Here is a 57,671-nt window from a genome sequence, read left to right as displayed (position 1 = left end):
CGTTGCTTGGTTCGAGAGAAAAACGTCACTTGACCCGTTTCGCCCGTTTTTGCCAACGCATCTTGGTTCATGTAACCCATCATCAGTACTTGACTTGATTGGAAATCTTGTACGATGGCAGGTACCAGACCATCCACCTTTTCCCAGTTGATTCGCTCAGCTAGCGAACTTACTTCGGCGGCTTTTACACTCATAGTCGTACCTCAATGCCTTGTTGTTTCAAATACTGCTTTAGTTCACCAATATTGATGACTTGCTTGTGGAATACCGATGCGGCAAGCGCGCCATCCACATTTGCTTTTTGGTAGGCTTCTGCGAAGTGCTCTATGGCACCTGCACCACCCGATGCAATCAGCGGTACAGTACATACTTCGCGCACCATATTCAGTTGTTCGATATCGTAGCCGTTACGCACACCGTCTTGGTTCATCATGTTCAGTACGATTTCACCAGCGCCGCGTTTTTGTACTTCTTGCACCCAATCACGCGTTTCCCATTGGGTGGCTTTGGTGCGTTCTTCATCGCCAGTAAACTGGTAAACCTGATACTTACCTGTCTCTTTATCGTAGTAAGAATCGATACCAACGACGATACATTGCACACCAAACTTATCAGCAAGGTCAGTAATCAACTTAGGGTTCGCCAAGGCAGGAGAGTTAATAGATACCTTATCTGCACCAAACTCAAGAATGCGCGCCGCGTCCTCTGCTGATTTAATGCCACCAGCCACACAGAACGGAATATCAATCACTTCTGCAACGCGAGCGACCCAACTTTTATCAACGACACGCCCATCACTTGAAGCGGTAATATCGTAGAACACAAGCTCGTCAGCGCCTTCTTCAGCATAACGCTGCGCCAGAGGAACGATGTCGCCAATGATTTCGTGGTTGCGGAACTGGACGCCCTTCACCACTTGTCCATCACGAACATCAAGACATGGAATTATTCGCTTTGCCAGCATGCAAATGCCTCCTCTGCTGTGAATTTACCATCTAACAGCGCACGACCAACAACCACACCAGCCACACCGCTGCCTTTTAGCGCTTCGATATCTGCTAATGAGCCAATGCCACCTGAAGATTGAAACTGCACTTGTGGGTACTGTTTACATAGGTCGACATAAAGCTCTACGTTTGAGCCTTCTAGCGTACCGTCACGAGAAATGTCCGTACAAAGCACGTGCTGCAAACCTACCGTCAGGTAATCGTTGATCAGAGCTTCGATGGTCACGCCTGAGTCTTCTTGCCAACCAGAGATCGCCACTTTACGCGTGCCGTCTTGATCTATGTTGATGTCTAGCGCGAGAACGATTTTCTCCGAGCCGTATTTTTCCATCCAACCTTTCACAAGCTCTGGCTGTTTTACTGCTGTAGAGCCAACCACAACGCGCTGAGCACCCGCTTCTAGCAGATCAATCACGTCTTGCTCGGTACGCACTCCGCCACCGATTTGGATGTTCGCTGGCGTGCTTGCTAGTAGCGTTGCAATCAAATCAAGTTGGCGTGCTGTCGTGTCTTTCGCGCCAGTTAAATCCACCAAGTGCAGCCAGTTAGCACCCGCTTGGTGATACAAGTTGAATTGCTCTGCTGGGTCGACTTTGTACTCGGTTACTTGGCCGTAATCACCTTGATAAAGGCGAACCACCTGTCCTTCAATTAAATCAAGAGCTGGAATAATCACACTAAATCCCTTTTATAATTCTAAGAAGTTTTGAATAAGCTTCGCGCCCGCTTTTGAAGAACGCTCAGGGTGGAATTGCACGCCGTAGTAGTTACCGTTTTGCACGGCTGCTGTGAACGGGTTGCCGTACTCACATTCCGCTATCGTGTAATCCCCAACTGGCATCGCAAAGCTGTGTACAAAGTAGAAGTACTCACCTTCTTCAATACCTTTGAAAAGTGGATTACCTGCTTTTGCAGACACTGTATTCCAGCCCATATGCGGCAGCGGTAAATCGCCGGTTTGTAACAACTTCACTTCGCCATCACAAAGTCCAAGACACTCAACCAACTCGTCGGCTTTCTGGCCTTTTTCTTGAGACACTTTGCCCAGCAGTTGCATGCCTAAACAGATACCTAACAGCGGCTTTTCTACCTGTTTTACCAAGCTGATAAGATCGCGCTCTTCTAGGTTTTTCATCGCTTCGCTGGCGGTTCCCACTCCCGGTAGGAATAGCTTATCTGCCGACAATACGACTTGCGGATCTTTTGAAATAGTCACGTCATAGCCTAGGCGTTTAATGGCAAACTTCACCGAAGAAACGTTGGCACAGCCAGTATCGATAATGACAACTTTCTGTTCTGTCACTGTTTTTCTCCTTGCTAACGTTAGCCTTAAAGCACGCCTTTACTACTTGGTAGCTCAGTGCCTTCTACTTTGATAGCTTGGCGCAGAGTGCGACCAAACGCTTTAAATAGACTTTCAATGATGTGGTGATCATTGTTGCCCGCAGAAGAAAGGTGCAACGTACACGCTAAAGTGTCAGTCAGAGATCGGAAGAAATGAACCACCATCTCTGTTGAAAGGTCACCCACTTGCTCACGGCTAAACTGCGCGTCGAACTTAAGGTAAGGACGACCAGATAGGTCCAGTGCACATTGTGCCAAGCACTCATCCATTGGCAGGCTGAAACCAAAGCGACCAATACCACGTTTGTCACCCAGTGCTTCTTTCAATGCTTGACCTAACGCAAGAGCGGTATCTTCTACCGTGTGGTGATCATCAATGTGCAGGTCTCCTTCCACTTTGCACACCATCTGGAATCCGCCGTGCGTCGCGATTTGATCCAGCATGTGGTCGAAGAAGCCAAGACCTGTAGAGATGTCATTGCCGCCTTGTTCATCAAGGTTCACCGCAACTTTGATGTCTGTTTCTTTTGTGGTACGAACCACTTCAGCTACGCGCGCCTTCACCGTGAGATCTTTCAGGATCTGTTTCCAGCCCATGATTTCTGGGTTGTATTGAATGCCACGAATTGCCATGTTTTCTGCAAGTTGAAGATCGGTTTGACGATCGCCAATCACAACAGAGTTTTGAAAATCTACTTTGCCACCTTGAAGATACTCTTTTACCAAGCCTAGTTTAGGCTTACGGCAAGAGCAGTTATCTTCATCAAAGTGAGGACAAATCAGTACGTCATCGAACTTCACACCTTGAGACTCAAAGATCTCCATCATCATGTTGTGCGGTGCATCAAAATCAGCTTGTGGGTAGCTGTCGGTACCCAAACCATCTTGGTTCGTGACCATCACTAGACGATATCCTGCATCCTGCAACGACAGCAGGCTTGGGATAACAAATGGTTCTAGTTTTAGCTTATCTAAACGGTCTACTTGAAAATCAATCGGCGGCTCAACAATTAAGGTGCCATCACGGTCGATAAAAAGGATTTTTTGTTGTTTGCTCACTCGAACTTCCTTATTGCTATTCTTTTGGCGCTCCCGCTATTGAGCGAGAGCGATAAATTCTGTCTCTATTTATGCGTAGTAGTTTCTGATAAATCCAAGCGTTTTTTCGCACTCGTCACGGTTACCCACACTGATACGCACACAGTTTTCAATTGGCGAGTTACGCAAAATAATGCCCGTATCCCAAGCCGCTTTGAAAAGGTCATCGCCATCTGGGAATTTCACCAATAGGTAGTTCCCCCACCCTTCAAACACTTCCAAGCCCGGAATCATTGAAAGGCCAACTTGCAAGTAAGCACGGTTTGCATTCAAATCGAGAACTTGAAACTTCGCTCGCGCTAAACCAGCTTCCGAAAGCGCCTGAGTCGCAATTTCTGCCACTGGAACTGGGACTGGGTAAGGTGCGATAACTTTAAGAAGTACATTAATAAGCTCTTCGTTCGCAAGCGTAAATCCACAACGCAGACCTGCAAGCGCAAAAGCTTTCGACAGAGTACGCAGAATTGCAAGGTTCGGGTATTGCGCCAGTAGGTCTACCGTTGACGCTTCTGGACAAAAATCGATGTACGCTTCATCCATCACCACGATTGCACGGTCTTTTGTCATCTCAAGCAGAGAGACAATGTCTTCACGCTTAACTAAGTTACCTGTTGGGTTGTTTGGCGAACATACAAAAACCAGCTTCACGTTATCCAGATTAGCTTCGATGCCAGCAAGATCGAGTTGCCAATCTGAGGTTAGCGGCACGGTTTTGCGCTCAACGCCAATGGTTTCAGCGCTGATGGCGTACATACCGTAAGTTGGAGGGCAGTAAAGAATCGCATCTTCGCCCGGCTCACAGAATGCACGAATTAACAACTCAATACCTTCGTCTGCGCCGCGAGAAGTCAGTGTTTGTTCTGGTTTCACACCCGCATACGCTGCGTAAGCGGAAATCAGTTCTTTCGGTTGGCATTCGCTGTAACGATTAAGACGAGCAAAGTCTGTTTTGTATTCATTGTTAAATGGTGATTCGTTGGCATTTAGCCATACGTCACCCGTACCACCGATTCGGCGAGCCGACATATAAGGGGTAAGCTGTTGGACTTGTTTACGCGCTAGCTTTTCCATCTCATTACTCTCTTATTCTTTCTTACTTACTTGCTAATTTTTCTACGCGGATAGTAACAGCACGTTTGTGAGCGTCCAGACCTTCTGCTTCAGCCATCGTGACTACCGTTGGTGCAAGGTTCTTTAAACCATCAGCAGAAAGCTCCTGAACCGTCATTCGTTTAGAGAAATCCGCCAAACCTAAGCTTGAATAAGTACGTGTGTAACCGTAAGTAGGAAGGACGTGGTTAGTCCCCGATGCGTAATCTCCCGCAGATTCAGGCGACCAATCCCCAAGGAAGATAGAGCCTGCATTATCAAGTAGAGGTAGAAGCTCACGAGGGTTCTTAGTCTGAACAATCAAGTGCTCAGGACCGTAGTAATTGGAAATAGAAACTGACTGCGTCATCGACTCGGAAATAATGATCAAGCTTGATGCCAGAGCCTTTTCTGCGATGTCTGCACGAGATAGCTCCTTAAGCTGACGTTGAACCGCATCCGTCACTTGATCAGCAATCACAGGAGAAGGAGTCACCAATACCACTTGAGAATCAGGACCGTGTTCTGCTTGGCTCAAAAGATCCGCAGCGATAAAGCCTGCATCTGCGGTTTCATCGGCAATCACAAGAACTTCTGATGGCCCTGCTGGCATATCAATCGCAGCACCGCGGAAATCATTGCTAACCTGTCGTTTTGCTTCGGTCACGTAAGCGTTGCCCGGACCAAAGATCTTATCTACTTTCGATACAGTCTCGGTGCCATAAGCCATTGCAGCAACTGCTTGGCCACCACCGACGTTGTACACTTCATCAATGCCACACAGCTTCGCGACATAAAGGATCTCATCAGCGATTGGCGGTGGAGAACAAAGAACGACTTTACGACAACCTGCAATTTTTGCAGGAACGCCGAGCATCAAAACAGTCGATGGCAAAGGCGCACTGCCACCAGGAATGTACAAACCCACTTTTTGAATTGGGCGTGTTACTTGTTCACAAAGGACACCTGGCTGGGTTTCCACCTTGATCGGTTGCGGCTTTTGCGCTTTGTGGAACTTAGAAATATTGGCGTAAGCTTGCTCTAGTGCGCTCTTCATTGACTCTGACAAACGCTCTGACGCTGCCTTAATTTCCTGAGAAGAAACACGAATGGATTCAGGTTTAACACGGTCAAACTTTTCTGTCAGCTCAATAAGAGCAGAGTCACCTTCTTCTCGAACTTTAGCAATAACTTCGGCCACAGCAGTGGTGATATTGGCACCTTCTGCAATAGCAGGGCGCTCCAAAATAGAGTCTTGCTGATTCTCACTTAATGATTGCCAAACGACTGTTCTCATGATGCTTACTCCATCATTTTTTCAATTGGTAGAACGAGAATTGAACTTGCGCCCAACTCTTTCAGCTGTTCCATTGTTTCCCAGAACAGGTTTTCAGAACTCACTAAGTGAACAGCCATTTTCTGCTTATCTGCAGAAAGAGGAAGAACAGTTGGGTCTTCAGCACCTGGCAGTAGTGCTTTAATTTGATCTAACTTCTCTGCTGGGGCGTGAAGCATAATGTACTTAGATTCTTTCGCTTGCTGCACGCCTTGCATGCGAGTTAACAGCTTTTCGATTAGCGCCACTTTGTCTGCGTCGAACTCACCTGTGCGTTGAATCAATGTCGCTTTTGATTTGAAGATAATTTCAGCTTCTTTAAGGCCGTTCGCTTCCAGTGTTGCACCTGTAGAAACCAAATCAGCGATAGCATCAGCGAGACCCGCGCGAGGCGCAACTTCTACAGAGCCTGTCAGCATACATGTAGAGAATGGAACGCCGGCTTCATCCATGTACGCTTTTAGAAGTTGAGGATACGTTGTAGCAATACGCTTGCCAGCTAAGTCTTGTGGACCGTTGTACTCTTCGTCCTTGTCGATTGCGATAGATAAACGACAGCCACCAAAATCAAGTCGACGAAGCTGAACAAACTCGCAGGGTTCACCTAATGCTTTGCGGTCAAGGCGAACTTCTTCTAGCTCATTTTCGCCAATAAAGCCAAGGTCAACCACGCCATCCATAATTAAACCTGGGATGTCGTCGTCACGAACCAAGAGTAAATCAATTGGCATATTTTCAGAATGGACAACTAAACGCTCGCCCATTACGTTGAACTTTACGCCGCACTGTTTTAGTAGAGCTTGACTCTCTTTGCTAAGACGACCTTTTTTCTGAATTGCGATTCTTAAACGTTGTGTTTGCATTGCTTTGTCCCTATGCAAGATTTTGATATCTAAGTATTTTTCAAACTAATAAAACTAAAAAACCCTCGGGAGATTGAAGTCTCCCGAGGGTTTAAAATCTGCTTTTACTTTGATTTTACCTCCGGGAGTTTCCTGCCTCCCGGGTATGCGTACATCGCCCGAAAGACTAGATTGGGTGATGATGGTGATGAATGTTAATTACAATATTACGCATACTTATTTCAAGGCTCTTCTCATTTGCTTTGTTACCAACCACACTAACCAAGCTGATTACTTTTTTCAACCCTTAATTTTAAAAAAATTCGAATTGTATAATACAAATAAAAAAGGAGGCCGAAGCCTCCTACAATTTCACTTTTTAAATCAGTGAATTACGCACTCTGGCAAGACGCTATTTTAGACTTTGAAAGCCATGACAAAATAGCGCAAACGATAACGAATGTTATCGACGCTGCAATGAACGAGAACGCTATTGAAGCAGTCATACCAAGGGCAATAAAGCCGACGCATGAAACAAGCGCGACTGATAATGCATAAGGTAGCTGTGTTGATACGTGATCAATGTGGTTACAACGTGCACCCGTCGATGACAAGATAGTCGTATCTGAGATTGGTGAACAATGGTCACCGAATACCGCACCAGCTAAAACCGCACTCAGCATCGGTAGCATTAGCGCTACGTCTGTTGCGCCAGCCATGTCACCCGCAATTGGTAGCATAATGCCGAACGTACCCCATGAAGTACCTGTTGAGAATGCCATTAGGCCAGACAACAAGAATAGGATAACTGGTAGCCAGTGCGGGTTAATGTTGCCCTGCGCCATTGTCGAAAGGTAAGTACCTGTCTTCATATCACCGATAACAGAACCAATGGTCCAGGCAAATACTAAGATTAGAATCGCGCCAAACATAGACTTAGCACCAATCCAAAGTGTACGTGCGATCTCAGCCATTGGTAGACCTTGCTTCACAACAGTAAACAGTGCAACTGCTAAGCCAAGCAAGCTACCGTAGATTAGTGATGTACCTACATCTGTATTTTCAAAAGCACCAAGAAGCGCAAACTCCTTACCATCAGCAGCCAATGCTTGGCCACCCGTGTAAAGCATTGAAGCGATAGTCGCGATAATCAGCGTCACGATAGGAAGTATCAAATCTGACACTTTACCCTTTTCACTTTCACGGATATCTAGCTCTTCGTTTAGGTCATGCGCTTCTTGCGAGTCATTTTCTTTGTCTTTATCAAAGCCACGACCTTGCGATGCAGAGATCTCATGCTCACGCATTTTACCAATATCAAGACCAAACCACGCAACAGCGAACACCATTAGCAGCGCAAAAACGGCGTAGAAGTTCATTGGGATAAGACGAACATATGCGCCAAGAGCCGAATACTCTGTGATCCCATGTGAGACTAAGATTCCGCCAATAATAGTAATAATGTAAGCACCCCAGCTAGAAGCAGGCATAATTACACACATTGGAGCAGCGGTTGAGTCTAGAATGTACGCAAGCTTAGCGCGAGACACATAAAAGCGATCGGTTACTGGGCGAGAGATCGCACCAACAGCAAGGCTATTAAAGTAATCATCGACAAAAATGAATACGCCTAAAAAGGCGGCAAGAAGTTTGGAGCCGCGTTTACTCTTCACTCGAGATTGTGCCCATTCAGCAAAAGCACGAGTACCGCCAGATAGCGTTAATAAAGCTGTTGTCATACCTAATAAGATTAGGAAACCAACAATGCTCATGTTCCAAGTGTTAATTCCGCCATCTTCAATAAAGACAGAAGAAACTTGAGAACTGACGTAACCTGCGGTGTCGCTGATAGACCAGCTATTAAGTAGCACCGCACCTAGCACGATACCTACACCCAAGGAAACTAATACACGTCGAGTCAAAATCGCCAAAGTCAAAGCGACAATAGGTGGCAATAATGAAACAGGAGAACTAGAAAAATCTATTAAATTCATGATCTTCAAAAACCAAAGTTTGGCTAGAGATCTACTGCAGACAAGTCACGTAGCATACGATACGTGCTCATGTTGAACTTAGCGACAGGGAAGCGAACACTCCACCCAACCCTACAGTAGCGCTCCATAGTTTAATGTGAATATATACTATGGCAGTGTTGTTCCTTTCAGATACAACCCCAGCAAGTAACTTTGATGAGTTACTTACTTCGGCAATCTTCGCCTTCCACTATTATTCATTGGCATCACCCCAATAATAGCTACTCTTCGAGACCGCGCCTCTACGGCAACAACAAACAATTAACCACTAACTGTACAAATTAACAACAAATTGTCTGCAATATTGCATCAGGTGGCAGCCATTGTACTTATGATGAGAGTCAATGCAACACATCAAACTAAATTAAACAAATAAATAATGACTGAGATAATTTATAAACCTTGCCTACTTCCATAAGTTTTGTGCAACTGAAATCACATCAATCATGTTATTTATGAAACATTATTACCACCTTAGAAATATCATGGTTTATCTTATATCAATAAATTAAGGATATATGACACACCATTAAAGATGGATGCTTCATATTTTTAAGTAATAACTCAAATTTTTTTATAAAAAACCAAGCTGTCACTCTCTCTATACAATAATGATTGTTGATTTTAGTTCTCATCTAATAATGATTTATTTCGAGTGTAATAATATTAATTGCTTTAAAAAATAGTCAAATTTAAACAAAATCTTGATTTAGCATTTGCACATAAGGAAAAGATAAAGTTAAATATAAGGACTCTTTGTTTATTTATAGATTGGCATTATTTAATCGTAACGATAAAAAGTGCCCAACACATTAACCTTTTAATAGGAATCGTTATGTCAGAGCTGACTAAAACCCTTCTAAATATCCGTAGCCTTCGTGCATTTTCTCGTGAGCTGACTCTAGAACAATTGGAAGAAGCTCTAGATAAACTCACTACTGTCGTAGATGAGCGTCGTGAAGCAGAAGAAGCAGAACGCGCAGCACAAGCAGAGCAAGAAGCTAAGCTTGCAGAGATTGCTGAGAAAATCGCTCAAGACGGTATTGACGTAGAAGCACTTATTACTGCGCTATCTGGCGAAACTAAGACGAAAGGCAAAGCGAAGCGCGCACCTCGCCCTGCTAAATACAAATACACAGATTCAAACGGTAATGAGAAAACTTGGACTGGCCAAGGTCGTACACCTTCGGCGATTCAAGAGCAACTTGATGCAGGTAAATCTCTGGATGAGTTCCTAATCTAGATCCGTGCTATTTTTAAAAGGCTCCCATAGGGAGCCTTTTTTATTTAAACCATTACAAATAAAAAAGGCACATTTCTTAATGCGCCTTTTACTTTAGTTACAGAATAGTTAATTAAACCGCTTCGTATTAACGTTCCCAGTATGCTTCTTCTAGGCTATCTTCTCGCTCAGGAAGTCCGCGCGACAATCGTGGTGAATGTTGCACGAGAACTTCGTAGCTCGCACGGTTTGCGTATTTGCAGACTTGAGAAAAAGAAGAGTAAGTTAAATACTCGTTACTGTGCTTGCTTGAATTAGGCACATTTTCTTTATGGTATTTATTTGCTGCCATATCATGAAGAACCGCAGATAACGCGGCATCACCTGCGCCATTTGTATTCTTAATTTTTTCTGGACCACCCATATATGGCGAGATATGCGAGTACACTTTTATTGGCGCCTCGCATGAGTCTTTTTTCGCCGGACGACTAAATTCATAACGATTAAATTCAGCAATTGACCCTGGAAGCAATGGCAAAGAAGTTTCGCGCTTCGCGCTATCTTCTGTATACCCAGCCATAAATAGACCTACAGGACCCGCCGTGCACAATACTAGATCAGCCCACTCCAATGTTTTATCAGACGCAGCAAGTGGATCAGATTCCCCCGTCAGTGCTTCTGCTTCATCTTCATTCATCGCAACGACTGAAACGTTATCTCGAATGAATTCTTGCCAATATTTAGGGTCATCTTGAATAACAAACTTTGTGCCTAAAGTCAGAACAACAGGCACATCATTCTTTTTCGCGTACTCAATCGCTTTCATTGTTGCTTCGGGCATTGGGTCGCCGTCTTTGCAACGTACTAGATATGACGTCAGTACAAGTGCTGATGCATTTTTAAAGATTTTCTCTGGAATGCTATCAGGATGGAGTTGGTTCATTTGCCCTTCGCTGATAGCAAAAGTACGTTCACCGTCTTCTGTGATAAGAGCAAAACAACGGCCAATTGCACCATCTACACCTTGTAGGTAGTTCAAATCCATGCGACTTGATGTATTACAAAGATAACGGTAACCGTAGCTGCCAATCTTAATATCCTGGCTCATCACTCCAAGTAGTGTGGAGCGATCATCCGCTAGCACGGAGTAGTTATGTAGCGTGTTACCAATTGTACCGCCCGCATACTCATTGGTAATCAAGTTCTCTTCTTTCAGTTGCTGGTATAACTCTTCTGCTCTTTCGTCATCGATAACCAGAGAGTGACCTTTACTCAGACCGTACTTTTCAATCACATCCGTTGTAACTTTTGCTTCAATATCAACCAAGGTTTGGTCAATACCAATGATGTGAGTGCGCGTCATCTTCTTGCTTTCTTGTGCTTGGCTCACCAGCGGGTCACGAGCATGAACAGGAAAATAGTGCTTCGATTTGCGTTGTCCAGGAAATTTCATATTGTCAGTCTGAGTAAGGGGATGAAAAGGAGAGCGGATTCTATACCGCTAATAATAAAGCAGCAATAAAAGCGATTATAGCAAACGTTTGCTGACTACTTTTTTCTTTTAGGTGGCTTATTCACCTTCCATAAAGCTGAGATCTGGTAGTTGCTCAAGGTGCTCGCTATAACGCTTTAGGTTGAACTCACCTTCATTCTTCATTACATCAAAAATCTCAATTGACATCGCACATGCCATCATCGCAACCGCATCTTCACGTGGTGTGCCAGTCATCATTAAACGCATAAGGGTTTCTTTTACTTTAAGCGGGTTACCATCTTCGAGCTGATTTTCAACAATTTCAATCAACTCACTTTCTTGCATAAATTGGTTTTCTTCTGTCATTTGGTGTTTCCTCTTGGATTTTGGCCAACTATGCCATATATACCTCTTCTATACTTGCGAAATTACTCGTTCGAATCTTTGTTGAAGAAAAATCCAGCGAAACGAATTGTGATTTCGATCTCGGATCTGTCACCGGTCTGTGGATTCTGATAGAATCTGCATCCCGTTTATTTAAGTGGTGTTTAGTAATGTCTGATAACAGCCAAAAGAAAGTCATCGTCGGTATGTCCGGCGGCGTTGATTCATCTGTTTCCGCGTATCTTCTAAAGCAGCAAGGCTACCAAGTAGAAGGCCTTTTCATGAAGAACTGGGAAGAAGATGACAACGAAGAATATTGTACAGCGGCAGAAGATCTTGCTGACGCTCAGGCAGTATGTGACAAGCTAGGCATCCACCTACACACTATCAACTTTGCTGCCGAATACTGGGATAACGTATTTGAGTACTTCCTTGCTGAATACAAAGCTGGCCGTACTCCGAACCCTGACATTCTTTGTAACAAAGAAATCAAGTTCAAAGCATTCCTAGAATTCGCTGATGAAGTACTTGATGCTGATTACATTGCAATGGGCCACTATGTGCGTCGCTCTTTCCCAGAAAATGGTGAAAAACCACAGATGCTGCGTGGTCTAGATGGCAACAAAGATCAAAGCTACTTCCTGTACACATTAAGCAACGAGCAAATCGCACGTAGCCTATTCCCTGTTGGTGATCTAGAGAAGCCAGAAGTGCGCCGCATTGCGGAAGAACAAGATCTAATTACCGCTAAGAAGAAAGACTCAACTGGTATTTGTTTCATCGGTGAACGCAAGTTTACAGAATTCCTCGGTCGCTACCTTCCAGCTCAGCCTGGTAATATCGAGACGCCAGAAGGCGAAGTGATTGGTCAACACCAAGGCCTGATGTACCACACACTTGGTCAGCGTAAAGGTCTACACATCGGTGGCCGTAAAGGCGGCGGTGGTAACGAGGACCCATGGTTCGTTGGTGAGAAAGATCTAGAACGTAACGTTTTGATTGCTGTTCAAGGTAAAGACCATCCAATGTTGAAATCAGAAGGTCTACTTGCATCACAACTTCATTGGGTAGATCGTGAGCCAATTCGCGATGTTATGAAGTGCACAGTGAGAACTCGTTACCGTCAGGAAGATATTCCTTGTACAATCATCCCTATCGATGATGAAAACATTAAAGTTATCTTTGACGAGCCACAAATTGCTGTAACTCCAGGTCAATCAGCAGTGTTCTACAAAGGTGACGTGTGCCTAGGTGGCGGCATCATCGAGCAACGCATTAAATATTCTCAAGCTTAGGAGTCGTTACGTGGCGAATACACTTTATGACCGTACTATCGCTTTCGCTGGGATTTGCCAAGCTGTTGCTTTAGTTCAACAGGTAGCGAGAAACGGACATTGTGATCAAGATGCTTTTGAAACATCAATCAACGCTATTTTGAGCACGAACCCTGCTAACACAGTTGGCGTATTCGGTCGCGAAGCCGATCTAAAGCTCGGCCTAGAATGCTTGGTTAAAGGGATTGATAGCACACCATCAGGCAGTGAAATTACTCGTTACATTATTAGTTTAATGGCGTTAGAGCGTAAGTTAAGCTCTCGTAACGATGCTATGTCTCAGCTTGGTGATCGTATTCAAATGGCCAAGCGTCAGTCAGAGCACTTTGAGCTACTAGACGATCAAATGATCAGCAATTTAGCGAGCATCTATCTGGATGTCGTTAGCCCTATTGGCCCACGCATTCAAGTAACAGGCACGCCATCTGTACTGCAGCAGACGGCAAGCCAACACAAAGTTCGTGCGCTGTTGTTATCTGGCATTCGTAGTGCAGTTCTTTGGCGTCAAGTTGGTGGTAAGCGTCGCCACCTAATCTTCGGGCGCAAGAAGATGGTAGAGCAAGCACAAATCCTTCTTGCTCGTCTGTAGTAAAATATCAAATAAGCAGCTCGCGTTTATCGCGAGCTCATTTTTTTCGACTAAAACAAATCTCGCGCAAACGTTTGCGCAATATTCGTGACAATTGCCACAGTTATTGGTATAAAGCTCACGAAATTTAGAAACCCAATTCAGGAGAACATCATGGAACTGTCAGCATTGACTGCTGTTTCACCAGTAGACGGCCGTTACGGAAGCAAGACAATTGCGTTACGCGAAATTTTCAGTGAATACGGTCTACTAAAGTACCGTACTATCGTTGAAATCCGCTGGCTACAAAAGCTTGCTGCTACTGCTGAAATTGCAGAAGTGCCAGCGTTTAGCGCAGAAGCAAACCAATTCCTAGACGACCTTGCTGCAAACTTCTCTGAAGAAGATGCACGCCGTATCAAAGAGATCGAGCGTACAACTAACCACGACGTAAAAGCGGTTGAGTACTTCCTAAAAGAGAAAGTAGCAGACGTTCCTGAACTGCACGCAGTAAACGAGTTCTTCCACTTCGCATGTACTTCTGAAGACATCAACAACACATCACACGCTCTAATGCTTAAAGAAGCGCGTGAGAACGTGATTCTTCCAGAAATCCGTAACCTAATCGACGCTATCAAAGCACTAGCAGTGGAATACCGCGACATTCCTCTTCTATCTCGTACACACGGTCAGCCTGCTTCTCCATCTACTATGGGTAAAGAAATGGCAAACGTGGCGTACCGTATGGAGCGTCAATTCAAGCAAATCGAAAACGTTGAGATCCTAGCGAAAATCAACGGTGCAGTAGGTAACTACAATGCACACCTTTCTGCTTACCCAGAGCTAGATTGGCACAAGTTCTCTGAAGAGTTCATCACAGAGTCTCTAGGCGTAACTTGGAACCCTTACACAACTCAAATCGAACCGCACGATTACATCGCTGAGCTGTTCGATGCTATCGCTCGTTTCAACACTATCCTGATTGACTTCGACCGTGACGTTTGGGGTTACATTGCACTAGGCCACTTCAAGCAAAAAACTATTGCTGGTGAGATCGGTTCTTCAACAATGCCTCACAAAGTTAACCCAATCGACTTTGAAAACTCAGAAGGTAACCTAGGTCTTGCGAACGCTGTATTCGGCCACCTAGCACAGAAACTGCCTATCTCTCGTTGGCAACGTGACCTAACTGACTCAACGGTTCTACGTAACCTTGGTGTTGGTGTTGGCTACGCTATCATCGCTTACACTTCTACGCTTAAAGGCATCAGCAAGCTAGAAGTAAACCGTGAAGCGCTTCTTGCTGAATTAGACAAGAACTGGGAAGTACTAGCTGAGCCAGTACAAACAGTTATGCGTCGTTACGGCATCGAGAAGCCATACGAGAAGCTGAAAGAGCTAACTCGTGGTAAGCGTGTAGACGGCGAAGCAATGCGTAACTTCATCGACGGTCTTGAGCTTCCTGAGCACGAGAAAGCACGTCTGAAAGAGATGACGCCAGCGAACTATATCGGTCAAGCAATCGAGCTGACAGATAAGCTGTAATCCTCCTGTAACGACCAGATACCTAAAAGGTTGACGCGAAAGCGTCAACCTTTTTTAGTTAGGAGAGTTAGGTCGGGAGAAAATGATTTTAGTTATATGGAATGGATTATTAATTGAAGATCAGCCCCATTTGTTATGGCTGCTTTTGGAAGAACAAGGTTATTGTTCCTACTTCCACACCAAACTTTTTTATTTTCGTTAGATTGAAAACGTGTCTGTCATCCTGACGATAAAGCCAATCATCAAAAGCAACTGTCACTGATGAATCCTCCATTTGTAGCTCAAAGTCATATTGCCACTGTAGCGCATTGCCCTGCTCTTCCCCTGTTGCTACACCTATAATATCGTCTGCCTTACCTTCATAACGACCGTCTTCTAATCTAGTGATAACCCAAATTCGCTGGTCCACCTCTCCGTCATCAAACACAAAGTCTTCCACCAGCGTCAGCGTATCACCCGCTACAGTACCCACTATATCGACCTCAAAGCGACGCGTTTGCTGTCCGGTATAATCTTGCACCATCCCCCACGCCTTTATGTCGCCTTCGAAATAACCGAATACGTCAAAAGTCGGTGTAGAAGAGCGGTAATTATCAATGTCTGCGGAACATGCCGAAAGAAAAACAGCTGCCACTAAAGTCGCTGCTTTAAAAATTCGTTTAAACACTATCTAACCTGCCCTATCAATTGTTTTCGGAGTTTCGGAAATTCTGTGTTGGGTGATAACCATATAGCCAAAAATGCATCGTTCATTCGTTCGTCTTCAATGATGCCAACGTTCTTTACTTGCACGTCCCCAACCTGCTTATAAAACAGCTGACCAGATTTTCCATCTGTTAGATAAGTAAGCTCGTCACCTTTTTGAATATCAGGAAACATACGATCGAGCTCGCTGATCCAAGCTTTTCGATATGAGTCCGTAAAACCCAATTTCGCCCACTGCTCATCCGTCACATCAAGCAGCTGTTGCTTACTGATGTCTCTCTTGTAATTAATTTCCAACGCAAGGGGATGTGGCGATACGTCATCGCTTACGATGAACTTTCCATCAGGCGCTTTTAATCTTGAGTGATAAATATCGAAGATGAACCAAGTAAGTTGGGCTTCTCCAACAGTTTTCCATCCCTTCCAATTCGCAATGTTGCTGGCAGCTTCGCTATTTCCAACAGGTTGAGCTTGCAGAGCAAAAGAGCCAGTTACTATTACCAACGCAAGCAGCCTAGTCAGTCTCTGAGTTAAGTCTCTCTTCAAGCTTTCCATTTCCGTACACCTTGAGTATCAAGAGCATCATGACGCACCATTCGACAAACAACATTGCCAGTGTAGCGCCAGTGCTAAATCCAAATTCAACGGCTTGGAGCTTATAGCCAGCAAAGTAGCTCGCTGTTCCTCCGATACCGCCTACTATTGATACGTAGGTTTTTGGGAAACGGTACAAAATTGACTTGAGTTGATAGGCATACCAGGCGAACAGAATCCAAAGGCACAAAAGCCAAAGGGGTAACCATTGAGTGGCAAACATGAAAATTGAAAATTGCTGATTTAATGTATCAAGCACGAGACCAATCGTGGCGATAACACCAATACTTTTGAGCGAAGATGCGTCAGTTTTCAAACAATATAGTAGGGTTGCCAAAGTAAGGAATAACGTCACCCATTGCCATTGATAGGTTCCAAGCACCGCTGCAAACCAGCAGAGTTGGAACCATGTCGAAGCAAGAAACACCTTCATAACGAACTACGGGCGTTGAAACGTCATGTGAACGGCACTGATCGTGCGAGCCAAAAAGCCACCTTCACAGTAGCTCAAATAGTAGCGCCACATACGCACAAAGCGGTCGTCGTAGCCAAACGAGCGCACTTCATTCTCTGCTCGATTAAAACGTAAGTGCCATTCGTTCAGCGTCTTGGCGTAGTCCAAACCAATATCGAACAAGTCTCGCGTCACTAAGTCACTGTATTTTGTTGTGGCTTGGGTTAGTGAGGTTACCGACGGTAAAAAACCACCCGGGAAAATGTACTTTTGGATAAAGTCGACGTTGTTACTGTAGTAATCGTAACGCTGATCGGCAATCGTAATCGCTTGAATCGCCATCAAGCCACCGGACTTTAATAAAGACTCACAGACCTTAATGTACGAAGGCAGGAATTGTTTGCCCACAGCTTCAATCATTTCAATAGAAACGAGCTTGTCATAAGTTCCGGTTAGGTTTCGGTAATCTTCTTTGAGTAGAGTGATTTTGTCTTCTAAGCCACGCTCTTTGATTTTTTGCTCCGCGTACGCGTGTTGCTCTTCAGATATCGTTGTTGTGGTGACCTGACAACCGTATTGTTCTGCCATGTAAATCGCCATAGCGCCCCAACCAGTGCCAATTTCAACAACATGATCAGTGGGCTTCAGCTCAAGTTGCTGACATAGACGATCCATTTTGTTGATTTGAGCCTGCTCTAGAGAGTCATCCGCATGATTGTAAAGCGCCGACGAGTACAGCATATTGGTGTCAAGGAACGCTTCGTATAGGTTGTTACCCAAGTCGTAATGCGCATGGATATTTTTACGTGAGTTCTCTTCAGAGTTTCTGTTTGACCAATGACTGAACTTGTACAGTATTTTAGTCAACCAACTGCCTTGCTCTTCGAGTTTATCTAAAGCACGCATGTTAAGGGCCATCAGTTTCATTAATGAGGTTAAATCGGGGCTATCCCACCACCCATCCATATAAGCCTCACCAGCAGCAATACTGCCGCCCTGCAAGATCCGTGAATAAAAGCCTGGATGTTTTACCTCTATAGTAGCGACAACAGGTTGACCACTGTACTCCCCATTTGGCGCACTAAAACGCTCGCTTCGCTCTGTCGTTTCCGTCTTAAAACTTTCAATAACTGTTAAGCAGCCGATTTCCATTTTTTGCAGACATTGAAAAATAACTCCGCGAGCCGCTTTTTGCGTTGTCGTCAATTTACGCGGCAATGTCATAGAACTAGTATTTAACATGCAGAATTCTCCTTGTGCTTTTTATTTTTTTTGTCTGTTTTTTCAGTATCGGCTTCTATTTCTTCATGCGTTGAATATTTAGGATGAGAATAAAAAGGTGCGCCTTTCACCCAAAGTTTTAATGCGTGCCAATAAATACCAACCATTACTTTTACCGTTTGTATTGGTGTAACGATCAAACACCTCAATAAGGTTTTGCTTGAAAGTGGCTTGGCTTTCATAACCATGGTGGCATCAAAGTGTTTCTCTCCTTTGTGACATTCAAGATGAATATTCAACTTGTCTGTCAAAGGTTTAATTCTCCAGCGGTAGAGTTGGTCAATCGGGTTGAATGGTGAAACATGGAATGCTTTAACTTGTTCCCAACCAAACTTTTCTTCTTCTTTATCTGCTGACACCACGTAGTAATGTCGTTCATTCCAAGGAGTGTTACTCACCTCTGCGAGGAGATACTTCCATTCTCCTTCAGTGTTATAAACGTAGTAGAAATTAACGGGACTGAAATAAAGTCCTAGATAACGCAAGTGACAGACTGCGATTACCTTGCCGGTACAGCGAACACCTGTCAGTTCTTCAATTTTGCTGTGCACTGCCGACTTGACGCTACCTTCACCAATGTAATCACTGCGCTTGAAGCGAGCCCAATGCCACCAACGCGAACCAAAACCCCATACTTTTTTTTCTAAAGCATCGATCTCGTCTACATCGATGGCGGGCATAAATAAAGAGTAGTTCAACTCATGATTCACCGGCGTGAATCGACGGTGACGAACGTTGCCTATAAACAATCGGCTGTTCATTTGGCTATCCATATCACGCTGCGCCTTTTTCGAAAGGAACCACATTTTGTTCGCGGTACTTTTCTTCTAGTTCTTTCACAACATCAAGCGCGCTACGCACGCCATCTTCATGAAAACCGTTGTACCAATAAGCGCCGCAGAACCAGGTACTTTGTTTACCCTGTATCTCATTTTTGCGCTGCTGCGCTGCAATAGACTCAGTGGTGAATACTGGATGATGATAAGTGAACGAACGCAAGACTTTATTTGAGTTAATTTGCTCAGTACTATTCAACGTTACACAAAACGTGTGTTCTGATTGAATATGCTGAAGAATGTTCATGTTATAAGTGAGCGAAGGGAGGCGTTGCTGTTCCTCCTCACTGCCTTCCAATAGGTAGTTCCATGATGCCCATGCTGCCTTACGTTTTGGTAGTACGGCAGAGTCGGTATGAAGAACAACTTCATTTGCTTGGTATGTCATATCCCCCAAGATTTCCTGCTCAATTGGGCTGATATCCTCTAGCATTCTCATTGCTTGATCACTGTGACAAGCAAAGATAACGTCATCAAACCAATGCGTTTCTCCGCGAACTTGAACGCCAACCCCTTTTTCGTTGCGAACCACTTTTTCGACAGGACTATTAAGACGAATATTCTCGGCAAAGCCTTTGGTCAATGGTGGAATGTATGAACGTGAACCATCTTTAATCACATACCATTGCGGTCGGTTAGTCACATCTAGCAGACCGTGGTTGAGGAAGAAACGTAAGAAGAACATAAGAGGGAATGCGCGCATGTCAGCTAAAGTCGACGACCAAATCGCAGCACCCATCGGTAAAATGTAGTTATCGGTAAAGAAAGCACTGAATTTGTGTTCGTCAAGGAACTCACCTAACGTCTGAGATTGCGAGGATTGCTCGCTAGCGAAGCGCTTGGCAAGTTTATTGAAACGAAGTATCTCGAAGATAAATCGATAAAATTTGGGGTTTGCCCAGTTGCGTTTTTGAGCAAACAATGTCGACACTGTGTGGCCGTTGTACTCTAGTCCGTTCCCATCGTTTCTGACACTGAAGCTCATTTGAGTCGGCAGACCTTCAACGCCAATCTCGCTCATCATTTTAATGAAATTAGGGTACGTACGGTCGTTATAGACGATGAACCCAGTATCTATCGCGTATTCTTTACCATAAAGGCTCACATCAACGGTTGCAGTATGGCCACCGATGTAATCGTTCGCTTCAAACAGCGTTACATCATGTTCTTTATGCAAGTAATAACCACAAGTAAGGCCAGAGATTCCCGTTCCCACAATCGCTATCTTCTTTCTTCCTGCTGTTTTCATTCTTATTCCTTCTTATGATACGAGTTTAGCAGTTAGGCGAGCTTGCCAACTGTATGGAAGTAACGAGATAAAACGTAAAATACTGGTAAATCTCGCTGGGAAATAGATATAGGTCTTGTTGGCGGCTAACTGCTTCCTGATAGAGTCCGACGCTTGCTGAGTAGAAATGATCATTGGCATTTCGAAGTCGTTTTTGTCAGTCAACGGCGTTTCAACAAAACCAGGAAACACCGTTACCACATTGATCCCTTTCTTTTTCAAGTCGACGGCGAGCGTGCGTGCAAAATAACTGACTGCCGCTTTGGATGCGCCGTAAGCTTCAGCACGAGGCAGTGCCACTTCTGATGCGATAGAGCCAACAATAACAATGCGGTGCCCTCTCTCTAAATGCACTTGGCAGCCTTCAACGCAGTTGGCAACACCGACAACATTTACGTTCATCACACGCGCCATGAGTTTCGCGTCGACCACTCCCTCATCCATGTACTCACAATCGCCTGCGTTAAAAACCCATGTGTTTGGCGTAAAGGGCAAATTAGAGAGAGCCTGCTGAGTTTCCTCATAATTTGTCACATCAAACTGCAATGTATGAATTTTGGAGGAAACTGCCTCCAGTTCTGCAAGAACATCTTGATTCCGACCACAAGCAATCACATTCCATTCTGAGTTCGCGTAATCTAGGGCAAGCTGTCTTCCTATTCCGGAGGTGGCGCCTGTGATTAAGATGGTGTTGTTCATTGTCCTAACCTCTGCTTGATGGTTTTAACGACTGAACCAAGTAACGGTAAATGCTCATAGAGCATCTCTCCGAGATCAAAATAGTCTCGGTGATAAATGACCTGACCTTCGCTAAATTTGAGGTGCGAAACACCATTGACGAGAATAGGCGCACCCTTCTGAAGTTTGGGATGCTGAAGGTCCATTGTCCAAGTTAGGAAGCCTGTATCTCCGACTTGTTGATGCTCATGGATTACAAAATCACAACTGATGACGTTGGCATATAATGAGGTGAAATAATCCGAAAGTGCTGGCCATCCTTCTAAACGATGCGCTGCGTCCTCAAATACTACATCTTGGTGATATATATCCTTAAGTAGATGTAAGTTCGCTTTGTTGAGCTTTTGATAGATATTGCCAACAGACTGTATGTCCATTTTTTACTCCTACACGCCCATTAAGTTGTACAAAATTATTATATGTACAAGATAGTTCATTCCACCAAAGTTGTACAAAAATAATTTTGTATAACTTTATTTCTGTAAGTAGTACGTGATGAAGTTCGCACGCGATCAATCGGCGAAAAAAAAGGCTTGGTCAAAACCAAGCCTTTTCAGCAGATTAACAATTATTTAAGTAGGAACAATTAGTATTGCTGGCCTCGCAACGCTGCAATACGTTTATCTAGCGGAGGGTGGCTCATTAGTAGCTCAGTCAGCGACTGCTTGCCGTTGATACCAAATGCCATCATGGTGCCATCCAGTTGAGATTCATGACTCACCTTCAAACGCTCTAGAGCCGCAATCATTTTTTCTTTGCCAACGAGGCGCGCTGCACCTGCGTCCGCGTGGAATTCGCGATGACGGCTGTACCACATAGTCAAGAAGCTAGCTAGGAAACCAAATACCAGTTCAAGCACCATGGATACGCCAAAGTAAACCATCATATTTGTACCTTGGCCTTCTTCATCATCGTTCGACGCCACGATATTGGCAATAAAGCGTGATAGGAAGATAACAAACGTGTTCACGACACCTTGCATCAACGTCATCGTGACCATATCACCATTTGCAATATGGCTCACTTCGTGTGCAAGTACTGCCTCTGCCTCATCACGAGTCATATTGTGTAAAAGACCAGTAGAAACTGCGACAAGAGAGTCATCTCGTTTTGCACCTGTCGCAAATGCATTGATATCTGGTGAATCATAAATAGCCACCGTTGGCATACCAATACCCACTTGTTGAGCTTGACGACCCACAGTTTCGACTAACCAATGCTCCGTTTCGTTGCGCGGGCTTTCAATGACCATACCACCAACCGAGCGTAGCGCCATACCCTTTGACATCATCAACGAAATAAATGCGCCACCAAAACCAAATACAGCAGCCATTACAAGTAAACCTGACAGACTGCCTGGTTGCATTCCAGTTACAGCGTAAACAATATTCAGAACAACACTAAGCACTAGCACGACAGCTAGGTTAGTTGCTAGGAATAACATAATTCGCTTCATTACTTTTCTCCGAGGAAGCTTATCGTTTTTTTAAAACGGATTGTTATAAGGAACAAATGGTAATCGCTATAAAAGCCAATTCCGTTGATTTTCATGTTCCGTGCGTTATAGATATAGTCTATCTGCGATAAAAACAAGGTTAAGCAATAAATTGCAACATTTGTTTTCGGGACTGAAATATTTGATTCAAGCGATTTCAAAACATGCTTTGGTAGGAGCTGGAACCTCCGTTCATATACATTTATCAAAATGATAAAATAAGCTCTGAGCTACCCATCATCTATTGATAGATGATCTTGGTGTTAAATCTATCACCTCTTAGCAACTTAGCTAGAAATTTTTTAATAGACCAAAAACAGTACGTTAGCTCTGCTATAGACTTTGGTCTTATTGTGCGGCCACATGGACATGCTAAATTCGAATGAGATGAACAAAACAGAGCCACTCTAAGTACATTGTAAAAAGTGCATTGGGTGAGTTCAAAAACTCCATGTATTGAGGGAAAAACCATGGTAGAAACTAACGACTATCAAATGGCTATTGATTTACTACGTTGTCACCTAGGCATCTCAGAGGACGAGGCAAAGCAACAACTTGGTATTTCAACCGATCATCATATGTCTCAGCGTGTTGCAGAAACACAACAAGCATTGATGGGGCTCAGCCAAGATAAGTAATCTGACTTTTTAGGTTACACCAACAAGAAAGGGCTGCATTGCGCAGCCCTTTGGGTTTTTAGTCTTTTATCCTAAACACCATTAGTCAGTGTTTAGCAACGGCTCTACATTAATGTACTTGCCTAGCTCTTTGCGTTTAGCACTTGGAATATATGGAATTTCCCCAAGCTTAGGTGCATCGATACGTGCTTCTAGCATCTCGATAATGTCAGCGTAGTGCTCTGTGCCAGGGTTGACGCGGTTTGCCACCCAGCCAACAAGATTCAAACCATCCGCTTTAATACTCTCCGCTGTGAGTAAAGCGTGGCTCAAACAGCCTAATTTAATGCCAACCACCAGTACAACAGGTAACTGCTCTTCTTTTACCCATGTAGATAAACAGTCCGTATCGGATACTGGCACACGCCAGCCTCCAGCACCTTCAACGAGAACAACATCGGCTTGCTGCTTATGTTGAGCCAGTTTTTGACTCAGAACATCGTAACTTATTTCGACATGTTCATGCTTCGCTGCAATGTGGGGAGAAGCAGGCAACTCTAAAGCGTATGGGTTCACATCATCATAGGCCACATCGAGTGTTGCGGCGTCTTGTAAGTGTAAAGCATCAGAGTTACGCCATCCGGCTTCAGTCTTGTCACTCCCTGCTGCCACTGGCTTATAACCAATAGTGTTTAGTCCTTTTGCAGCGATCGCTTGCAAAATGGCTTTAGACGCTACCGTCTTTCCAACATCAGTATCCGTACCAGCAATAAAAAAAGCATCAATCATAGATGTATTACTCCAAAACAAACCTGATAACTTGCAGGTAGAAGACCTTGATCGTTTTTAAACGCTTGGTACGCATGCTCAACTTTTAACAAAGTCTCGCGACTAGTTAAACCGTGTGAGCGCCCGCTTACGTGATTTGCACCTATACCTTTGAGGTCACGCATAACTGAAAATGCAGAGTCATACCAAACTGTGATGGTGGTCAAGTCTAGTTGATGGCTGTCACATCGAGATTGCGCTAACGCAATTTTTACCTGATTGAGCGTTAGAAAGTTATTGACGTGTTGATATGCATCAATTTTTTCCCATGATGCACGCAGCTCATACAGTGATCCATCAACCAGTGTAGAGAACCACGCTTTCCCACCATTTTTTAGCACGCGGCGCACTTCTTTTAGTGGGTAACTTAAATCTGTACACCATTGCAGCGCTAAACTTGAAAACACGTAATCGAAGCTATCATCGTCAAATGGTAAGTTTTCAGCATCAGCAACTTGGTAATGCATTCGTACTGCACCACAACGCTGCTCTGCTTTATCTAACATGGCTTGAGAGATATCGCCGCAGACTACTTCCGCACCGCGTTGTTGAAATAGTTGGGAGAAATAACCCGTGCCACAACCTAAATCCAATATACGTTTTCCCGTCAAATTTTCAGGAAGTTTATCAAGCAAGCGATGTCCAACATCACGCTGAAAAGCTGCGTGTTTGTCGTACGTTTCTGCTGCTTTACCAAACGAAGAGGCAATCGCTTCTTTGTCTTGGTAAAAGCTCTCCAATGTCATATTTTCTGCATTATCCATTACAGCGCTCCTAATGCTTGCTTCAATGCCATTGAAAGCGTTTTAACTTGTTCGTTGGTGTGATTGGCAGTGAGTGTGATTCGAAGGCGAGACGTCCCTTTAGGCACCGTCGGTGGTCGAATAGCGGTAACCCAAATGCCGTTTTGGCGACAAGCGCTCGCAACCTGCAAAGCCAGTTCAGATTCACCAATAACAAACGGCTTAATCGAAGTTTGAGTCTCAACAAAGCCCTCCAGATCGCTGAGGCAGCCTCGATACACTTCACTAAGCTCTGAAAGCTTTTCACGTCGCCAAGACTGCTCTTGAACGATAGAAACCGCATGCGTCAGCGCATAGGCTTGTGCCGGAGGCATCGCTGTGGAATACACATGGTGACGAGCAAACTGAGTCAAAAAGTCTCCCGTTGCGTGGTCACATAAAATAGCCGCGCCAGACATACCAAACGCCTTGCCGAAAGTAACGATCAGTATCTCAGGTTTAACGGTTGCCAACTCGCAAGAACCACCACCGGATTGACCAAGAACGCCAATACCATGAGCATCATCGACAGCAAACCAAGCATCATGACTGCGAGTGACTTCAGCTATATCGCTAAGCGGCGCACAATCACCGTCCATGCTGAACACCCCTTCAGTCACAACTAGATGGTTGTCTTCGCTATTAATCAGCGACTTTAGGTGCTCGATGTCATTGTGTTTGAAGCGCTTCATCTTAGCCGGTGACAAGATCCCCGCTTCCATCAGTGAGGCATGGTTCAAACGGTCTTGAATGAGTACGTCTGATTTTTCTAACAAGGTGAACAACAAGGCTTGATTAGCACTGAATCCAGAACCAAACAGAATTGCTCTGTCGTAACCCAGCCATTCGGTCAGCGCGGCTTCTAAATTGCTGTGCGCGGCACTAAAACCAGTCACCATCGGTGATGCTCCACTGCCACTACCATATACGCTTAAACCTTGCTGCCAAGCCCGAACAAGTGCTTGATCATTGGCTAATCCCAAATAATCATTACTTGAGAAATTAATGTAGCGTCTACCTTCGTGTTCCAAAACGGACTGGTTACCGGCAAACACCACATTCATAGAACGATTCAACCCTTGCGTTTTACGCTCAGCAAGGGCGGACTCGATACGAGATTTAAACGCTGGCATCGTAGAAAAGGTCGTCTTTTGTTGGACGAGCAGCAACACGCTCTACGACGCGATCGAGTAACTCATTTTCTTCGATTTCATCAGGTTTTTGAGACACCTCTTGGCTGTTAATGCCGAGCTTATTGAACAACATCATGTCTTTGTCTTCAGAAGGGTTTGGCGTGGTCAGCAGTTTGCAGCCATAGAAGACGGAGTTTGCACCCGCCATAAAACACAGCGCTTGCATTTGTTCGTTCATGTTTTCACGGCCAGCGGATAAACGAACGGCTGATTGAGGCATCATAATTCGTGCAATCGCAATCAGGCGAATGAAATCGAATGGCTCAACATCATCCACTTCTTCCAGTGGTGTGCCCTTCACCTTCACAAGCATATTGATTGGAACGCTTTCAGGGTGTACCGGTAAGTTAGCCAATTCAACCAACAAACCTGCTCGGTCGTTAGCACTTTCACCCATACCGATAATGCCACCGGAACAGATCTTCATGCCAGCATCACGAACGTGAGACAAAGTATCTAAACGGTCTTGGTAAGTACGTGTGGTAATAATGTTGCCGTAGAACTCAGGTGAGGTATCTAGGTTGTGGTTGTAGTAATCCAGACCTGCGGTTGCCAATTGCTTTGCTTGATCTGGCGTCAGCATGCCTAATGTCATACACGTTTCTAAACCCATGTCCTTCACGCCTTTGATCATGTCGGTCAAATGCGGCATGTCACGCTCTTTCGGGTTTTTCCATGCGGCGCCCATACAGAATCGAGTAGAACCAGCATTTTTGGCTTTTTGTGCAGCATCGAGTACGCGTTCTACTTCCATCAGACGCTCTTTCTCGATGTCTGTGGTGTAACGAGCACTCTGAGGACAGTACTTACAATCTTCTGGACAAGCACCTGTCTTAATCGACAGAAGCGTGCTTACTTGAACATGGTTGGTTTGTTGATATTGACGATGTACAAGCTGCGCTTCGAATAGGAGATCCATGAATGGTTTTTCCATGAGATCGCGCACTTCAGCATGCGTCCAGTTATGACGAACTTCCACGTGTATTCCTTTAGTCACTTTTGTTGTTGTGTTGACAGTCTAACGAGTCTCGATAAACTGTCAACACAACACAAAAGAACAAAGTTTACACCTGTTTATTTTTTAACCTTAATTACTATTGGAATCGCACATGGATCTCGCCTTCGACCGCCAGCATATCTGGCATCCTTACACTTCTACATTGACACCTCTGACCTGCTACCCAGTGGCATCGGCAAATGGTGTGCACATTAAATTGGAAGACGGTACTGAGCTGGTCGATGGCATGTCTTCTTGGTGGTCGACGATCCACGGCTATAACCATCCGCACTTAAATCAAGCCGCTCACCAGCAAATCGATCAGGTCTCTCACGTGATGTTTGGCGGGATTACCCACCAGCCAGCAATCAGTTTGTGTAAGAAGTTGCTATCCCTAGCACCAAGTAATCTTGAACATGTATTCCTTGCCGATTCAGGCTCTGTTGCCGTAGAAGTCAGCTTAAAAATGGCACTGCAATATTGGCATGCAAAAGGCGAACGCCGACCGAAGTTTCTTACTTTGCGACACGGTTATCACGGCGATACGTTTGCAGCCATGTCGGTTACCGATCCTGATAACTCAATGCACTCTCTCTACAAAGGCTTTTTGCCTGAGCATATCTTTGCGGAGTCACCAACTTGTGGTTATTGGGATGAATGGAAGCCAGAAGACCTTACCGACTTCGAGCACAAGATTGAGACTCACCATAAAGAACTTGCTGCGGTGATCCTTGAGCCTATCGTTCAAGGCGCAGGTGGCATGCGTATCTACCATCCAGAATTTCTCAAAGGCGTGCGTAGACTTTGCGACAAATACGATCTGTTATTGATTGCAGATGAGATCGCTACCGGTTTTGGACGCACAGGTAAATTGTTTGCCTGCGAACATGCAGATATTCAACCAGACATTCTGTGTGTCGGGAAAGCACTTACTGGCGGCTACATGACCCTCTCTGCGACCCTCGCGAGCAAACACGTAGCAGACACTGTTTGTGGTGGTGATGCTGGTTGTTTTATGCACGGTCCAACCTTTATGGGTAACCCACTTGCCTGTGCCGTAGCTACTGCAAGTTTGGAATTGATCGAGCAAGGTAACTGGCAACAGCAAACCCAACAAATTGAAACGCTGTTTTCTGAGTTACTACCAAAACTTGAAGAATACGACTTGGTGAAAAACACCCGTTGGTTGGGTGCTATTGGCGTAGTGGAGACGCTTCGCCCTGTGAATATGGAAACCATCCAAGCCTTGTTTGTTGAACACGGAGTGTGGATTCGTCCATTTGGCAAACTGATTTATATGATGCCGCCGTTCATCAGCAAGCCAGAAGATATTGAGAAGCTAGTTAACGCGATTGATGCAGCGTTGCAACGTAAAGACTGCTTCGCTTCATAGTTCAATTCAATACGAAAACGGTTTGAGTATGAGACTCAAACCGTCTCGTTATTTATTAGAGCAGTAAAGCTATCGAAGTTGGCTGTCTTTACTCGCTCGTCGATTGAACAATGCTTGGCGTTGAGATACCAATTCGATTGTTGACTGACATTCGATACACAAACGAACGCCTTTCATTGCAAGACGACGCGCTTCTGGGATCTCATCACCACACTCATCGCAGTAATGGGCGCTCTCACCCTTTGTGATACTGCCACGAACACGGGAAATCTCGTCGTCTATTGTGTTTTGAATTTGTTGGCTGACGCTATCGTCGTTTGCCCACCCTACGGCCATAAGCCCTCCTCGTTACTTGAATGAGAAAATCTACTTACCGTGGTAAGGTGGATGATTATATCGATTACAAATAACAAGATAATTAGGGTAAATTCGAAAACACTATTACGTTTTGGTAATAATTACTCTGTAATCGATTATTCGGCGCTCTCATGGAAAAGCAATGCAAGGTTACTCATACTGCCTTCCTCGCATTCAAAATACTGCGTTTGCTCAGGCTCTCTCAAAGTAACACTGAGTATCTTCTCTACCTCATCAAACTCCTCGCTAAAGTACTCACTGACTAATATGACGCGCTCACCAATACTAAATTCCAGTGACTTTTCATCTACCAACGCTCGATGGTAATGTTTGATACGATAATCTTGAGATTTAATGCGCAGTAAAACTGGGCTTTGATTCACAATGAACTTATTGAAGATAAGACCACCTTTGCCTTGCTCTATCGAAATACTAAAATTCATAGTTTGGTTTACTGAACATTCAAAGACTTTTCTGGGCGAGGTGCTAGCAACGGCAAACGTGCTCATCATGGCAACACTTAACCCCCAAGTGGCCACCAGTCGTTTCATTACCATTCAGCCAACACTTTAAATAGCGCTTGTTCAGACATACGGGTTAATACATAGCCGTGTGAAGAAGAATGCGAGCCACTGAGTACACTATTCTCTTTCTCAATAACGATATCCTCGATGCCGTCAGCGTTGTAATCACCTTTTGCTACAATCGTAATGACTTGAAAGCCATCGGTCGCGTCGAAGTACTCTGCTCTCACTTCACTGGAGACATGAGTTCTTTGAATATGGTCTGCTTCATCCCACGTTGATAGTGTCTTTGCTTTCTCAGCACTTTCGTTAGAAATAACAAAAGCAAGCGCACTTGGAGCCAAACTAGGAAAGCTATCATCTAACTTAAATTTCGATATATATGAGCGCTTAGAGGCGGTTAACTTTGCCATCTCACTCCATGTTTGGCACTGAGTTAAATACGCCTTATACGCGCCGTATTCATACGCTTTAGCAGCAGTAAAGCCCGCAGAGCTTGCAGTCGCTAAGTCTTTGCAATTAAACACCGATTCCGTGTCACCAGACGCACTTGCCAACTCAAGCCCGTATCCCCAGTCGAGTGAATTACGCAGCTGCATATTTTCTTTGGAAGGTTGCGCTACTTGGCGTGCAAAAAAGCGGTCGGTTCGCTCACTATCTAAGTATTGAGGCTGGATAAATTTACTTGCGATAGCACTCTCACTAACAAGTAAGGTAAGCGCAAAAGTTACGAGAAATGAAAGGGGATTTACTGGCATAACGTTTAACAACAAGGGCAAATGAAGCTATTAGCTTGTCACGTGAGAAACTGCTTAGAAAAATATCATTTGTCTCGTACTGCCAGATTCTGGGCGAGCTCTTCACTATTGCGTGTGCTAATTACATAACAACGTATTTTCGCTCGACGCAGATAACAAAAAACCCAGCGCAAAGGCTGGGTTTTGGTGTTCTAGTGGTTAATGAATTAACCGATGTGCGTTGCGCCTGCCATGTACTTCTGAAGTACTGTAGGGATTGCAATGCGGCCGTCTGCTTCTTGGTTGTTTTCTAGGATAGCAACCATTGTACGACCTACAGCAAGACCAGAACCGTTTAACGTGTGTACAAGCTCAGGTTTCTTCTCGCCTTTACGACGGAAACGCGCTTGCATACGACGAGCTTGGAAATCCCACATGTTAGAACATGAAGAAATTTCACGGTAAGTTTCTTGAGCAGGAACCCAAACTTCTAGGTCGTAAGTCTTACGAGCACCAAAGCCCATGTCACCTGTACATAGAACCACTTTACGGTAAGGAAGCTCTAGAAGTTGTAGAACTTTCTCAGCGTGACCTGTTAGCTCTTCTAGTGCGTTCATTGAATCTTCTGGCTTAGTGATTTGTACTAGCTCAACTTTGTCGAACTGGTGCATACGAATCAGACCACGAGTATCACGACCGTAAGAACCTGCTTCTGAACGGAAACATGGCGTGTGAGCTGTCATCTTAATTGGTAGATCCGCTTCGTCAGAAATTGTGTCACGAACTAGGTTCGTTACAGGCACTTCTGCAGTAGGGATTAGAGACAGTTTACGTGGCTCTTCGTCGTTTACTTTTTCTACTAGCGGCTCAGTGTGGAAAAGGTCTTTACCGAACTTAGGAAGCTGACCAGTACCGAATAGGCTATCAGAGTTTACTAGGTAAGGTACGTACATTTCTGTGTAGCCGTGCTCTTCAGTGTGAAGATCTAGCATGAACTGAGCGATTGCACGATGTAGGCGAGCGAATTGGCCTTTCATCACGATGAAACGTGCGCCAGTGATCTTAACAGCACTTGCGAAGTCTAGACCGTCACCCATTTCGCCTAGGTCAACGTGATCTTTCAGTTCGAAGTCGTAAGACTTTGGCTCACCCCAACGAGAGATTTCAACGTTGTCGTTTTCATCTTTGCCATCTGGCACTTCGTCTGCTGGGATGTTTGGTACAGAAAGCGTGAATTCGTCTAGTTGAGCCATTACTTGCTCAAGTTCAACTTTCTTCGCATCAAGATCGCTACCTAGAGTACCGATTTGTTTCTTGATTTCTTCTGCGCCTTCTTTGTCGCCAGCCGCCATTTTTTGGCCGATCTGCTTGGAGATGGAGTTACGCGTGGATTGTAAATTTTCTACTTCTACTTGAATGGACTTACGTTGTTCTTCAAGTTTACGAATAGTATCTACGTCTAGCTTAAAGCCACGACGCGCCAGTTTAGCAGCTGTTTCATCCAGCTCTGTACGAAGTAATTTAGAATCCAGCATTGTTAATCCTATGCTTTTTGTTGTGAAATCACGCGCACTTTCCAAGCGTACGCGTTAAAAAAATTTACTGAACAAATGTATCCAAAAACGCCTACTTTTCATAGCGCTTTTGTGGGCTATTTGCGTCTAAAGTAGCCAAGTAATCTAACTTTTCGCCGATTTTGGTCTCTAGACCACGATTTGTCGGCTGATAGTACCTACGATCGCCCATTTCAGGTGGCAAATATTGCTCACCCGCAGCGTAAGCGCCAGGCTCATCGTGAGCATAACGATACTCTGCACCGTAACCCATGTCTTTCATCAAACTGGTTGGTGCATTTCGAAGGTGATGCGGCACTTCATATTCAGGTAAGTTATGAGCGTCTGTGAGCGCTTGTTTCCATGCCACGTAAACAGCATTACTTTTCGGCGCACACGCCAAGTACACGATCGCCTGTGCAATCGCACGTTCACCTTCTGCTGGACCAACTCGGGTAAAGCAATCCCAAGCAGACAGTGCCACTTGCATTGCGCGAGGGTCAGCATTACCTACATCTTCAGAAGCGATCGCCAATAAGCGTCGAGCAATATACAAAGGGTCACAACCCGCGGCAATCATACGCGCAGACCAATACAGCGCAGCATCTGGGTTTGAGCCACGAATTGATTTGTGAACCGCAGAGATTAAGTCGTACCAAATGTCACCTTTGTTATCGAAGCGAGAGACCTTCTCCCCTGCTACTTCCGCAAGCAACTTAAGCGTGATCTCTTTTTCACCTTGCGCATTGTCTTCTGCCATGTCGTAAAGCAGCTCAAGATAATTGAGAGACATACGAGCATCACCGTTTACCAGTTCTGCTAGGCGGTCTAATACGTTGTCAGCGAAGTGTGCTGGCGTATTACCCAGCCCACGTTCTTTATCGCTAATGGCTTGGTTTAACGCCAACGAGATTTCTTCTTTGTCGAGAGACGTTAGCTTGTACACACGTGCACGTGACAGTAATGCGTTGTTTAGCTCAAACGATGGGTTTTCTGTCGTCGCTCCAATAAAGGTAACCGTGCCATCTTCAATATGCGGCAAAAACGCGTCTTGCTGAGATTTGTTGAAGCGATGCACCTCATCCACAAACAAGATGGTGCGGCGACCCGCCATTTTGTTCTCACGTGCTTTATCGATTGCTGCACGGATTTCTTTCACACCAGACGTTACGGCAGACACGCGCTCTACTTCAGCATTGGCATAGTTTGCAGCCACTTCCGCTAATGTCGTTTTGCCTGTGCCTGGTGGTCCCCAAAGGATCATCGAGTGAATGTGACCCGCCTCTAGCGCACGGCGCAGTGGCTTACCGGGACCTAAAATGTGTTGCTGTCCGATGTATTGTTCGATCGTTTCCGGTCTCATACGAGCAGCAAGGGGACGAAAATCTTCGTCCCCCGAGAAATCTAATGTGTAATTACTCACTACCAATTAATTCCTTTGGTCATCCACTTCCACACCTTTTGGAATTGTGAATGTGAATCTGTCTGCTTTTGGTTTACCCAGCTTCACGTTATTAAAGGTGAACAAACCTTTCTGACCGTCTTGTTCAACCACATTGAAGCCTTTCACCACACCTTTAGCATCAATATTAATCTGGAATTGACCTTGTGTGGAGTCTACTGCAGTGGGAATGAGGATGAACTCATCACCTTTTTGGGAAATCTTGTAGTTATCCCAGTCACTTGCGCGATTACGCGTTAGCAAAACAAATGGCGTTTGCTCTGTTGCCTGCTCTTGCCAGTAGATACTCACTTGCTCGATGAATGGGCTGTAGTACCACAATGTTTTACCGTCAGAAACCAGTAGGTTTTCATCTGGGAATGTCGTGCTCCAACGGAACAGGCTTGGACGAGCGATCTCAACCGTGCCTTCTCCTTCCATCACCGTTTCGCCTTCTGGGCTGATAACTTGCTGAGAGAAATCCGCACTGAAGCCATCATTCATAGAAAGGCGTTTGTTTAGTTCATCTTTGGGAGACGCGGCGTGTGCAGTAGAGAAGAGAGAAAAGCTTAAAACAAGCGCAGAGAAAAGTTTCGCTGAAAATAGTTTTTTCATTCAGATACCTATTGTTAGAACCACTCACCTCAGTTGGACTGAGGTGAGTAACACAAGTTCATTAATCTTTTGGTGGCGCAGGAGCCAGTACTTCACGGTTACCGTTATGGCCCGGAGCACTTACGATGCCTTGCGCTTCAAGCTGCTCAACAATACGAGCCGCTCGGTTATAGCCAATCTTGAATCGACGCTGTACACCAGAAACCGAACCACGACGCGATTGCACTACGTGCTCTACGACTTGATCGAACAGTGGATCCACTTCTTCATCCGATTCCATCTGTTCACCCGGAAGCAGACTTTCTGGGCCTTGGTCACCACTGATGATCTCATCGATGTAGTTTGGCTTACCACGTGCTTTCCAGTTGTTCACAACCGCGTGAACATCATCATCCGATGCAAACGCACCGTGAACACGGGTCGTATGGCTTGAACCTGGTGGTAAGTAAAGCATGTCACCCATACCCAATAGCGATTCTGCACCGCCTTGGTCAAGAATAGTACGTGAGTCGGTCTTAGTTGATACGGTAAACGCCACACGTGTTGGGATGTTCGCTTTAATCAGACCGGTAATAACGTCAACCGATGGACGCTGTGTCGCAAGGATCAAGTGAATACCTGCCGCACGCGCTTTTTGCGCCAAGCGAGCAATCAGTTCTTCAACCTTCTTACCTACCACCATCATTAGGTCGGCAAATTCATCGACAACCACAACGATGTATGGCAGTTTCTCTAGCAACGGCGGCTCAGTGTCCATGCTGTCGCCTTCTTGCCAGAATGGGTCGTGAATTGGGTGACCGGCATCTGCTGCCATCTTCAACTTCTCGTTAAAGCCTTTCACGTTACGTACGCCCAATGCAGACATCAGTTTGTAACGACGTTCCATCTCGCCCACACACCAACGTAGTGCGTTAGACGCGTCTTTCATATCTGTTACTACTTCAGAAAGTAGATGAGGAATACCTTCGTAGATTGAAAGCTCCAACATTTTCGGGTCGATCATGATGAAACGCAGATCTTCTGGCGATGCTTTGTAAAGCATACTCAAGATCATCACGTTCACACCTACTGACTTACCAGAACCAGTTGTACCTGCTACCAGTACGTGAGGCATTTTCGCGATATCTGCAATCACCGCTTCACCCGCGATATCTTGACCAAGAACAACGGTCGTTGGTGACGTTGCTTGTTCAAACTGAGGGCTACTGATTACATCAGACAAGAATACTGTCTGGCGGCTCATGTTAGGCAGCTCTAGACCCACATAAGGTTTGCCCGGAATCACTTCTACAACACGTACCGCCATTGCAGACAACGCACGTGCCAAGTCCATAGACAAGCCAGAAATGCGGCTTACTTTCACGCCCGGCGCCAAATCAAGCTCGAATCGAGTGATAACAGGGCCTGGGTAAATGCCGACTACGTCTGCTTTGATCTTGTAATCCGCAAGTTTGGTTTCAACTAAACGAGCCACCTCTTCCAGAGCATCACGGTCGATAAAGTTATCGCGCTTCTCTGGGTGGTAAAGCAATTCTAGTGTTGGTAATGGCTCTTCTGGTACTGGCAAGTTTTGCTCTTGCTGTACCAAGAATGGGTTCTGCTGAGCAGCCACTTTCGCTTGAGCATTCGATACCAAGTTTTGGAATGCAGCCACATCTTGATCGCCGTCTTGAACCTCTTCTACCTCGACTTCTTGAGGTGCAGGTTCAAATGTTGTTGAAGGTGTTGCTGCTTGCTGATGAGGCGTTGTTGGCTGTACTTGCTGTGCAGGCTGAGACTCCACTTCGTCTTCATCATCTAACACATCAAAGTCAGAGATCGTAGGCTCAATATGTTGGCTCGACTCTGTTTGAGCCGTGATGCTATCTAATACAGCAGAATCAATTGCAGGCTCTTCATGTACAGGATGCTCAATACTTGGCTGCTGTACTTGCTCTGCTTCAAATTGTTCGTACTCCGCATAATCTGGTTCAACACTGATCGGTTCTTCTGTAGCTGTATGTGGCTCTACATAGGAAGAGTAAGTGTCTGCAAATGATGGGGCTGCCTGTTCTTCAGTTCCCCAGTCATCTGCTTGTTGCGCCGCTGCTTCAAGCTCTTCTATCGTAACATTCAGTTGCTTGGTGCGTTCCAAGAGCGGATCAACGTTATCCGTGTTAACCGTATGGATAGGTTGTGTTTGAGGCTCAGGTTCAGCATAAACTGGCGCAGCATTAACCGTAGCCTTGCGTTGTGGTGGCGTCGGTTCTACCATCGCCTGTTCCGCAGGCTTATCAGGTTTAGCTTGCGGCATATAAATAGGATACTCATGCGCTGGCGCCGACTCTTTCGGTTCATCGACATCGTACGCCGTTAAATGAGGAAGCGGCTCATCATCAATTTCATGGTCTACATTATGTTTAGGCGTAGAGACTTTATCTTCTACAAACTCATCAAGCTGAGGTTCTAAAACTTCCTGCTCTGAACCTCTTGCCTTATTTGCAAGCGCGGCGATTAGTGCTAATGCACGATCACCAAGCCATTCCACGATGTTAAGCCATGAGATGCCAGTGAAGAGCGTAAAGCCCGCTCCCCACAAGAACAGCAGTACCAATGTGGTACCGAGTACATTTAATGTAGGTAAAGCGAGGCTAGACAACACATCCCCGACCACACCTCCGGATGAAAAATACCAAATGTCATCAAAATTAATATCGGCAAGACCGCAACTGGTCATAATAAGGACGACAAGACCGAGCAGCCTTGTACCCCATAGCATGAAATCAATGGGCTCATCTTCTCCTCGTTTACGGCAAATCACCCATGCAGCAGCCGCTAGCAAGAAAGGGATTGGGTAAGCGAGAGAGCCAAATGTGAAGAATAGAGTATCGGCTAGCCAAGCGCCGAAAAGGCCACCAGCATTATCGATATCCCCTCCCCATGCGGTTTGGGACCAAGAAGGATCGGCCGGACTGAAGGTAAATAGTGCAACCGCAAGCAATACCGAGCTAAGAACGCCAACGATAAAGCAGCACTCTTTTAAGCGTTGGAAGCCATTTAAGCGTGAAGACTGGGGCTCTTCACTGGTTTTGATAATGGTTTCGACTTTCTTTGCGTTCTCTTTGAACATAAATCAACTTGAATATGGAAATGAAATAGGAAATTGCAAAACATTCCGAGCGGCATCAAGCCGCTCGGTAAATTGATTTAACCATATCAAGGAGAAAAACCCAATTACTCTCTGGCGAAAGCGGAAGCATATACCGCTTTCTTTGCAAGAAATTAACGAGTTTTGATCACAAGCTGGTTAGATTGTTTCACTTCTTCCATAACAACGTATGTGCGAGTGTCATTTACGCCAGGTAGACGTAGTAACGTATCGCCCAATAGTCGGCGGTAAGCACCCATATCTGATACACGGGTTTTAAGAAGATAGTCAAAGTCACCTGAAACAAGATGACACTCTTGTATGTCGTCTAGCTTTTGAACAGCTGAGTTAAACTGCTCAAACACATCCGGCGCACCACGGTTTAGCGTAATCTCAACGAATACTAATAGTGATGCATCCAGGAACTGCGGATTCAATAATGCAGTATACCCTGTGATATAACCCTGACGCTCTAAGCGACGTACACGCTCCAAACATGGCGTTGGAGAAAGTCCCACACGTTTTGAAAGCTCAACGTTTGAAATACGACCGTCTTTCTGCAGCTCATTAAGAATGTTGCGGTCGATACGGTCTAGTTCCTTGGACGGCTTTTTATAGTTGTCTGCCATTTTTTATTCCACCTTATTACTTCCTTGCAAAAAAATATACTACAACTTTTTAATATTTGGTGCCAAATTTTACAAATCTATAACTATACTAGTTATTAATTCGACAATAACACCCTACTAACAGTTAATACAACCATTATAGAAAGAGGATACAGGATGATCATTGGCGTACCTAAGGAAATCAAGAATCACGAATATCGTGTTGGTATGATCCCAGCTAGCGTGAGAGAACTCATCTCACATGGTCACCAAGTTTTAGTTGAGACCAATGCAGGTGCCGGCATTGGTTTTTCAGACGATGATTACATCGCTGTCGGCGCATCCATTCTCCCTCATGCTGCTGACGTATTTGCGCAAGCAGACATGATTGTAAAAGTAAAAGAACCCCAAGCAGTAGAGAGAGCAATGCTCCGCGAAGGGCAAATTTTATTTACTTATTTACACCTAGCACCAGATTTTCCACAAACTGATGAGCTAATCAAGAGCAAAGCTGTCTGTATAGCCTATGAGACTGTAACAGATAATATGGGTCGTTTGCCACTGTTAGCACCAATGTCAGAAGTGGCAGGTCGGATGTCTATCCAAGCTGGTGCGCAAACGTTGGAAAAATCGCATGGCGGTCGTGGTCTACTCCTAGGCGGCGTACCTGGTGTTGAACCTGCAAAAGTCGTTATCGTTGGTGGTGGCGTTGTTGGTGCAAACGCCGCTCGTATGGCGGTTGGCCTTCGCGCTGACGTCACTATTCTAGACCGTAACGTAGACACACTTCGTAAGCTTGACGAAGAATTCCAAGGTCGCGCAAAAGTGGTTTATTCTACTGAAGACGCTATCGAGAAGCATGTTCTAGAAGCGGACCTTGTTATCGGTGCCGTTCTAATTCCTGGCGCAGCAGCACCTAAACTGGTCACTAAAGAGCATATTGCTAAGATGAAGCCTGGTGCGGCAGTGGTTGACGTGGCAATTGACCAAGGCGGTTGTTTCGAAACTTCACACGCGACAACTCACGCAGATCCAACTTACATCGTTGATGAAGTGGTTCACTACTGTGTAGCAAATATGCCTGGCGCAGTTGCTCGCACTTCAACATTTGCACTCAACAACGCTACACTTCCATACATCGTGAAGTTAGCAAATAAAGGCTACCGCGAAGCACTTCTAGAAGATAAAGGCTTCCTTGAAGGTCTAAACGTTATTCACGGAAAAGTAACGTGTAAAGAAGTAGCAGAAAGCTTTGACTTGGAATACGTTGAACCAACTCAAGCTATTGCTATGTTCAATTAATGACAAAATAAAACACAACTTGTCACGTTTTGTTTACAAAAGCCCACTCATAAGTGGGCTTTTTCATATAGAGCGTTTGGCTATAAAGAATAACTAAACCTTATATGCACAAATTAAAATATTTCTAGGCGTGACCGATTTAGGGCAAAACTCTGACAATCTAACACGGTAACCACGTTCTTCAAGATAAAGCACTTTGTCTAATGCGAGCCAGATCTCCAACGGACGTTGAAAAACAAGTTGCACTAAGCTCATTCTCTCCATTTGCCAGAAGCGTTGTTCGCTTAACTTTTCAAAATGAGAGAAATCGATTTCTTGAGGAAGAACAATGCCTTTTTGCTCCGCTGCCCAGCGACATAAGGCTTCAAAACCATCACTTAATTGCGACTTACGGATACTCGGCACAGGCTGATACTCTGCCATTCCCAAAGCTTGTCGCGTGATCAAATCAAACCCAAGACGAAACATCATTTCCTGCTGACGATGACGACGCACGCGCTCTCCTCCCGTCACCGTTTGTTGTAATGGGATACGCAGTTCTTGCTTAGACAATGAGAGAGAAGAAGCCCTGCCCGATTCCGACATCGGCTGGTATTGTTCCGACTGAATCAAGTGGTAACAACAAGGTGATATGGTCATCGCAGCAACCCCATTTTCACTGCCGTACTGCATTAGACGAACGTGAAGGTCACCGCATGCATGCAGTGCTACTGCGTGTTGCGTTGGCTTAAACACGGCTTTCGCTTTGCTATCAAACGCGTCGCCTTGAATAAACGTCATCTTCCAATGATGTTCATTGGCTGCTTGTTGCCCCGAATCGCACAGTGCTTGTTGGTATTCAAAGCTGGTTACAGGCTGATCGGTTTGCGTTGTCAGGATTCGCCCCAAGTAACCTTTACCTGAGCACCATTCTAGCCATTCTTCGCCACAGTGTTGTTGAATTGCAGCTTCACCCATCGAGCTAATTTGCTCCAACTTACGTCCCGGAATACCGTTATCTAAACCACGAGCGAGTTCCAAGCCGTTTAACGACAAAAGCTCTAAATGAGTCGGTTCTGCGAGTTGTTCAAGCTCAGGCAAAAACGGACTAAGTGCTTTTAACGCGAGTTCTGGTGCTGCTTTGTATTCTTCGATTTGAGAGGGAGTAAGAGACGCTAGCCATTGGCACAGTCGAGGATGTTGCTCCTGCCAAGGTAATGATGTGTGAATGCTGCTTTTAAAAGGCTCGAATCGCCACAAAGATTGGTTTTCGATTAAGCAGTCATTAATAAATTGAAATTGCGTTTTCATAGCTCCCCCCTACAACGAGCGCATTGTAGAGGGAATCGAAACATCAATGAAGTGTTATCTCACCGGAAGCTCGATGTCTTTAAACATCTCTTCGATTTCTGCATTAGACTTCAACGAAATCGCCTGCTCAACCACTGGACGCGTTAAGTGCGGTGCAAAACGCTCCATAAAATCGAACATGTAAGAGCGTAAGAATGTACCACGGCGGAAGCCGATGCTCGTGGTGCTCGCGCCAAACAAATGGCTCGCATCTATTGCAACCAAGTCACCGTCCTGCTCTTCATCCACAGCCATGCTTGCAATCACACCCACACCAATACCCATACGAACGTAAGTTTTAATGACGTCTGCATCAGTTGCCGTGAACACCACTCGCGGGGTTAAACCTTCGCGGTTGAATGCTGTATCCAGCTCTGAACGGCCAGTAAAACCGAACACGTAAGTGACTAATGGGTAAGCGGCAAGATCACTGATCGTTACTTTGTCTTTCTTCGCTAGTGGGTGGTCTTTAGGCACAACTATTGAACGATTCCAGTGATAACAAGGCAGCATGATGGCATCTTGATATAAGTGAAGCGCTTCTGTCGCAATCGCAAAATTCGCTGTGCCTTTAGCTATCGCCTCAGACATTTGTGACGGTGTACCTTGGTGCATGTGTAACGACACTTTTGGATAACGAGAAGTAAAACCTTTGATGACATCTGGCAGTGCATAACGAGCCTGCGTATGTGTCGTGGTGATATTCAGCGTCCCCATTTCTGGATGGGTGTGCTCTCCAGCCACCGCTTTGATACTTTCTACACGAGCGAGAATTTCTTGAGAGATACGTACAATTTCTTCTCCAGCTGGCGTCACTTGCGTTAAGTGCTTACCGCTACGTTCAAAAATCTGAATGCCTAACTCGTCTTCCAGCAACCGAACCTGTTTACTGATACCTGGCTGAGAGGTATATAAGCTTTCCGCCGTTGCAGATACATTCAGATTATGGTTTACAACCTCAACAATATACTTCAGCTGCTGCAGTTTCATCGTAATCCCTTACTTATTCATGAGAGAGTTTATTGGCCACTCAAGCGAGCGATATAATAATTAGTTATAACGCGTTCAAATCGAAATGAACAGCAATTTCTAACTTATACCTCAATCACATACTAATAATCTTCAAGCAAGAAACAATATGCACAAAGTTGAGCCAATAAATGACCGAAGTTCTATGATGTGACTTCTATCAGTAACTAAAACGTGGGAGAGACAAAATAATCAAACAAATAAGGTGCCGAGTAAGATAAGATTCATGTATTCTTTAACGCTAGCCGCAGAAAAGTAAAGCAGACGCAAAGATATGAATATTGGTTTAATAATCGCTTTGGTAGCCATCCTACTGGTGTTAATCCTAGGCTATAACATTATGTTGCAATATAAGGTTAAAGTTGAAACCGCAAAAAGGCAGGAATCAGCACGATATGTAGCCTTGATAGATGGTACTGAAGAGTTGATTGGTCATGCGCACCATATCCCTTTTAGTAAAGAGCTGTTGCTGTGTCTAAACAATCGTATTCTTGACGCGCTAGAGAGCATGCATGAGCTGGATCCGAAGAACAAGCAACTTGCTCAACGTATCGAAAATATGAAGCAGCAGATTACGCAGCTAAAAGAGAATGGCCCTACAGGCGAGAGTACCACTTTCAAGATGCCGAGTAGTGATAAACAAGCTATCGTCATGCTTAAGCTGGTTAAACGACTTCGCGACACTATCCGTAACGAGCACAACAAAGGCCGATTGGATACCCAGACCTACGTCACCGAAAATGCGCGCTTGGAAACGATGCAAATTCGCATCAACATTGAAAATGTCATCAAAAGAGCAAACGACTCTATCGCTCGTGGCCAACCAGGCACCGCGCTTCAACTGCTGCGTAAAGGTATCGATGCTTTGAGCACTAAGAGCGATCCTTATTCTATTCAAGCGAAACAAAAGCTTGAAGAGATGTTAGGTGACTTAGATAAAAAGCGCCAAGATAAAAGCGATGCCGAAATGCAGCAGATTGCTGACAAAGAGCGTGACAATGACATGGAAGCTCTCTTCGGCGAGAAGAAAAAGTGGTAACATTCACTTCAGGTCAAAAAAGGCTGCAATTGCAGCCTTTTTTCTATCCGCAAGACAACGGATATGCCCAATAAAAATGTGAAGTACTAAAACTAAAATGATGAATCTAGACGCCTATCAAGATCTTCTTGCTCCCATTAACCAATTTCTGCAATGCAGTACACCTGATGAATGGGTAGAGGAAGCAAAGAAACCAGAGAACCTTCAAACCATTTTGTTAGACCACCTACTGTGCGAACTAAAAGCTGGCCAATCTGCCATGTTTTTAATTCGTAAGTATGCCGTTGACCAATCCAGTTCACATGCTCTACTTGACTGGTTTAAGCCCTACGAAGATTTTGCTTACCGTAACGTAGGCTCATTGGAAACTTTAAAAGGCAAGAGCAATATTTCTAAGTCAATCATGGCTAAGTCCGACTCACCATACAGCCAAGATTTGATCGATAAGATGGTGCTTTTGATAAAAGAGGAGTTACACCACTTTTATCAAGTTTTAGAGATCATGGAAAGTCGTGGAATTGAGTATAAAAATATTCCAGCAAGTCGTTATGCTAAAGGACTGATTTCGCATATGAAGACTCATGAGCCGGAAACGCTGATCGATAAACTCATCATTGGTGCGTACATCGAAGCCCGATCTTGTGAGCGTTTTGCCAAACTAGCACCACATATGGATGACGATATCGCAAAGTTCTACATTTCTTTATTACGTTCAGAAGCACGCCATTACCAGGATTATCTTGTATTAGCGGAGCAAATCGCAGGCAAAGATATCAGCGAGCGCATCGCCTACTTTGGACGTATAGAGGCAGATTTAATTTCTACGCCAGATACAGATTTTAAGTTTCACAGTGGTATTCCAGCCTAGCGAGCATATTCTCCCAAGGTTGAGCATACTCTCAACTTATATAGACAGAGAATAAATAAGCCGGACATTTCGTCCGGCTTATTTATTGTAGCAATGAGGTTAGGAATAAAGCTGAAACATAACAACTAGAGCTGGAATGAACCCATTCGAGTTTTCAAGTTGTGCGCTAGGCTACTAATCTGCTGACAAGCCACAGCCGTTTGTGAAGCTCCCTCAGCCATCTCTGTTGAAGCACTATTAATATGCTCCACACTGCGATTCAGCTCTTCGGATACAGAATTCTGCTCACTGCACGCCGTTGCGATTTGTGTGCTCATTTGCGCTATGTTATCGACAGAATGTTCAATTTCTTTTATCTGGCTATCGGCATCATTAACTTGCTCAACACACTGAGAAATACCCTCCTGACAATCACGGCTTGAATGCCCTATTTTACTGCTGCTCTCTTGTAGCTGATTAACAATTTCCACAATTTGTGAAGTGGAGTCTTGAGTGCGTTGCGCCAGAGAACGAACCTCATCTGCCACAACAGCAAACCCACGCCCTTGTTCACCAGCCCGAGCGGCTTCAATTGCGGCGTTCAGTGCTAACAAGTTTGTTTGCTCGGCAATCCCGCGGATCACATCGACGACCACATTGATATTGTTTGAGCTCGATTCAAGCTCACGTGCCAGTTCATCTGATTCTTGGATCGTATGTGATACACGCTCAATTACTGCGATAGTTTGTTGTAACGTCGCCGTTCCTTGCTTTGCCACTTCCGCAGCCGAATAAGCAGAGGTTGCGCCAACTTCGGTATTTTGTGCCACTTCACTTACAGCAGCTTGCATCTCTGTCATCGCAGAAGCCACCGAGCTAAGTTCAATTTGTTGATTTTGCATACCAGAGGCGGTCTGAGAAGAAATAGCACTCACTTCCTCTACTGCTGCCGTTAGCTGAATCGTTGAGTCATTAATCTCAGAAACCAACGAATGTAAGTTTGTTTGCATACCGACAAGCTCTTTGAGCAGCGTTCCTAACTCGTCTTTGCTCAATTCGCTTTCGTCGATTTGATTATTCAATTGACCCTTGGCGATTTTGGAAGCGAATTCCAATGCTCGATCAACAGGCCCGCAGATGACTCGAGAAAGCAGCATGGCAGACATTACCATGACCAATGCGACGACAAGCGCACCAACAGCAGCGCTGTATTGTGTAAATGCCGCTTCACTTTGTACTTCTTCGCCAATCAAATTCACCAACTCATCGTTCAACGCGAGGGTATCATCCAAGCTGCTCAACGCTTTTGAGTAGGTATCGAAACTTGATAAAATTACATCATTTGCACTTTCAGCATCGCCTTGGCTTAGCAATACGTTGTAAGTCTTCGTTTCTTTGATGTATTGATTCCAAGTTTCTTTAAAAACGCTAAAGGACTGCGTTTCACGCTTATTAAGGTCGAGCTTTTCGTATTCTGCAATACCAGCCTGCACATCAGAACGCCATTGGTCGAGGCCTTTTAACCACTCACCAATTTTGGGGTGATTTGCGTTTGGCAATAAAGAGAACTCATCTTTACGCACTTTAGTAATATCAACTTGGATACCTTTCAAAATCGCAACAGAAGGTAAACTTTTATCTGTTAACACTGAGATGTCTTTATTCAGTGTTAACAAACCTTGCACCAACATTACTGACACTAAACCAAACACGGCAAAAACGGTTAAATAACTAACCGATATTTTCTTTACGACACTTAAGTCTCTAATACGCATGCACTTTCTCCCCGCAGCCTTTCCAAACCTCTCACTTAAGTGAAAGCTTAACCTCTAAAACGCACTGTTTTTTTGCGCTCGATATCATTGAACGTTCTTATATACATCGGCTTGAGAGATCAAATCTTGACCAGTAATTGATAGTTTTATCACATGCTATTTTAAAGATAGGCTCGTATGCTCCGTATTGTGTCTACATCTTTTCATGAGCGCTTCTCGGCGCAGATCCAAGATCTCATCGATGAGCTTTTCTTTCGCGTTTATCCCAAAATGCTGGGCATAATTTTTTACTTTTGCTATCTCATTAGGCTGCAAGCGGTACACCTCTTTCTTTAAACGCGCTTCTGCTTCACTTCTAATCAGACCTTGCTCTTGTAACAATTTAATGATGGTTTCATCGGTTGGATTTACTGCTCTAGCCATGGTGCTCCATCTATCAATTTGAGTTCTAGCCATATGGCTAGATGAATGACGCCGCACAACTTATAGAGCAAAGATGACAGCTTGATTGCAGTGAATGCAATTCGTTGACTGTTGGTACTATTTTACACCACTTTAACGGCCACACACTCAATACCCCCATACTCACCATTGAATAAATATCACATTCTGATAACAATTTTCAGCGCTGGCTTAGATGTCATCCATGTTTAACGTGCAAGTAACATTTATAAACAAGAATGATTGCTCTAGTTCAAATGATGGAAAAATAAGATGAAATTTTCGCAGTGGAGCCTTTTATTAAGTAGCTTGATAGCGTTACCCAGCATTGCAGATACCGACGTTTACCTAACGAATAACTCTGATCAACCGTTAACTATTCAAGTAAAACATGAAGGTAGTGATTTGCTTCAATACGGAGAAGAGTGGCAACAACATGTGCAGGTACTTGGTCCGTGGGAAACTAAATCTGTATTAAGCTTCAACCGCTGGGAGGGCGTGAAATCAAATCAAACTTACCGTTTTGAAACGGTGGTTTCTAGCCCCGAAGGTGAAAGCATAACACTCAATCAAATAATGGAAGGCCATTGGTACAATTCGACCATTGAATACGGCTTATCCGCAGCCGATGTCGAGTTATCTCTCAAAGATGATCGTAACATTCATCGTGCCAACACTAACGCTTTTGGTACGAGAGAAACCGAACTGGCATTTAAGTCAGACAGTACCGCTCGATATGATGATCTTTACTACACCATCACGCCAAGCAAGGTAGCGGAGTCTGTCGACAACGAAGAACAAAACCTTAAGTTGATGACTTATAACATCTGGGCGTTGACGGCTATTGCATCGCACATTGGAGATCGTTACGAACTGATTCCTCAACATGTAAAAGGTTACGATGTTTTGGCGCTGCAAGAGGTGTTTGCCAGCGGTCGTGAAGCATTCTTACGTGAGTTAGCCAAGGAATATCCTTACCAAACAAAGATGTTAGATAAAGAAGGCGTTAATATTCATGATGGTGGCGTAATCATAGTTAGTCGCTACCCTATCGTGAATGAAGCGCAATATGTCTTTCCCGATTGCTCTGGTACAGACTGCTTTGCCGATAAAGGCGTAAATTATGCGGAAATAATTAAAGGTGGTCAGGCTTACCATGTGTTTGCTACCCATACCGCATCTTTCGATACAGACACCGCCCGTGAGTATCGTCAGCGCCAATTCAAACAAATCCGCGCACTCGCCCAATCTCTTAACATTCCTTCAAGCGAAACTGTAGTATACAGCGGCGACTTTAACGTCAACAAAAGAAAGTTCCCTGGTGACTACCAACAAATGATCGCTAACTTAAGCGCCATAGAGCCTCAGTACTCTGGTTACACGGAGTCAACCTTTGATCCCCGTATCAATAACTTCGCAGGTGAAGCGTTATCAGGTGGCGAAAACGTGGAATATCTTGACTATGTTATGGTGAGTAGTGAATACGGGGTGAAATCATTCAATGACAACCGTGTAGACGTGCCGCGCACAACCGCAGAGAGTTTATGGAAACACTACAACCTTTCTGACCATTTCCCAGTAAGCGCAACAATCAAGCCATGAAGAAAATCGCTTTGATAATCATGTCCGCCATTATGGCGGGCATGATATTTTTAACTTTCAGTCACGATGTTCAAAAAGAAGAGCTTGCTTCCTCTCCTTCCCCTAAGACAAAAAATCAGAGTGTCTCCAGTACATCACCACAAACAAGCAGCATCGTGCCCGATACGGATACTTCACCACAAACAACTAAGCTCCCTTCCACAGTTCAAATAACGACTGAGCGATTAACTCAACTCAAAGGCAGGAAACTTGTCGCTGAACTTGAGACGTTTTGGCATGAGTGTATGTTGAACCGTAGTTGTGAAGAGCAGATCGCCTTGTTTGAGGCTCATTTATCTTTAGCTCGATTCCAGCTTTTGGAGAACTACCCTCAGCTCAGCAGCCAATGGCAAGAGAGTGTAGGAAATTTGTTATTTGATGAGCAACAATCACTGGTGTCGCGTATTGCACAGCTGAAGAACGAAGCAAGAAGCATCTGGGGGGAATTGGCTGATGTTGTTTTTGCGGATGAGTTCGCGCTGTACGATTTCAACTTAGAAGCCCAAAAGCTGGACACTCAAAGCCCAGATAACTTTTTGCGATCTTTCGAGCAACTCACCATTGACTGGCAAGAACATGCAGATGCTATCGGGCTAACAAGCGACCAGGAAAAATATGAGCGTGCAGTCGCCCTGATACCCAATAGCATGAGCTTTCCAGATCGCCAAACTATCATCGCAGAGCTGCAAAAAACTTACTTAGCGAAGGACGAAAGCGAAGAGATTCACGCTCGTGAGCAACAAATTGCTGAGCAAAAAGAGCAAGTCAGAGGTTACCAACAAGCATTGCAACAACTTGAGTCCAAGCTAAGAACGCAAAGAGCTTCTACCCATTCAAATTTGTCAGAACCGGAATGGCAAAGCTATTACCAACAAGAAGTCGCGGATTTTCGTCGTGAATTTTTTTCTTCTTAACAATGCGCTTTGACTGACTGTGAACTTAAAAAGGCACGTTGCTAACCAGCCGTCGTGCCTTATGTTCAACTCTTTACTTTTAATTCAGAACAAATTCAAACCAAATACATCTTTCACATCAAATAGCACTTTTTCGGTTTTCTCGCGAGAACGCTCACTACCTTGTTTTAAAATATCAAGCAGCTGCGCTCTATCATTCAAATATATAGCGCGCTTTTCTCGAATAGGACGAAGCATCTCTTGTAAGCATTCTTCTAACACTTTCTTGGTCAAACCATCACCTAGCCCACCTCGTCGATAATGGTCTTTTAGCTGTTCGACATAATTTTTATCAGGATGAAAAGCATCGAGGTAGGTAAATACAATATTCCCTTCGACTTGGCCAGGGTCGTCAATTTTCAGATGATTGGGATCGGTATACATAGATTTCACTGCCGCGGAAATCTCCTTTTCGGAGGCCCCTAAGTTGATTGCGTTCCCCATGCTTTTAGACATCTTATTTTTACCGTCAGTACTCGGCAAACGAGGTGCATCGCTAAGTAATGGACGGCATTCTCTAAGAACCTCTTTTCCACCCAGATGGTTTATTTTTCTCACGATTTCATTAGTTTGCTCTAACATTGGCAGTTGGTCATCACCCACTGGTACTAGCGTCGCATGAAACCCCGTAATATCAGCAGCTTGAGAAATTGGATACGTTAAAAAGCCTGCGGGAATAGAGCGTTCAAAACCTTTACTCTGAATCTCATTTTTAACCGTAGGGTTTCTCTCTAATCGTGCGATAGAAACAAGATTACTGTAATACATTGTCAACTCGGCTAACGCTGGAATTTGAGACTGCAACGTGATCGTAGTTTGAGCGGGGTTGATACCAACAGCCAAATAATCTGCAACGACATTGAGAATATTAGAGAATACCTTTGATGGGTTATGCGCGTTATCCGTCAGCCCTTGCATGTCCGCAACCAAGATCGTTTGCTCGTGCTCCGTTTGCAATTTGACTCGTTGTTGCAATGAACCAATATAGTGCCCGAGGTGTAATGGACCTGTTGCTCGATCTCCGGTAAGTATAATTTCACGCTGAGATGTATTTTTATGGCTATTCATATTTGTCTCCAAGTATTTAACAGATCGCTACTGGAGATAAAAAGATCAAACACTCTTAGCTACCATCCAGCAGCTTAAGAATGTAAGTATTCCGCGCCGCTCTATTTAGAGCGCCACCAAGAGAAGGTTGTTAATGAAGGGCGAACGTGTATTTTCATGTTTTTTAAACTAACAGCACACACCGCAGAACTCAATCTGTTTTGTACTGAATTAGTGTGAGTGTTCCAACAGCCAATTAAGAGGATTACATTGGTAAAGACATCGCAATGACCAAAACCGCACCAAATACCGAACCAGAGACAAACGCACACAGTACAGTTTTGTTGTGTTTCCTTTTCATTGATGAACTCCTATCCATAACTACGATGACCAGCCCTCACATCTAATACGCATGTGGATGCATCACGACAACGAGTTAACCAACATATCGCACGTAGGACCAGTACCGCTTTGTTAAATTGGGACCTCGTCCATAACTTGGAGTGTAAATGACTCCGGAACCTACAACAGAAGAAAATTTCATCACGTTACTGTCCTACCCTCCGGGTTTGTGGCTTAATAGGCAACAGGAACACTTTTTTCTTTTGCTGCGGATACTTACATGGAAGCTGTTTTACATCAGTTACAATTCTCTTTGTCGATAACCGGACCTATCTGTTTGATGTTGGTACTTGGCGTTCTTTTTAAGCGCTTTGGTCTAATCAACGATAATTTTATCGAAGTAGGCTCTAAACTGGTGTTTCAAGTTACCTTGCCTGCAATGTTATTTGTCAGCATTGTGGCTTCAGAACACGACTTTTCCGCGGCAAGTGGATTCGTCAATTTCGGCGCCATCGCTAGTATTTCGTTTTTCATTTTCACCTACCTTTCCGTCAAACTTCTGTTCAAAGCATCGCCTGACCAAGGCGTTCTCATCCAAGGTGGGTTCCGAGCAAATACAGGTATTATTGGTATCGCTTACGTTGCCAATGCGTATGGTTCTCAAGGTGTGGCACTAGCAGCGCTCTATGTCGCGGTCACCACATTTATTTATAACGTCCAAGCGGTAATTTGCTTATCGCCCAAGGGGGCAACGTCTGCCTCGCAAGCAGCAAAGATGATGGGCAGAACACTGACTAGGAATCCGCTCATAATCTCCATTGTTCTAGGAATGGCTTTTTATTTACTCGCTATTCCAGTACCGAATGTGGTTATTGACGCAGGAGACTACTTGTCCAAAATGACATTGCCTTTGGCGCTGTTGTGTACGGGTGGCTCACTTGACTTTAGCTTGATGAGAAAAGAGAAAGGTCCATCTTGGTTTGCGAGCAGTTACAAGCTCATCGTAGCGCCAGTCATCATCACCATGGGAGCTTACTTAGTAGGATTTCGAGGAATTGAGCTAGGTATTCTTTTCTTTATGAACGCCTCTCCAGTCGCTGCTGCCAGCTATGTCATGGCGCGTTCCATGGGAGGCAATGCCACGTTAGCTGCAAATATCATCGCACTCACTACGGTGCTTTCTACCGTGACCTGTACGTTGGGCATCCTATTTCTTAAGTTCTACAACTTAATATAATTGGTCCGCGATAAAATAAAGACGCTAAACGGCATTGATGTCAGTTACTGGTCGTGATTCGCAAAAGTGAGCTTTCTTACCAGACGAAAAAATTCACTCGCTTCAGATTCCGACAAACAAGAAAAAAACTCTTTCTGTAAATTCGTCATGATTTGATGAACTTGCTTTAAAGCATTTGCTCCCTCTTTTGTCATGCTTAGCATTTTAAGGCGCTGATTCGATTTACTTTTAGAAACTTGAACAAACCCTCTCTTTTCCAGATTGTCCACCATCCGCTTTGCTACACTTCGCTCAGTTCGAACCGCATCAGCCAACGCTTGCTGGCTCATAGGTTGAAATTCTTCTAAAGCGGCCAGTGCACTTGCCATTTCTAGTGTCATCAAATTTTGCCGAGAGAGCTCGGCTTGGGCACGATTGCGGTACATGCGCTGCATCACACCGCAGACAAACATAGGGCTTTGATCCAAAACGGAAATTGGAGAAATTTTCTGATCTTTCATCGTCGTTTTTCTTCTTTAGGCTTTCATTCGGTCGAAAAGGCTGTGCTGATACTGCACACAACACGCCGTCTTTCAGGCTCGCGTCATAGACGGTAACCACCAAGTGAAAACATAAAATAAAGAGCGCCGAAGCGCCCTTTAATCGTGTTTATTATCACTAGTATAACTCAGTTAACACAACCAAGTCCTACTCGCTTTGCTGAGTGGGTTTAGTGCGGGTCTCAGACAACTCTGCCTCCGACTCTTTTCTCGCACGTCGATCAAACAATCGCTCAACCACTACAAAGAAGATTGGGACGAAGAATATACCCAATATCGTGGCACTGATCATGCCACCAAGTACGCCGGTACCCACTGCGTTTTGACCTGCCGATCCCACACCTGAACTGATAGCAAGTGGTACCACACCCAAACCAAAAGCAAGCGATGTCATGATAATTGGGCGCAGACGAACACGAACGGCATGCAGGGTTGCTTCGATAAGGCCAGCGCCTTTCTCGTAGTAATCTTTCGCAAACTCAACAATCAGAATCGCGTTTTTAGTTGCCAAGCCGACCGTCGTTAATAAACTCACTTGGAAGAATACATCGTTGTCCATACTTCGCGTCATTACCGCGAGCACAGCACCAAGCACACCAAGAGGCACAACTAACACCACGGCGAAAGGTACTGACCAACTTTCATACAAAGCGGCGAGAACTAAGAATACGACGAGGATAGACAGCGCATATAACATCGGCGCTTGGTTTCCGGAAAGGCGCTCTTCATACGAAATACCATTCCAGTTCACCGTGAAACCTTCTGGTAGCTTTTCTACCATTGCTTCAATTTCTTCCATGGCTTCACCAGTACTTACACCAGGAGCTGCACCGCCTTGAATATTCATTGCTGGCAAACCATCAAAGCGCTGCAAAAGAGGAGACCCATAGGTCCACTCGCCACTCGCAAAAGCAGAGAAAGGCACCATCTCTCCTTTAGCGTTGCGTACGTACCATGAATCGAAGTCTTTTGGCTGCATGCGGTATTCCGCATCACTTTGCACCATCACTTTCTTCACACGACCGCGATCAATATAATCGTTAATGTAAGCCCCGCCCCATGCAGCTGACAGGATTTGGTTTACGTCATTGATACTGACATCCAAAGCACGAAGTTTGACGTGGTCAATGTTCACTTTGTACATTGGCGCATCTGCCTGACCGTTTGGACGAACACCGACAAGTTTCGGGTTTTGTGCTGCCATGCCCAGAAGTTGCCCTTGAGCCGCAACTAATGCATCGTGCCCTTTATTCAACGAGTCTTGGAGATAGAAATCGAAACCTGTCGAGTTACCTAGCTCTTGAATCGCTGGAGGGGCGAACGCAAACACCAAAGCTTCTTTAATAGTAGAGAAGTACCCCATCGCTCGGCCCGTAATGGAAGCGGCATCGGCGCCTGGCGCTTCACGCTCAGACCAATCTTTCAGGCCGATAAATGCCATACCCATATTTTGGCCTTGGCCTGCGAAACTAAATCCAGCAACGGAGAAGACAGATTTTACATTGTCTTTTTCGTCTACTAGATAAAAGTCACGCATTTTCTCAAGTGTTTTTTCCGTCTGCTCTTGTGTTGAGTTAGGCGGCAAAATAGCCATTGAGAATACTGTGCCTTGGTCTTCATCTGGCAAAAATGACGTTGGAAGGTTCATAAATAACCAGCCAGCACCTGCACTCATTGCCAAAAATACAACCAACATGCGACCTGTGCGTTTTAAAAGTTTAGCAACACAGGTTTCATAGCCAGCTGTCATCGCATCAAACTTGCGGTTAAACCAGCCAAAGAAGCCTTTCTTTTCTAGAAGCTCAGCATCGCCTTTTTTCAGTAATGTTGCACATAATGCTGGAGTCAGAATTATCGCAACCAAAACGGAAAGCGTCATAGCCGCCACAATAGTTATTGAAAACTGACGGTAAATAACCCCGGTAGAACCAGACATAAACGCCATAGGGACGAATACCGCTGAAAGCGTCAACCCCACACCAATCAGGGCACCAGTGATCTGCCCCATCGATTTTTTGGTCGCTTCTTTGGGCTCCAACCCATCTTCATGCATCACACGCTCGACGTTTTCCACCACAACGATGGCATCATCCACCAGCAAACCGATAGCCAGAACCATAGCGAACATAGTTAACGTGTTTACGCTAAATCCAGTCGCGTACAAAATAGCGAAGGTTCCGAGCAATACGACAGGCACTGCGATCGTTGGAATGATCGTCGCACGGAAGTTCTGCAAGAACAGGTACATGATTAAGAACACAAGAAGAATAGCTTCTAATAGCGTTTTAACCACTTCTTGAATCGAGGCTTTGACGAATGGCGTTGTTTCAAATGGGTACGCAATCTGCAACCCTTCTGGGAACGTTGCACTCAGTTGTTCTAAGCGCTCTTTTACCGCATTGGCTGTCTCAAGCGCGTTTGCGCCAGTACCTAATGAAATACCTAACCCCGACGCTGGGAAGCCATTATATTGGCCTCGAATATCATAACTTTCTGCACCACGCTCAACGCGAGCTACATCTTTCAAATAAACATTCGAACCACTGGCGTCGGACTTAAGAATGATGTCTTGGAACTCTTCTACACTGCTCAAACGACTTGCAGAAGAAATCGTAGCATTCAACAACTGACCTTCCTGCGCAGGTGCCGCACCCAGTTGACCTGAAGAAACTTGCGCGTTCTGTTCACTGATCGCGTTCGCTACATCGATTGCGGTCAAGTTGAACTGCGTAAGCTTAAAAGGGTCCAGCCAAACTCGCATCGCATACTGCGCACCAAACGCCTGCACTTGTCCTACGCCAGTTACACGACTTATCGGGTCTTGAATATTCGTTACAACAAAGTCGCCGATATCGTTTTCTGTAAAGTCAGGATCTTCAGAATAAACTGCGACAACCATGAGAAATGCCGTATTGGATTTATTGACGACAATACCTTGGTTTTGTACCTCCATCGGCAATGAAGTCAATGCCAATTGCAGTTTGTTCTGCACCTGTACTTGCGCGATATCAGGATCAGCTTCGCTATCAAACGTCAGGGTAATTGTCGCATTACCAAATGCATCACTGCTCGATGATAGGTAGCGAAGGTAATCTAATCCCGTCATGTTTTGCTCGATAACCTGCGTTACCGAGTCTTCAACGGTTTTTGCTGATGCACCTGGATAGCGAGCACTGATGGTGATCGTCGTCGGTGAAATCGTTGGGTATTGCGAGACGGGTAAATTGAATAATGACATTACCCCCGCCAACATCGTTAGAATCGCGAGAACCCAAGCAAATACCGGACGATCGATAAAAAATCGTGCCATGATTACTCCTGTTCACCGTTTTGGATAGTTACCGAACTGCCTGGCCCTACCTTTTGTAAACCGGCGGTAATGACTTTATCACCCGCGTTCAAACCATCAATAATGCGCCATTGGCTATTGATCGCTTCGGCAGTCTTCACTGGTTTCGCTTCCACTTTGTTCTCGCCATTAACCGTCATCACTGTCGCTTTACCTGTCGCATCACGAGATACCGTATTTTGTGGTATTAGAATCGCATCAGGGTCGACACCAGTAATGACCGTCGCACGAACAAACATTCCAGGTAGCAACAAACCGTCAGGGTTTGGGAATTCGGCACGAAGCGTCACGCTGCCCGTACTTTCGTTCACATTGACCTCAGTAAATTTCATTGTGCCTTTGTGTTCGTAAGTGCTGCCATCTTCAAGCATCAATGTAACTTGCGCAGAGTCATCTTCTTGCATATGGCCTTGGGAGAGTGATGCTTTCAAACGCAGCAGTTGCGCGGATGATTGCACAATATCAACATTGATAGGGTCAAGCTGCTGAATGGTCGCTAATTTGGCAGCTTGGTTAGCCGTAACCAACGCACCCGCTGTCACACTCGATTTACCGATCACTCCGCTAATCGGAGCTTTGACTTGCGTATAATCTAAGTTGATTTTTGCTGTGTTGATCTTGGCTTTTGCGACTAGGACCTGCGCTTTCGCTTCTTTGTATGCCGCTTCTGCTTCATCCAAGTCTTGTTGGCTGATGGATTTTTTGGTGATCAAGGTTCTGTAACGCTTCACCGTGGCATAGGTCGACTCTGCCGCAGCTTGCGCACGGATTAATTCCGCTTCAGCGCTCAGCAAATCCGCCTGAAATGATGAATCATCAATTTGATATAGCGACTGTCCTTGTTCAACAAGGCCACCTTCAACAAAATTTCGCTCCGAAATAATGCCAGTGACTTGCGGACGAACTTCCGCTTCTTTGAATGCTCGGCTACGACCCGGCAACTCTACTGTCAATGCTTGGCGCGTTGGCTGCACTGTTAACACTTCTACTTCGGTTGCGGGCGCAGGCCCCCCTCCTTGGCTCGATCCTTCTTCGCTAGGTTGACATCCAACCACAAAAAGGCTCGACGCAATCAGCAGAGATAGCGTGGTTTTACGTCTCATGAATTTTTCTCTCTTATCTACCGACAAGCCTTCAAGATTCCTTATTAAAAGCTTCTAGAATGACTTAATAATGACTAAAGGATGTATATCCAGAACAAATTAATTAGGATGATAAATACCCAGTGTTGTACATACAACAAAATTTACAGTTCTATACGCTTACGAAAAACGTTTATGGTAAAGGTGTTATGAAGTTCTCAAATTTGAAGATTTTGGGTTGGAAATCACATTTTCCTGTGTGCAATTGCAATGGTTAAAAAGCAGCAAAAGTGATGATAAAAGCATCATCACGCTGTACAGAGTTTGTTACCGCTGTCTAGGGTTATTTGCCCACTCTGGTATACGAACTAAAGTGAGAAAGGAATGTACATATAGTCGAAATTTCACAAGTCAGGTTCGCCACTTATCTAAAAAATAACCCGCTAAGAAGCGGGTTATTTCGTCAGTGAGATTGCTGTTCTCAAGCTTATACTTTGAACTGACTGACCTGATGATCTAAACGTTGAGTTTGCTCTGACAACATGGCTAAAGAAGCTTGCGCTTGGTTTACGATTTCCACAATTGAAGTGCTACTGTCTGCAATGCCTTGTACGTTGCTATTTACTTCGTCACTTATTGTACTTTGCTGGCTCGCAGCCGTTGCAATGTGTGTATTCATCTCGTTCATACGTGAAATCGCGTTCAAGATTTCAGAAAGGGATTCACTCGCTCGGCCAGCGGACTTGATCGTTTCATCACTGCTATTTTGGCTACCGCGCATCACTTCTACAGCTTGTCCTGCACCAGATTGTAGCTTTTCAATCATGGTTTGGATTTCTCCCGTACTCTGTTGCGTACGACTGGCTAAAGAACGAACCTCGTCCGCTACCACAGCAAAGCCTCGCCCTTGCTCTCCAGCGCGAGCCGCTTCAATGGCTGCGTTAAGCGCTAATAAGTTTGTTTGCTCGGCAATACCACGAATTACATCCAGTACGGACGCAATGTTACTCACATCATGATCCAATGTGTTAATGACGTGGCTTGCGCTTTCGATTTCACTTGCGAGGCTACGAATTGAGCTAACCGTTTGATCCAAAATAACATTGGTATTGGTAAGTTCATCATTCGCTGTTTGGCTCGCAACCGCAGCTTCGTTAGCGCTATCGCTTACATTTCTGCTGGTGACTTGCATTTCATGCACTGCCGCCGCTACCGCCTCGCTATCTTTTTGCTGAGAAACGGTCGAGTTCGCGATGGTCGTGGTCAACGAGCTAAGATTTGCCATTTCGTTACGTAAGGTATTTGAGCTTTCAATTACCTGAGCGACTGTCATTTGAATTTTGGACACAAACTGGTTAAATGCGTCTGCTAAATTGCCAATTTCGTCTTGTGTTTTTACATCGATTCGCTGACTTAGATCACCTTCACCGGACGCAATTTCTGTCATCGCATTTTTAATATCATTGATAGGCTTCACAACCGTTTGTAACAACAAAAAAGCCATCGCGATAGCGGCAAAAATAACAATCACAATGCCAGCCTCAAGAATGAGTTCTGCTCTTGTTGCAGCCGCTGATATTTCGCCCTTCAACTGGCTTTGCTTTTCTTCTATTGCATCTTTTACAACGTTAAGCTGCGCTCTAACCTCGATAAATTGGTCTTCAAAGTTATGTTTGTGCTCATTGTAGTAACCACGCCATTGAGATTGAGGTAAACGTAGCATCGCTTCATAACTTGCTAACCATTTTTCACCCAAAGAGACAAGCGTTCGAACTTCATTACCATGTGTAGAAGGCATCACACCGGCTTGTGATAGCTCAATCATTTGTTCCATACGTGGTAGTGCTTTGTAGGCGTTGTCTTTGTATTCACCGATGTGATGATCAATATCGTTTTGAGTATCAGAAAGTGCAACACCTTGGATTGCAGATGTTGCTTGGTAAAGATCGCGATAAGCATCCTCAATCGTTAATAAGTTCGGCACGATCTGTTCGTTAAGTGTTTCACTCAACTCAGATTGTTTCCAACTTGTCATAACGTTTAATACAGAGCTCACAATAAACAATCCAATAATCAGTGACAGCGGAATCACGATCTTCTGCTTGATCGTTAAGTTCTGGAACATGAATAGACTCTCTTTATTTATGGTATACAAACTGCCGGAAATTATATCAAACAAATAGAGTATACCATTAGGTAAAAGAGGGGCTTTGTTGCTTAATTCGGTGAGAAGACATGGTAGCCCCATGTTGATCAGTTCTTAAACAACATACCGAGTTT

At 44.7% G+C, this 57,671-nt stretch carries 53 protein-coding genes, 1 riboswitch and 1 other annotated feature (1 of these 55 running past the window's edge); of the genes, 12 read left to right on the top strand and 41 right to left on the bottom strand.

Going from position 1 to position 57,671, the window contains the following annotated elements; genetic code table 11:
• From hisIE to tet(35), 9 genes are all read right to left on the bottom strand, one after another.
• Positions 1-194 carry the 5' end (the start) of a bifunctional phosphoribosyl-AMP cyclohydrolase/phosphoribosyl-ATP diphosphatase HisIE gene (hisIE, locus tag R8O10_RS18805; RefSeq protein WP_038882807.1) on the bottom strand. It extends 442 nt beyond the left edge of the window, so 194 of the gene's 636 nt are visible here — the first part of the coding sequence; the start codon lies at positions 192-194; its stop codon lies off the left edge, out of view.
• Positions 191-964, bottom strand: a complete 774-nt coding sequence (hisF, locus tag R8O10_RS18800; RefSeq protein ID WP_318191647.1) for an imidazole glycerol phosphate synthase subunit HisF — start codon at positions 962-964, stop codon at positions 191-193. Before hisF ends, hisIE begins: the two co-directional genes overlap by 4 nt.
• Positions 946-1,683, bottom strand: a complete 738-nt coding sequence (hisA, locus tag R8O10_RS18795) for a 1-(5-phosphoribosyl)-5-[(5-phosphoribosylamino)methylideneamino]imidazole-4-carboxamide isomerase (RefSeq protein ID WP_171344583.1) — start codon at positions 1,681-1,683, stop codon at positions 946-948. Before hisA ends, hisF begins: the two co-directional genes overlap by 19 nt.
• Before the next feature lie 12 nt (positions 1,684-1,695).
• Entirely contained in the window at positions 1,696-2,310 is a 615-nt protein-coding gene (hisH, locus tag R8O10_RS18790) for an imidazole glycerol phosphate synthase subunit HisH (RefSeq protein WP_318191646.1), read from the bottom strand.
• A gap of 26 nt (positions 2,311-2,336) precedes the next feature.
• Positions 2,337-3,410 (bottom strand): bifunctional histidinol-phosphatase/imidazoleglycerol-phosphate dehydratase HisB, encoded by a 1,074-nt coding sequence (gene hisB / locus R8O10_RS18785; protein ID WP_171344581.1) that lies wholly within the window; start codon positions 3,408-3,410, stop codon positions 2,337-2,339.
• 69 nt (positions 3,411-3,479) lie between these two features.
• Positions 3,480-4,520 (bottom strand): histidinol-phosphate transaminase, encoded by a 1,041-nt coding sequence (hisC, locus tag R8O10_RS18780; RefSeq protein ID WP_017634689.1) that lies wholly within the window; start codon positions 4,518-4,520, stop codon positions 3,480-3,482.
• 22 nt (positions 4,521-4,542) lie between these two features.
• Entirely contained in the window at positions 4,543-5,835 is a 1,293-nt protein-coding gene (hisD, locus tag R8O10_RS18775; protein ID WP_318191645.1) for a histidinol dehydrogenase, read from the bottom strand.
• A gap of 5 nt (positions 5,836-5,840) precedes the next feature.
• On the bottom strand, positions 5,841-6,737 hold the full coding sequence (hisG, locus tag R8O10_RS18770) for an ATP phosphoribosyltransferase (RefSeq protein ID WP_005378180.1): 897 nt from the start codon (positions 6,735-6,737) through the stop codon (positions 5,841-5,843).
• 53 nt (positions 6,738-6,790) lie between these two features.
• Positions 6,791-6,928, bottom strand: a sequence feature (His leader region).
• A 180-nt stretch (positions 6,929-7,108) separates the two neighbouring features.
• Positions 7,109-8,710 carry a tetracycline efflux Na+/H+ antiporter family transporter Tet(35) gene (gene tet(35), locus R8O10_RS18765; RefSeq protein ID WP_005378182.1) on the bottom strand — a complete coding sequence of 534 codons (1,602 nt, stop codon included), beginning with the start codon at positions 8,708-8,710 and terminating at the stop codon, positions 7,109-7,111.
• A gap of 109 nt (positions 8,711-8,819) precedes the next feature.
• Positions 8,820-9,002: riboswitch (Lysine riboswitch) on the bottom strand.
• A 582-nt stretch (positions 9,003-9,584) separates the two neighbouring features.
• On the opposite strand from tet(35), the gene R8O10_RS18760 reads away from it, so the two are divergent.
• The gene (locus R8O10_RS18760) at positions 9,585-9,992 is read left to right on the top strand and encodes an H-NS family nucleoid-associated regulatory protein (RefSeq protein ID WP_005378185.1); all 408 of its coding nucleotides are present in this window, start codon (positions 9,585-9,587) and stop codon (positions 9,990-9,992) included.
• A gap of 127 nt (positions 9,993-10,119) precedes the next feature.
• Here the strand turns inward: R8O10_RS18760 and R8O10_RS18755 are convergent, their stop codons facing one another.
• Both R8O10_RS18755 and R8O10_RS18750 read right to left on the bottom strand, forming a co-directional pair.
• Positions 10,120-11,424 carry an inosine/guanosine kinase gene (locus R8O10_RS18755; protein WP_132936560.1) on the bottom strand — a complete coding sequence of 435 codons (1,305 nt, stop codon included), beginning with the start codon at positions 11,422-11,424 and terminating at the stop codon, positions 10,120-10,122.
• Positions 11,425-11,541: 117 nt separating this feature from the next.
• Complete coding sequence (locus R8O10_RS18750; RefSeq protein WP_005378190.1) at positions 11,542-11,811, bottom strand: hypothetical protein; 270 nt, start codon at positions 11,809-11,811, stop codon at positions 11,542-11,544.
• A gap of 188 nt (positions 11,812-11,999) precedes the next feature.
• On the opposite strand from R8O10_RS18750, the gene mnmA reads away from it, so the two are divergent.
• From mnmA to purB, 3 genes are all read left to right on the top strand, one after another.
• Positions 12,000-13,124: a tRNA 2-thiouridine(34) synthase MnmA gene (mnmA, locus tag R8O10_RS18745; RefSeq protein WP_318191644.1), complete on the top strand. Its 1,125-nt coding sequence runs from the start codon at positions 12,000-12,002 to the stop codon at positions 13,122-13,124.
• Positions 13,125-13,134: 10 nt separating this feature from the next.
• On the top strand, positions 13,135-13,752 hold the full coding sequence (gene hflD / locus R8O10_RS18740; protein WP_005378194.1) for a high frequency lysogenization protein HflD: 618 nt from the start codon (positions 13,135-13,137) through the stop codon (positions 13,750-13,752).
• Between the two features lie 153 nt (positions 13,753-13,905).
• Positions 13,906-15,276 (top strand): adenylosuccinate lyase, encoded by a 1,371-nt coding sequence (gene purB, locus R8O10_RS18735; protein WP_005378198.1) that lies wholly within the window; start codon positions 13,906-13,908, stop codon positions 15,274-15,276.
• A 133-nt stretch (positions 15,277-15,409) separates the two neighbouring features.
• On the opposite strand, the gene R8O10_RS18730 is transcribed toward purB, so the two are convergent.
• The 9 genes from R8O10_RS18730 to htpX all read right to left on the bottom strand — a co-directional run bounded on the left by R8O10_RS18730 (position 15,410) and on the right by htpX (position 22,628).
• Entirely contained in the window at positions 15,410-15,943 is a 534-nt protein-coding gene (locus tag R8O10_RS18730) for a DUF3833 domain-containing protein (RefSeq protein ID WP_137281853.1), read from the bottom strand.
• Entirely contained in the window at positions 15,943-16,536 is a 594-nt protein-coding gene (locus tag R8O10_RS18725) for a chalcone isomerase family protein (protein WP_158173783.1), read from the bottom strand. The genes R8O10_RS18730 and R8O10_RS18725 overlap by 1 nt, the downstream gene beginning before the upstream one ends.
• Positions 16,496-17,008 (bottom strand): DUF2878 domain-containing protein, encoded by a 513-nt coding sequence (locus tag R8O10_RS18720; RefSeq protein WP_158173782.1) that lies wholly within the window; start codon positions 17,006-17,008, stop codon positions 16,496-16,498. The genes R8O10_RS18725 and R8O10_RS18720 overlap by 41 nt, the downstream gene beginning before the upstream one ends.
• A 6-nt stretch (positions 17,009-17,014) precedes the next feature.
• Positions 17,015-18,271 (bottom strand): SAM-dependent methyltransferase, encoded by a 1,257-nt coding sequence (locus R8O10_RS18715; protein ID WP_017821710.1) that lies wholly within the window; start codon positions 18,269-18,271, stop codon positions 17,015-17,017.
• Entirely contained in the window at positions 18,265-19,083 is an 819-nt protein-coding gene (locus R8O10_RS18710; protein WP_213907820.1) for a DUF1365 domain-containing protein, read from the bottom strand. Before R8O10_RS18710 ends, R8O10_RS18715 begins: the two co-directional genes overlap by 7 nt.
• A gap of 1 nt (position 19,084) precedes the next feature.
• Complete coding sequence (locus tag R8O10_RS18705; protein WP_318191643.1) at positions 19,085-20,395, bottom strand: NAD(P)/FAD-dependent oxidoreductase; 1,311 nt, start codon at positions 20,393-20,395, stop codon at positions 19,085-19,087.
• Positions 20,396-20,407: 12 nt separating this feature from the next.
• Positions 20,408-21,133, bottom strand: coding sequence for an SDR family oxidoreductase (locus tag R8O10_RS18700; protein ID WP_005378209.1), 726 nt, complete (start codon positions 21,131-21,133; stop codon positions 20,408-20,410).
• Positions 21,130-21,549: a nuclear transport factor 2 family protein gene (locus R8O10_RS18695; RefSeq protein ID WP_005378211.1), complete on the bottom strand. Its 420-nt coding sequence runs from the start codon at positions 21,547-21,549 to the stop codon at positions 21,130-21,132. Before R8O10_RS18695 ends, R8O10_RS18700 begins: the two co-directional genes overlap by 4 nt.
• Positions 21,550-21,758: 209 nt before the next feature.
• Complete coding sequence (htpX, locus tag R8O10_RS18690; RefSeq protein WP_005388085.1) at positions 21,759-22,628, bottom strand: protease HtpX; 870 nt, start codon at positions 22,626-22,628, stop codon at positions 21,759-21,761.
• 509 nt (positions 22,629-23,137) lie between these two features.
• Here htpX and R8O10_RS18685 point away from each other — a divergent pair.
• Positions 23,138-23,305, top strand: coding sequence for a hypothetical protein (locus tag R8O10_RS18685; RefSeq protein WP_005378215.1), 168 nt, complete (start codon positions 23,138-23,140; stop codon positions 23,303-23,305).
• Between the two features lie 81 nt (positions 23,306-23,386).
• On the opposite strand, the gene bioD is transcribed toward R8O10_RS18685, so the two are convergent.
• Genes bioD through bioB form a run of 4 tightly spaced genes read right to left on the bottom strand, consistent with a single transcriptional unit; the run spans position 23,387 to position 27,066 of the window.
• Positions 23,387-24,073: a dethiobiotin synthase gene (gene bioD, locus R8O10_RS18680; protein WP_005378217.1), complete on the bottom strand. Its 687-nt coding sequence runs from the start codon at positions 24,071-24,073 to the stop codon at positions 23,387-23,389.
• Positions 24,070-24,876 carry a malonyl-ACP O-methyltransferase BioC gene (bioC, locus tag R8O10_RS18675; protein WP_318191642.1) on the bottom strand — a complete coding sequence of 269 codons (807 nt, stop codon included), beginning with the start codon at positions 24,874-24,876 and terminating at the stop codon, positions 24,070-24,072. Before bioC ends, bioD begins: the two co-directional genes overlap by 4 nt.
• Complete coding sequence (bioF, locus tag R8O10_RS18670) at positions 24,876-26,027, bottom strand: 8-amino-7-oxononanoate synthase (protein ID WP_318191641.1); 1,152 nt, start codon at positions 26,025-26,027, stop codon at positions 24,876-24,878. The genes bioC and bioF overlap by 1 nt, the downstream gene beginning before the upstream one ends.
• On the bottom strand, positions 26,014-27,066 hold the full coding sequence (gene bioB, locus R8O10_RS18665; protein ID WP_086369529.1) for a biotin synthase BioB: 1,053 nt from the start codon (positions 27,064-27,066) through the stop codon (positions 26,014-26,016). The genes bioF and bioB overlap by 14 nt, the downstream gene beginning before the upstream one ends.
• A gap of 130 nt (positions 27,067-27,196) precedes the next feature.
• Here bioB and bioA point away from each other — a divergent pair, with 130 nt between their 5' ends.
• On the top strand, positions 27,197-28,477 hold the full coding sequence (gene bioA, locus R8O10_RS18660) for an adenosylmethionine--8-amino-7-oxononanoate transaminase (protein ID WP_318191640.1): 1,281 nt from the start codon (positions 27,197-27,199) through the stop codon (positions 28,475-28,477).
• 69 nt (positions 28,478-28,546) lie between these two features.
• Here the strand turns inward: bioA and R8O10_RS18655 are convergent, their stop codons facing one another.
• From R8O10_RS18655 to lrp, 8 genes are all read right to left on the bottom strand, one after another.
• On the bottom strand, positions 28,547-28,813 hold the full coding sequence (locus tag R8O10_RS18655; RefSeq protein WP_005437185.1) for a DksA/TraR family C4-type zinc finger protein: 267 nt from the start codon (positions 28,811-28,813) through the stop codon (positions 28,547-28,549).
• 137 nt (positions 28,814-28,950) lie between these two features.
• Positions 28,951-29,391: a hypothetical protein gene (locus R8O10_RS18650; RefSeq protein ID WP_318191639.1), complete on the bottom strand. Its 441-nt coding sequence runs from the start codon at positions 29,389-29,391 to the stop codon at positions 28,951-28,953.
• On the bottom strand, positions 29,385-30,116 hold the full coding sequence (locus R8O10_RS18645) for an ATPase (RefSeq protein ID WP_318191638.1): 732 nt from the start codon (positions 30,114-30,116) through the stop codon (positions 29,385-29,387). Before R8O10_RS18645 ends, R8O10_RS18650 begins: the two co-directional genes overlap by 7 nt.
• A gap of 206 nt (positions 30,117-30,322) precedes the next feature.
• Positions 30,323-31,630 carry a serine--tRNA ligase gene (serS, locus tag R8O10_RS18640; protein WP_005437179.1) on the bottom strand — a complete coding sequence of 436 codons (1,308 nt, stop codon included), beginning with the start codon at positions 31,628-31,630 and terminating at the stop codon, positions 30,323-30,325.
• Positions 31,631-31,721: 91 nt separating this feature from the next.
• Positions 31,722-33,077 (bottom strand): replication-associated recombination protein A, encoded by a 1,356-nt coding sequence (locus R8O10_RS18635; protein ID WP_318191637.1) that lies wholly within the window; start codon positions 33,075-33,077, stop codon positions 31,722-31,724.
• Entirely contained in the window at positions 33,078-33,704 is a 627-nt protein-coding gene (gene lolA, locus R8O10_RS18630) for an outer membrane lipoprotein chaperone LolA (protein WP_009705737.1), read from the bottom strand.
• Positions 33,705-33,765: 61 nt separating this feature from the next.
• The gene (locus tag R8O10_RS18625; RefSeq protein ID WP_318191636.1) at positions 33,766-36,813 is read right to left on the bottom strand and encodes a DNA translocase FtsK 4TM domain-containing protein; all 3,048 of its coding nucleotides are present in this window, start codon (positions 36,811-36,813) and stop codon (positions 33,766-33,768) included.
• Between the two features lie 152 nt (positions 36,814-36,965).
• Positions 36,966-37,460: a leucine-responsive transcriptional regulator Lrp gene (gene lrp / locus R8O10_RS18620; RefSeq protein ID WP_005378234.1), complete on the bottom strand. Its 495-nt coding sequence runs from the start codon at positions 37,458-37,460 to the stop codon at positions 36,966-36,968.
• A gap of 156 nt (positions 37,461-37,616) precedes the next feature.
• Here lrp and ald point away from each other — a divergent pair, with 156 nt between their 5' ends.
• On the top strand, positions 37,617-38,741 hold the full coding sequence (ald, locus tag R8O10_RS18615) for an alanine dehydrogenase (protein WP_005378241.1): 1,125 nt from the start codon (positions 37,617-37,619) through the stop codon (positions 38,739-38,741).
• A gap of 93 nt (positions 38,742-38,834) precedes the next feature.
• On the opposite strand, the gene R8O10_RS18610 is transcribed toward ald, so the two are convergent.
• Both R8O10_RS18610 and cysB read right to left on the bottom strand, forming a co-directional pair.
• Positions 38,835-40,031 (bottom strand): methyltransferase, encoded by a 1,197-nt coding sequence (locus R8O10_RS18610; protein WP_318191635.1) that lies wholly within the window; start codon positions 40,029-40,031, stop codon positions 38,835-38,837.
• 54 nt (positions 40,032-40,085) lie between these two features.
• Positions 40,086-41,060: an HTH-type transcriptional regulator CysB gene (cysB, locus tag R8O10_RS18605; RefSeq protein WP_005388967.1), complete on the bottom strand. Its 975-nt coding sequence runs from the start codon at positions 41,058-41,060 to the stop codon at positions 40,086-40,088.
• A 313-nt stretch (positions 41,061-41,373) separates the two neighbouring features.
• On the opposite strand from cysB, the gene R8O10_RS18600 reads away from it, so the two are divergent.
• Entirely contained in the window at positions 41,374-42,138 is a 765-nt protein-coding gene (locus tag R8O10_RS18600; RefSeq protein ID WP_005378247.1) for a hypothetical protein, read from the top strand.
• A gap of 97 nt (positions 42,139-42,235) precedes the next feature.
• Positions 42,236-43,006: a tRNA isopentenyl-2-thiomethyl-A-37 hydroxylase MiaE gene (miaE, locus tag R8O10_RS18595; protein ID WP_005388968.1), complete on the top strand. Its 771-nt coding sequence runs from the start codon at positions 42,236-42,238 to the stop codon at positions 43,004-43,006.
• Between the two features lie 125 nt (positions 43,007-43,131).
• On the opposite strand, the gene R8O10_RS18590 is transcribed toward miaE, so the two are convergent.
• Entirely contained in the window at positions 43,132-44,760 is a 1,629-nt protein-coding gene (locus R8O10_RS18590; RefSeq protein ID WP_285399642.1) for a methyl-accepting chemotaxis protein, read from the bottom strand.
• A gap of 156 nt (positions 44,761-44,916) precedes the next feature.
• Positions 44,917-45,183 carry a hypothetical protein gene (locus tag R8O10_RS18585; protein WP_005388970.1) on the bottom strand — a complete coding sequence of 89 codons (267 nt, stop codon included), beginning with the start codon at positions 45,181-45,183 and terminating at the stop codon, positions 44,917-44,919.
• A 291-nt stretch (positions 45,184-45,474) separates the two neighbouring features.
• Here R8O10_RS18585 and R8O10_RS18580 point away from each other — a divergent pair, with 291 nt between their 5' ends.
• Together R8O10_RS18580 and R8O10_RS18575 are read left to right on the top strand one after the other, a co-directional pair.
• Positions 45,475-46,803: a sphingomyelin phosphodiesterase gene (locus R8O10_RS18580; RefSeq protein WP_054577967.1), complete on the top strand. Its 1,329-nt coding sequence runs from the start codon at positions 45,475-45,477 to the stop codon at positions 46,801-46,803.
• The gene (locus R8O10_RS18575; protein WP_262639651.1) at positions 46,800-47,756 is read left to right on the top strand and encodes an ATP-dependent dsDNA exonuclease; all 957 of its coding nucleotides are present in this window, start codon (positions 46,800-46,802) and stop codon (positions 47,754-47,756) included. Before R8O10_RS18580 ends, R8O10_RS18575 begins: the two co-directional genes overlap by 4 nt.
• A gap of 84 nt (positions 47,757-47,840) precedes the next feature.
• Here R8O10_RS18575 and trpS read toward each other — a convergent pair whose 3' ends face one another.
• A complete protein-coding gene (gene trpS / locus R8O10_RS18570; protein WP_262639650.1) occupies positions 47,841-48,863 on the bottom strand; it encodes a tryptophan--tRNA ligase in 1,023 nt (340 codons plus the stop codon).
• Between the two features lie 601 nt (positions 48,864-49,464).
• Between trpS and R8O10_RS18565 the strand changes: the two genes are divergently transcribed.
• Positions 49,465-50,421: an AEC family transporter gene (locus tag R8O10_RS18565; protein ID WP_318191634.1), complete on the top strand. Its 957-nt coding sequence runs from the start codon at positions 49,465-49,467 to the stop codon at positions 50,419-50,421.
• A gap of 44 nt (positions 50,422-50,465) precedes the next feature.
• Here the strand turns inward: R8O10_RS18565 and R8O10_RS18560 are convergent, their stop codons facing one another.
• From R8O10_RS18560 to R8O10_RS18545, 4 genes are all read right to left on the bottom strand, one after another.
• On the bottom strand, positions 50,466-50,921 hold the full coding sequence (locus R8O10_RS18560; protein WP_017635039.1) for a MarR family winged helix-turn-helix transcriptional regulator: 456 nt from the start codon (positions 50,919-50,921) through the stop codon (positions 50,466-50,468).
• A 187-nt stretch (positions 50,922-51,108) separates the two neighbouring features.
• Complete coding sequence (locus R8O10_RS18555) at positions 51,109-54,270, bottom strand: efflux RND transporter permease subunit (protein WP_318191633.1); 3,162 nt, start codon at positions 54,268-54,270, stop codon at positions 51,109-51,111.
• Between the two features lie 2 nt (positions 54,271-54,272).
• Positions 54,273-55,412 carry an efflux RND transporter periplasmic adaptor subunit gene (locus R8O10_RS18550; protein WP_042522092.1) on the bottom strand — a complete coding sequence of 380 codons (1,140 nt, stop codon included), beginning with the start codon at positions 55,410-55,412 and terminating at the stop codon, positions 54,273-54,275.
• Positions 55,413-55,878: 466 nt separating this feature from the next.
• Entirely contained in the window at positions 55,879-57,516 is a 1,638-nt protein-coding gene (locus tag R8O10_RS18545) for a methyl-accepting chemotaxis protein (protein WP_054575118.1), read from the bottom strand.
• Positions 57,517-57,671: the final 155 nt, after the last annotated feature.

It is taken from the genome of Vibrio sp. 1727 (assembly GCF_033344415.1).
GTDB classification, from domain to species: domain Bacteria; phylum Pseudomonadota; class Gammaproteobacteria; order Enterobacterales; family Vibrionaceae; genus Vibrio; species Vibrio alginolyticus.
The sequence above is the reverse complement of the archived record's forward strand: the minus strand, read 5'-3'. Positions and strand labels throughout refer to the sequence as shown.

What these genes read in the sequence shown, in the direction of transcription:
- hisF (WP_318191647.1), bottom strand. Translation starts at nt 964, where the DNA reads ATGCTGGCAAAGCGAATAATTCCATGTCTTGATGTTCGTGATGGACAA.
- hisC (WP_017634689.1), bottom strand. Translation starts at nt 4,520, where the DNA reads ATGGAAAAGCTAGCGCGTAAACAAGTCCAACAGCTTACCCCTTATATG.
- hisD (WP_318191645.1), bottom strand. Translation starts at nt 5,835, where the DNA reads ATGAGAACAGTCGTTTGGCAATCATTAAGTGAGAATCAGCAAGACTCT.
- hisG (WP_005378180.1), bottom strand. Translation starts at nt 6,737, where the DNA reads ATGCAAACACAACGTTTAAGAATCGCAATTCAGAAAAAAGGTCGTCTT.
- R8O10_RS18760 (WP_005378185.1), top strand. Translation starts at nt 9,585, where the DNA reads ATGTCAGAGCTGACTAAAACCCTTCTAAATATCCGTAGCCTTCGTGCA.
- R8O10_RS18755 (WP_132936560.1), bottom strand. Translation starts at nt 11,424, where the DNA reads ATGAAATTTCCTGGACAACGCAAATCGAAGCACTATTTTCCTGTTCAT.
- R8O10_RS18750 (WP_005378190.1), bottom strand. Translation starts at nt 11,811, where the DNA reads ATGACAGAAGAAAACCAATTTATGCAAGAAAGTGAGTTGATTGAAATT.
- mnmA (WP_318191644.1), top strand. Translation starts at nt 12,000, where the DNA reads ATGTCTGATAACAGCCAAAAGAAAGTCATCGTCGGTATGTCCGGCGGC.
- purB (WP_005378198.1), top strand. Translation starts at nt 13,906, where the DNA reads ATGGAACTGTCAGCATTGACTGCTGTTTCACCAGTAGACGGCCGTTAC.
- R8O10_RS18725 (WP_158173783.1), bottom strand. Translation starts at nt 16,536, where the DNA reads ATGGAAAGCTTGAAGAGAGACTTAACTCAGAGACTGACTAGGCTGCTT.
- R8O10_RS18720 (WP_158173782.1), bottom strand. Translation starts at nt 17,008, where the DNA reads ATGAAGGTGTTTCTTGCTTCGACATGGTTCCAACTCTGCTGGTTTGCA.
- R8O10_RS18715 (WP_017821710.1), bottom strand. Translation starts at nt 18,271, where the DNA reads ATGTTAAATACTAGTTCTATGACATTGCCGCGTAAATTGACGACAACG.
- R8O10_RS18710 (WP_213907820.1), bottom strand. Translation starts at nt 19,083, where the DNA reads ATGGATAGCCAAATGAACAGCCGATTGTTTATAGGCAACGTTCGTCAC.
- R8O10_RS18705 (WP_318191643.1), bottom strand. Translation starts at nt 20,395, where the DNA reads ATGAAAACAGCAGGAAGAAAGAAGATAGCGATTGTGGGAACGGGAATC.
- R8O10_RS18700 (WP_005378209.1), bottom strand. Translation starts at nt 21,133, where the DNA reads ATGAACAACACCATCTTAATCACAGGCGCCACCTCCGGAATAGGAAGA.
- R8O10_RS18695 (WP_005378211.1), bottom strand. Translation starts at nt 21,549, where the DNA reads ATGGACATACAGTCTGTTGGCAATATCTATCAAAAGCTCAACAAAGCG.
- htpX (WP_005388085.1), bottom strand. Translation starts at nt 22,628, where the DNA reads ATGAAGCGAATTATGTTATTCCTAGCAACTAACCTAGCTGTCGTGCTA.
- R8O10_RS18685 (WP_005378215.1), top strand. Translation starts at nt 23,138, where the DNA reads ATGGTAGAAACTAACGACTATCAAATGGCTATTGATTTACTACGTTGT.
- bioD (WP_005378217.1), bottom strand. Translation starts at nt 24,073, where the DNA reads ATGATTGATGCTTTTTTTATTGCTGGTACGGATACTGATGTTGGAAAG.
- bioC (WP_318191642.1), bottom strand. Translation starts at nt 24,876, where the DNA reads ATGGATAATGCAGAAAATATGACATTGGAGAGCTTTTACCAAGACAAA.
- bioF (WP_318191641.1), bottom strand. Translation starts at nt 26,027, where the DNA reads ATGCCAGCGTTTAAATCTCGTATCGAGTCCGCCCTTGCTGAGCGTAAA.
- bioA (WP_318191640.1), top strand. Translation starts at nt 27,197, where the DNA reads ATGGATCTCGCCTTCGACCGCCAGCATATCTGGCATCCTTACACTTCT.
- R8O10_RS18655 (WP_005437185.1), bottom strand. Translation starts at nt 28,813, where the DNA reads ATGGCCGTAGGGTGGGCAAACGACGATAGCGTCAGCCAACAAATTCAA.
- R8O10_RS18650 (WP_318191639.1), bottom strand. Translation starts at nt 29,391, where the DNA reads ATGGTAATGAAACGACTGGTGGCCACTTGGGGGTTAAGTGTTGCCATG.
- R8O10_RS18645 (WP_318191638.1), bottom strand. Translation starts at nt 30,116, where the DNA reads ATGCCAGTAAATCCCCTTTCATTTCTCGTAACTTTTGCGCTTACCTTA.
- serS (WP_005437179.1), bottom strand. Translation starts at nt 31,630, where the DNA reads ATGCTGGATTCTAAATTACTTCGTACAGAGCTGGATGAAACAGCTGCT.
- lolA (WP_009705737.1), bottom strand. Translation starts at nt 33,704, where the DNA reads ATGAAAAAACTATTTTCAGCGAAACTTTTCTCTGCGCTTGTTTTAAGC.
- R8O10_RS18625 (WP_318191636.1), bottom strand. Translation starts at nt 36,813, where the DNA reads ATGTTCAAAGAGAACGCAAAGAAAGTCGAAACCATTATCAAAACCAGT.
- lrp (WP_005378234.1), bottom strand. Translation starts at nt 37,460, where the DNA reads ATGGCAGACAACTATAAAAAGCCGTCCAAGGAACTAGACCGTATCGAC.
- ald (WP_005378241.1), top strand. Translation starts at nt 37,617, where the DNA reads ATGATCATTGGCGTACCTAAGGAAATCAAGAATCACGAATATCGTGTT.
- R8O10_RS18610 (WP_318191635.1), bottom strand. Translation starts at nt 40,031, where the DNA reads ATGAAAACGCAATTTCAATTTATTAATGACTGCTTAATCGAAAACCAA.
- cysB (WP_005388967.1), bottom strand. Translation starts at nt 41,060, where the DNA reads ATGAAACTGCAGCAGCTGAAGTATATTGTTGAGGTTGTAAACCATAAT.
- R8O10_RS18600 (WP_005378247.1), top strand. Translation starts at nt 41,374, where the DNA reads ATGAATATTGGTTTAATAATCGCTTTGGTAGCCATCCTACTGGTGTTA.
- miaE (WP_005388968.1), top strand. Translation starts at nt 42,236, where the DNA reads ATGATGAATCTAGACGCCTATCAAGATCTTCTTGCTCCCATTAACCAA.
- R8O10_RS18590 (WP_285399642.1), bottom strand. Translation starts at nt 44,760, where the DNA reads ATGCGTATTAGAGACTTAAGTGTCGTAAAGAAAATATCGGTTAGTTAT.
- R8O10_RS18585 (WP_005388970.1), bottom strand. Translation starts at nt 45,183, where the DNA reads ATGGCTAGAGCAGTAAATCCAACCGATGAAACCATCATTAAATTGTTA.
- R8O10_RS18580 (WP_054577967.1), top strand. Translation starts at nt 45,475, where the DNA reads ATGAAATTTTCGCAGTGGAGCCTTTTATTAAGTAGCTTGATAGCGTTA.
- R8O10_RS18575 (WP_262639651.1), top strand. Translation starts at nt 46,800, where the DNA reads ATGAAGAAAATCGCTTTGATAATCATGTCCGCCATTATGGCGGGCATG.
- trpS (WP_262639650.1), bottom strand. Translation starts at nt 48,863, where the DNA reads ATGAATAGCCATAAAAATACATCTCAGCGTGAAATTATACTTACCGGA.
- R8O10_RS18565 (WP_318191634.1), top strand. Translation starts at nt 49,465, where the DNA reads ATGGAAGCTGTTTTACATCAGTTACAATTCTCTTTGTCGATAACCGGA.
- R8O10_RS18560 (WP_017635039.1), bottom strand. Translation starts at nt 50,921, where the DNA reads ATGAAAGATCAGAAAATTTCTCCAATTTCCGTTTTGGATCAAAGCCCT.
- R8O10_RS18555 (WP_318191633.1), bottom strand. Translation starts at nt 54,270, where the DNA reads ATGGCACGATTTTTTATCGATCGTCCGGTATTTGCTTGGGTTCTCGCG.
- R8O10_RS18550 (WP_042522092.1), bottom strand. Translation starts at nt 55,412, where the DNA reads ATGAGACGTAAAACCACGCTATCTCTGCTGATTGCGTCGAGCCTTTTT.
- R8O10_RS18545 (WP_054575118.1), bottom strand. Translation starts at nt 57,516, where the DNA reads ATGTTCCAGAACTTAACGATCAAGCAGAAGATCGTGATTCCGCTGTCA.